A 45225-nucleotide genomic window follows, 5' to 3' on the forward strand; every position below is an offset into this window, starting at 1 on the left:
GAGGGTTCCGATGGTTGATTCGGTCAGCGTAATGAAGGCCACCGTTCCGACCCCGGCCGTTATGCCGGCAAAAGCGCCGTGGCTTGTGATGAAACGCCGCTTCGGCAGGCTGAATAAGAGGGCGGGGAAAAGCTGGGTGACAAGGCTGTAGCCCATTAAAAGCAAGGTGACGATGGTATTTCCGCCTTTCAGCGTAAAATATACGGATATCAGCGCGATGACGGGTACGGCGTATTTTGCGAGCCGTGAGACTTTTTCGTCAGTCGTGCCGGGCAGAATGGCTTTGTACACATTTTTGGCGAACAGCGTGCTTGAGGCCATTAATATCATTGAACCGGGTACAAGCGCCGTCAGAATGCCCGCCGATCCGATCAGTCCGACAAACCAGGGATCAAAGGTTTTCACAGACAGCTTTAATAAGGCGAGATCCGTGTCCGTCCCTTTTAAACCGGGCACCTGCAGAATCGCCGCAAATCCGGTAAAGATGACAAACAGCAGGACGAGCTGATAAAGAGGCATGATGATTGCGTTTTTCCGAAACACCCGCGGATGCTCCGCCGAATAGGAAGCGGCAAATGTATGGGGCCACATATAAAAGCCGAGGGCGGTCAGCAAAACCGTTGAGCTGAACCAGGAAACGCTCTGTCCGGTTTCCGGCAGCGTGAGAAATCCGGGTTTTGCGGCGTCAATTTGTTTGAACATCTCCGTAAATCCGCCATAGTAATGAATGGGCAGATAAATGCCTAAATACAGGACGATGCCTAAAATCATGATATCTTTAACGACTGATATCCACGCTGAACCGTGGATTCCTGATATCATCACATAAATCGTGATGGAAACAGCGCCGATCCAGACAGCGGCTGAGGGCGGAATCTGTCCGTATGACGTTGCTGAAACAATTAATCCGAGCCCTTTCAGCTGCAGGACGAGATAGGGGATGAGGGATGCGATGCCGACGAGCGATACGAGAATGCCGAGGAGCGGGCTGTTGTATTTTGAAATAAAAAAATCTGATTGCGACATCAGTTTGTGTTGTTTGGCGTAAGTCCACACGGCTGGCAGAAGCCAATATGACAAAATGTAGGCAAGGCAGCCGTACGCGATAATATAAAAGGCGGGGCCTCCTTTTCCGTAAGCCCACCCGCTTCCGCCTAGGAATGTAAAGGTCGTGTATATTTCTCCCGCCATTAATAAAAAGACAAACATCGTGCCGAAGCCGCGTCCGCCCACCGTCCATTGTTCAAGGTCCATATGTTTTCCTTTTCGGGCCCGGATTCCGAGATATACACAAAACAGGAGCACGGCGGCCATTACGGGAAATGCTGCGTTCATTCCGCCTCACCCGCCTTATTTTCTTTGTCCAATTTGTAAACGGCGGCCATCAGAACGGAAGTCAGCACCGCCCAGATGACGACATACGCGAGAATGAAAGGCATTCCGAAAACATAAGGCGTCACCCGGTTGGCAAATGGAATGCCGGCGAGAATTCCGAAAAAGGGCAGGGCGGCGAGAACATGAATCAGTTTCATAACATTCCTCCTTTTCATTGAAAACAGCGTGTCCCGATTATAAAGAAAATCATGTCGAATGTATAGTGTGAATAGTCTGAAATTTATTAGTTGAAAAGGAAAAGCAGTCCCGGCTGCTTTTTAAATGGTCGCAAGAGACAGGTAATATTCTAATAAGGCGGTTACCTGTTCCCGTATTCTCGGGTTGAAATAACGGTGTTTTTCTTCATAGCCGTTAATGGTGCATATATAAAGCGTAAATGCTTCGTCTCTTTCCGCTTCGTATATTTTAATTTTACGCTTTCTTAACTCTTTTCGAACATCACTCAAATCCTTTTGTGCTAATTTTAAAGAGCAGCTGATAAGCTGTTTATAGGGTTGTTTTAATTTGAACGGGCACGAATCAAGCGCTTCGAGGTCCCGGTTCAGGATGGCAGCCGCCATGGGCAGAAACAGCCCTTTTTCGATGAGATCGCGGGTGCCGCTCCGGATGTCAGGCATAAATACTCCTTCTTTCTTAAAAAAGAGAACGTTTGTTCTTATTTTATACTCGCTTACACGATATTTCAAGTCGGAAAATCTCGTAAACATTTTCGTTTTTTGGAGATAATGTGTAGAATAAGGATAGACAAACTCGTTAAGGAGTATAAACGTTGGAGCAATTTTTATCATATTTGACTGAGGAACAGCTGACGGAATGGTTCCAAAGCTATAGAGCTTTCGGCCCGGCGGCTGCGGCTGCACTGCCTTTTATTGAAGCGTTTCTTCCGTTTTTGCCGCTCGTTGTATTTGTGGTGGCGAATACGAATGCATTTGGTTTGTGGGAAGGTTTTTTTCTGTCATGGCTCGGGTCTGCGGCAGGATCGATGCTGATGTTTTATGCCGTCCGCCGTTTCGGACAGAAAAGAGCTTTCGGTTTCATCCGCAGGCATCAGACCATAAGGCGGATGATGCTCTGGGTTGAGCGTCACGGTTTCGGTCCGCTGTTTATTTTGCTTTGCTTCCCCTTTACGCCGTCCGCTGCGGTTCATATCGTTGCCGGTCTGTCACGGGTGGGGGCGCTGCAGTTTATATCAGCAGCCGCTATGGGGAAAATGGTCATGATCTTTATGATCAGCTTTATCGGGTATGATCTTCACGCACTCATGACACAGCCTTTCAGGATGGCGGGCGCCATTACGGTGATCGCGGTGCTGTGGTATGCCGGAAAGCATATCGAACGGCGTTTACAGACGAGAATCAGTCAGCATGAGAAAGACGGAGGGAGACAGGAATCTTGAAAAAACGATTTTGGTTTATAGCCGGCGTGCTTATCGTTGTTTTGGCCATACAATTAAAGAATGCCATTTTTATTGATTATAAAGTCGAAGGAATCAGCATGAATCCGACCTTTAAACAAGGAAATGAGCTGATGGTCAACAAGTTTTCCCATCGTTACAAAACGATCCGCCGTTTCGATATTGTCCTGTTTAAAGGCCCGCACCGCAAAGTGCTGATCAAACGTGTCATCGGGCTCCCCGGCGAGTCAATCGCATACAGGGAGGATCAGCTGTATGTGAATGGAAAACGGGTGGCGGAACCGTTTTTAAAACCGTTAAAGTCATCATTGTCCGCCGGGAGCCATGTGACCGGTGATTATACGCTGAAGGAAACGACCGGGCGCAAAAGCATACCGAAGGGACAATACTTTGTTATTGGCGACAACCGCATATACAGCCTCGACAGCCGTCATTTCGGTCCGATTAAGGATAAAGACATTGTCGGAGTCATCAGTGAATCAGACGCCAAGTAAACGGCGTCTTTTTTTTTCGGAAATGATTGTAAAAAAGCAGAGGGAAGACTATAATGAAAATTGTTACGCGCGAAACAAAAAGGAGGCGTTTTATTTTTTGGTGATTTTGTTACCCGTGTAACAAAAAATATGAAAGAGGGCTGATGAGATGAAAACACAGGCTGCCATTATCGGGGGAGGTCCGGTCGGGCTTATGCTTGCATCAGAACTGGCGCTGGCCGGAGTGAAAACGACTGTTATTGAACGATTGAAGAAGACGGTGCCATATTCCAAAGCGCTTATTATGCATCCGCGCACACTTGAGCTTTTTGCCATGAGAGGCATATTGGAACGCTTTTTGGAAAAAGGGACGAAGGTGTCTTCCGGCCATTTTTCCATGCTGGATACACGGCTGGATTTTTCTCGGCTGGATACGAAGCAGAATTATTCGTTAATGCTGCCTCAGGCAGAAACGGAGCGGATTTTGGAGGAGTATGCATCAAGTCTCGGCGCAGACATCATCCGCGGGGCGGAAGCGGTGGCTGTCACCCAGACGGATGACGGAGTGGAGACGGTGTTCCGGGACGAAAGCGGGATCCGCACTCTTCACAGCTTATATGCAACGGGTACAGACGGAGCGGGGAGCATTGTCAGGAAACAGGCGGGCATCGCTTTTTCGGGCACTGATGCCGACTTAACAGGAACGCTCTGTGATGCCGCTTTGAAACATCCGCCCGAATCTTCCTTTTTTTCAACGTGCCGCCTGGAGGGATCGGTTGTGATTGTCCCTCTTACGGACGGACTTTTCCGCGTCCTCATCGTTTCTCCGCACGCTCCGCAAAAGCGGAAGGAAGAGCCGGTCACCGAAAATGAGCTGAAAGAAGACCTGCGGCGGATATGCGGCACTGATTTCGGATTGAGTGATCCGGTATGGATGTCGCGGTTCGGCAATGCCGAGCGTCAGGCCGAACAATACCGATCAGGCCGGGTTTTTGTGGCCGGTGATGCGGCGCACATTCATTTTCCCGCAGGCGGCCAAGGGCTGAACACGGGGCTTCAGGATGCCTTCAACCTCGGCTGGAAGCTGGCGGCGCAAATGAAGGGGAAAGCGGCGCCTTATCTTCTGGACAGCTATCATCAGGAAAGGCACAGCATAGGAAAAGAAGTGTTGCACAATATAAAAACCCAGATAAAGCTCATGGATTTTACCGAGTCGGGGATGGCTTTAAGAGAAACGATGACCGCTTTGCTGGATTTTCAGGAGTCCAACCGTTTATTGGCGGGAAAAGTATCCGCGCTTGATCTGCATTATGAACCGGATGCGGAGCTGCCGCCGCATATCCTGAACGGAAAACGCCTGCCGGATATCGAATTGACCCTTCATGACGGGCGGCCGGCCCGGCTGTATGATTTTCTTCATAAGGGCGCCTTTGTGCTTTTGTCATTAAGAGGGAGCATTCCCGCCGGTATTGATACGGACAGCGTGGCAGCTGTCAGTGCGGAGCTTGCTGAAACACGTGCCGATTGGGATGACGTCCACACCGTTTTAATCCGGCCGGACGGCCACGCGGCATGGGCAGCCGGCGGCTCGGGACGTGAAGCGGAAGAAGCCGTTCTGGCCGGTTTGGAGAGATGGGGATTCATCTGATGCCCTTTTATGCGCCTGTGTGATTGTTTCTTGTGTAACAAAACGTTATAGTAAAAGAAACAATCAATACGGAAGGGTGATTCAGCAGTTGGACAGAAGACAGCCAGACCATGCAAAACACATGATTCTTGAAGGGCTGACAGATATTTTTCACGAGCAGGAGAGGTGTCAGGAGGACATCAGGGCGTCGTTGGCCGGACGGATGGACGAACTCCGTGAAGAAAACGGAAAAAAATTACAGTTGACCTTGACGGAAATTCACATTTTGTCGTGTATCGGAGATCATGAACCGATCAATGTCACGTCAATAGCGGAAAAAATGAAGACGACAAAGCCGACCGTGTCGAGAAGCTGCGCGAAGTTTTTGGAAGCCGGCTTTCTGCGCAGGACCCGGCTGAGCGACAATAAAAAAGAAGTCTATTTCCGGCTGACTCCTGCCGGGAAAGAGCTGCATTCCCTTCATCATGAATATCATGAATTGATAAAAAAGCGGCTCTTGGCGTTTTTAGACCGCTATACAGATGAAGAACTGTTATTTGCTGAACGGCTGTTCCGTGATCTTTCAGCAAACTGGCGGTCTGTAAATGGCGGCGGAGAGCTGTTCAAATAAAAAACACGCATATGGATGCGTGTTTTTTTATTCGGATCATGTTCCTCTTTCTGCCCGGCCTCTCTCGCCGTGTGCCCGTTTCAGCTGAGAAAGGTGGTGCAGCAGCCGATAGAAGGGCGGAAGCATGGCGATGACGAGAACGATCCGGATGACCTGAACCGCGACGACGAAAGTCGAGTCTTCGTGCAGGGTGATCGAAGTCGCCGCCATCTCGGCGATCCCGCCGGGAGAAAAGGCGAGAACAGATGTAATCATGGAGATGCCCGTTAATTTAGAAACCGCAACCGCGCTCAGAATCATGGCGGCGATTAATCCGACGGAAGAAATAAATCCGACGGTCAGCACTCTCGCCACGCCGGTGAACATGCTTTTGTACATTTTTGATCCGATTGTGGCGCCGAGAAAAATTTGTGACAGCTGGTTCGCTTCCGGCGGCCACCAGGCCAGCATGTCTTTGCCCGCCAAGGCGGACACGCCGATTTCCGCAGCAGCAACGCCGATCATGCTGCCGAGCAGCCAAGGGGCGGGAAATTTCAGCCGTTTTGCGCCTTTGCTTGCAAGCCAGGCAGCCAAAATAAATCCGGCCGTTAACAAGACGGGAGTAAGGCCCGGATGTGAAGCTCCTGCCGAAACGGCTCCGGCTGATGTCTGAGCTGCACCGTTTTGTTTGGTAAATAAGAAAATGACGAGAAACGGTATTGTCATGACGACCAAAAGGACGCGCGTCAGCTGAATAAGGCTTACAATCGCGGTGTTTGCGCCGACTTCCTGGGCGATACCCGGCATGGCGGATAAACCGCCCGGCGCCGTGCCTACAAAGCTTGTCATCATGTCCGTCCGGCTGAACCGAAAGAGCACATATCCGGAAACAAGCGCCATCACGATAGAGAAAATCAGCATGAAGCCTACCGGAAGCCAATGCTCCCGTAAAACCGACAGAACGGACAGGTTCAGTTTCTGGCCGAGTTCGATGCCGAGGATCATTTGTCCCGCTGCAAGCCATCTGCGGTGAATCCCTCTTCTGTCAGGCGCCATGAACAGCCAGCGGGGCCTCGTCATGGAGAGGATGCAGCCGGCGGCCAGCGTTCCGAGCATCCAGGCGATCGACATCCCTGTAAGCGAAAGAAGAAACCCCCCTGCCGCACTGATGAGAATAAACCAGATATCCGTAAGGAGATGTTTGTCTTTCTTCAATGAAAACCCTTCTTCCTGAAACATTCATATTAAATTGTTAAGCTCGTTAACCTTACTATTACTATAGTATAGATTTTGAGATAAATAAATAATGAATTATTTCTCATAATCCATTCATTTTTCTTATCGCAAACGCAAAAAAAGCTCCGGAGATGGGTGAGTGCACCCTACTCCGAAACCTCGCCCGCTTTTCCTTTCCACACAAAGGTCAATCCCAGACCGAGAAATAAAACCACACCTGCGAACAGAAACGGGAAGTGAATATTCATATCAAATAAAATACCGCCCAGAGCCGGGCCGAAAATGGTGCCCAAACTCGTGTATGTTGAGTTCATACCGGCAACAAACCCCTGCTGATTTCCTGCGATTTTCGATAAATAAGTAGTCAGTGCCGGGCGCAGTAAATCAAACGCAAGGAAAATGATGCAGGTGACAGCGAGCACGGGCAAAAATCCTGACATCACCGTAGAAACGAAAGCCAGCACAGCGCCGATGATCAGACAAAGCTGAATGACTTTTTTCTCCCCGAGGAAGTTGACAAGTCTTCCGAACGCGAGTACTTGAATGAGGACCGCCACAATGGAGCTGAACGTAATAATAATGGCGATATCCTTTGGCGTGAAGCCGAATTTATGGTTTGTAAATAAGCTGAATACCGTTTCGTACGCCGACAGTCCGAATGCCAAAACAAAAACGATGATAAAGGCGATCAAGTAGTTTGGATGAATCGACTTTTTCAAATCTTTTAAGAAAGTTGATTCTTTGACGCTTTCCAGCTGCTTTGCGCGTTCTTCTTTAGTTAACGGCTCTTTCAGCATAAAGACAGAGGAAATCACTGCGATAAATGCAATTCCCGCCGCAAAGAAAAACGGCATACGAACGCCGTGATCGGCAATAAATCCTCCTATGCCGGGCCCGATGATAAACCCTGTGCTGATGGCGGCAGATACATAGCCCATCGCCTTCGATCTTTCCTGCACCGTCGTAATATCTGCGACATACGCTGTAACAGCGGGCATGATAAAAGCGGCACTGATGCCCCCCAGCACCCTTGCGAAATATAAAATGGAGACATGTGTGCCCAATCCGAAGGTCAGTTCGGATAATGCGAACAAAAACAGTCCGGCGAGAATCATGATTTTTCTGCCGAAGCGGTCAACCCATCTCCCTGCAATGGGGGATGCAATTAATTGCGCAACGGCGAAGGCAGCGACAAGGTATCCCATTGTGCTGCCCGTCAAGTGCATCACATTCATAAACAGCGGCATAACGGGAATGATCAATCCGATGCCTAAAAACGCAATAAATATATTGCTTAATAAGATGATGAGTACAGCCTTTTGTTCTCTGATCGGTTTTTGCATGTTGTTTCTCCTTTGTCAGCTGTCATTCTGTTTATCAGCGCTGATCGACCCGTGAATAAACACGGAGATGGCTTCTTTTTGCAATTCGATTCTTTGCTGAATGGTATCGTTTTTATATAACACATCTAAACCGTAGAAGACGGATAGCAGGATTTTTACTTTTGATTCGACATGATGAATGGACCAGCTGCCGTCTTGATTTCCCTCTTCTAAGATCTCTCTCATCACATCGTCATATTCAATATCAATTTTGTTGAGCCGCTTTACGACCTCCTCTGACGTAAACGCACTCGCATAAAACTCTTCACTTGCTCTCATAAGCGGGTAATTGATGCTCATCCGGCTGAGCAGCTCCGCAAAGCCCGCCAGTTTTTCGGCAGCATCTTTCAGATCAGCTTCCATTTCCCTCCACGTCTCGATCATCACGCGGTGATCCTCTTCCATGATATGAAGAAACAGAAACTCTTTTCCTTTAAAATGGTGATATAGATTGCCTTTACTGATTTCGGCCGCCTCTAAAATATCCCGAATCGATGTTTCTGAATATCCTTTTTTTGCAAATAAGTCACGCGAAGCGGATACGAGCCTGTTCTTCGTCTTTTCGCTCTTTCCGGCACCGCCTTTTGTATTTGTCACTTCACACAGATCCTTTCCGCCTCATTCATATCGTTGTCCCGGCAAAGCGGGGCTCGGTTCGTTTAAAACCGACCAGTTGGTTTATTTTATTATAAAGGGTTTTTGCTGATTATACAATGAAGAAGGTATCCATTGTTTAGAGGGAGTATAAAACGGCTCGAAAAGTAAACCCCATTCTCTCATGTTGAAAGAACGGGGTTTGTCAGCGGTCTGAAGACTCCCGGCGGGGGAGCGTGATCTGCCTGAACCGTTATTTGCCGGTATTCACCTCGGTGTAGCTTGTGTTCGGCGCGTTTGATACCGTTCCCCCTGTATGGTGGGAAGGAGAGTGGGCCATATCGTATAAAAACCAGACGGCATGACGCTGTTCGTCAAATGCCGTGCGGGCAAATAACCGCTTCGCTTCCGGATGCACCGCTCTATCGGATGCCTGCAAATAAAAATCATTCGTTTTCTGCTCATCATAAAACGCCGCCCTCAGTCCTTCTCTGTATGTGTGCGGACAATGCTCCGTCTGTTTCGGCGTCAACTGTTTTCCGGTAATTGACGTATACAGTGAAGAGAAAGCGTGCAGGTGGCGCACTTCTTCCTCTCTGATATGTTCGATTCGTCTTCTGATTTCTGCGGTCGGCGCTTTTTCGGCTAATATTGAGTAGCAAATCACAGCGCTGTATTCACCGTTTATGGATTTTACCAGATCCTTGATAAGCACAGAATCGTCACTGCAGATGGCTGTATAATGAAAAAAATTCTCGTGCATTGGACTCACCCCCGGATGTTTATAGGGTATTATACGGCGGCAGCCCGTGACATGTGCGGATGTCATGTTTATTCTTGATCTAGCGGCGATGTAATATGGTCGTCGTATGTGTCGACAAAAAGCCGGCCGTTGCTTCCGCGCACAGCGTATACGACGTCTTCCGGTTTGAGGTTTCTCTTGTCCAATTCTTCTCTCAGCCATTTTTCCGATACGTGGTTTTCTTCCAGATTCTTCATCACCAGCCGGCCGTCCATAACCAGCTCAACGGCAAAGTTCTTTTCATGTCCGGCAAAGATGCCGAGATCCTTTCTTGTAACGGGCGCAAATTCCGGTTTGACCTCCACTGACATGCTGCCGTTTGTTTCAATGATGGCAGTCTGAACCTGAGAAATGTCAAATACGTCATTTACACGCAGCTGCTGGTTCAAGTAGTCGATGGTATAACGCATCGTTTTCATATTATGCTCAAGTATTTTACCGTTTTGAATGATAATGGTCGGTTTGCCTGCAAAGAAACCCCTAAGGGCCCTGTTTTTCATAGAAAGATATGCGACAAGGTAAATGATTGCCACGAAAATAATGTAGGCAATGACATGATAATGAATCGGCAGCTTTGTATTAAACGACAGATTTGCCGTGATGGCGCCGAGCGAGATGGCCGCAATGAAATCAAAAAGCGTCATCTGTGAAATGGTTTGTTTACCGAGTATCCGGGCGCCGATAAACAGAATGCTGAACGACAGAGCCGTCCGTACAATTACTTCGGGATATTCTGACATCATCATTAGTCCTTTTTTCTTTATTTTGGTCAAAAACGATATTTTTTAAAACAGTCATCCCGTTTTTACCAGCAGATGAGATTGGTCATTTTCGTCAACTTTCGATAAAATGTAGAAAGATAAAAAGAGAGGGGTCTTCTAATTTGGGTGTTGAGTTTTTAGTAGGCAGATCGGGGAGTGGGAAAACGAGGCTGATTATCGACAGCATTCAAGATGAACTGCGCCGGGAGCCGTTCGGGAAACCGATCATTTTTCTAGTCCCGGATCAAATGACGTTTTTAATGGAATATGAGCTTGCTAAAACGCCGGATATCGGCGGCATGATACGCGCTCAAGTGTTCAGTTTCTCGCGTTTGGCGTGGCGCGTGCTTCAGCATACCGGGGGCATGAACCGCCCGTTTGTGACGACGACGGGTGTGCAGATGCTTTTAAGGAAATTGATTGAAGAATATAAGCACGAGTTTAAAGTGTATCAAAAAGCGAGTGACAAAACCGGGTTCACTGAGCAGGTGGAACGGATGCTGACAGAGTTTAAGCGGTACTGTATTGAGCCTGAAGACGTCCGACGCATGGCGGAAAGCGGAACGGCGTCAGAATATCGCGGAGAGCGGATGCTGTCTGAAAAACTTCATGATTTAGGCATTTTATATCAGCAGATGGAAAGAAGCCTCGCCGGACACTATTTGCATTCAGAGGATTATTTGACGCTGCTCGCTCAGCAGATTCCTTTGGCGGACGTTGTAAAAGGCGCCCGTGTTTACGTCGACGGATTCTATCAATTTACGCCGCAGGAATTAAGGGTGCTGGAGCAGCTGATCATGCATGCTGAACATGTCACATTCTCGCTGACGGCGGACAGCCCTTCGGCGGAACAGGCACCGGATGAGCTCGATCTGTTCAGAATGACGGGAAGCACATACTATAAGCTTTATCAGACGGCAAAGGAATTGAATGCCGATATTTCCTGCAAGGAACTGCATGGCACGAAGCGGCATCAGCATGCGCCGGAGCTTGCCTGTATAGAGTCGCAGTACGATGTGCGTCCCGCCGCGGCGTATACCGGCGGACAGGAAGCTTTTACCGTCATGCAGGCGCAAAACAGAAGAGCTGAGCTTGAAGGTATTGCCCGGGAAATTCAATCACTTGTCCGGGACGGAGGATGCCGGTACAAAGATATGGCGATTCTCATCCGTCAGCCGGAAGATTATAAAGATTTGCTGAAGGAAGTGTTTGCCGATTACGGGCTTCCTTATTTTATTGACGGAAAAGCTTCTATGCAGCATCACCCGCTTATTGAATTCATCCGTTCAAGCCTGGATGTCGTGAAGGGGAACTGGAGATATGAAGCGGTGTTCCGCTGTGCGAAAACCGAACTGTTATTCCCGCTTGATCAGCCGGAGCAGAAAATAAGGGAGCAGGTTGATCAGCTTGAAAATTACTGTATCGCCTACGGCATTAAAGGGGAGCGCTGGACGAGCGGCGAGCGGTTTGTATACAGGCGCTTCGTATCGCTCGATGAGGATTTCGCGCAGACAGATCAGGAAATAGAGATGGAGAACATGCTGAATGAGACGAAAGAGTGGATGGCCGCGCCCCTTGTCCGGCTTCAAAACCGGATGAAAAAAGCGAAAACGGTTCAAAGCATGGCGGAGGCTCTTTATCTCTTTTTGGAAGATACCGATGTTCCCCTGAAGCTGGACCGGAAAAGGCAGCGGGCCGAAGAGGCCGGAAACATGATCGAAGCGCAGCAGCACGGCCAGGCGTGGGATGCCGTTATCCAGCTTCTCGAGGAGTTTGCCGGCATGATGGGTGAAGATGAAATATCTTTGGCGCTGTTCCAGCAAATGCTTGAAACGGGAACGGAATCGCTTCATTTTTCTTTAATTCCGCCTGCGCTTGACCAAGTATTTGTAGGGAATATGGATCTCTCAAGAATGTACGGCACGTCCTGCACATTCGTCATCGGGGCCAATGACGGCGTTCTTCCGGCGCGCCCGGATGAAAACGGCGTGCTGTCTGATGATGACCGGGAGTGGCTGAAAGCAGTCGGAGTGGAGCTGTCTTCCGCGGGGCGTGAGCGGCTGCTTGATGAGCATTTTCTCATCTATATGGCGCTGTCAAGTCCGTCTGACCGTCTTTATGTGTCATACCCGATTGCCGATGCGGAAGGAAAAACGCTCCTGCCGTCAATCGTTGTAAACAGGCTTGGCGAGCTGTTTCCCGATCATCAGGAAAAGCTGTCAGCGGCTGATCCCGAGCAGGTAAGCGAAGAAGAGCAGCTTCAGTATCTCGTCAATAAACAGGTGGCTCAGACATATACGGCAAGTCAGCTCAGGCTGTGGACAAGAGAGTACGAGATCAGTGACGTATGGTGGAGCGCATACAATGTGCTGATGAAAGAGCCTGATCACCAGCGTGCGAAAAAGCTGTTTTCAAGCTTGTTTTTCCGCAATGAGGCGAAGCGTCTTGAACGGCCTGTTTCGCGCCAGCTTTACGGCGAGCATATTAAAGGAAGCGTCTCCCGGATGGAGGCGTTTAATGCCTGCCAGTTTTCTCATTTTGCATCTCACGGGCTTCAATTAAAAGAGCGGCAGTTTTTCAAGCTGGACGCGCCGGATATCGGCCAGCTGTTTCACTCCAGCCTGAAGCTGATTTCAGACCGGCTTCGTGAGCAGAAGCTGGAATGGCGCGATCTGACGAAAGATCAGTGCCGGAATTTCTCCTATGAAGCGGTGGAACGGCTTGCGCCAAAGCTGCAAAAAGAGATTCTGCTCAGCTCAAACAGACACTTTTATGTGAAGGAAAAACTGCAGAAGATCGTCACGCGTGTTTCTGGCATATTAAGCGAGCATGCGAAGGCGAGCGGTTTCGTCCCGGTCGGTCTTGAACTCGGTTTCGGCGGAAGCGGGCCGCTGCCGCCGCTCACTTTCACGCTGAAAAACGGCTGTACGATGGAACTCGTCGGACGGATCGACCGCGTGGATAAAGCGGAAAGTTCAAAAGGCCTGCTGCTGAGAATCGTTGATTATAAATCAAGCGACAGGGGGCTTGATCTGGCTGAGGTGTATTACGGGCTCGCTCTGCAAATGCTCACATATCTTGACTTATCGATTACACATTCCGAAGATTGGCTCGGCATGAAAGCGACCCCGGCAGGCGTTTTGTATTTCCATATCCACGATCCGATGATTCAGGCCAGTCTGCCGATGGGGCTTGATGAAATCGAGCAGGAAATTTTTAAGAAATTTAAAATGAAAGGCCTTCTCCTCGGTGACCGGGAGGCGATCAGCCTGATGGACACGACTTTGGAGGAAGGGCGTTCAAATATCGTCAATGCCGGTTTGAAAAAGGACGGTTCTTTAAGATCCGACTCAGCCGCGGTCAGCGAACGGGACTTTCATCTGCTGACAGACCATGTGCGGCGGACATTTGAACAGGCGGGCGAAGCGATAACGGACGGGCTTGTGTCCATTACTCCGTATAAGCTGAAAGATAAGACGCCTTGTACGTACTGTGCGTTTCAATCGGTGTGCCAGTTTGATGAGTCGCTTAAGGAAAATGAATACCGCAGCCTGAAAGCGGAAAAAGACGGCACCATACTGGATTGGCTGAAGAAGGAGGCAGATGATGATGCAAATTCCTAAACCGAAAGACAGCATATGGACGGATGACCAATGGAGCGCCATCGTTTCTTCCGGCCGCGATATTCTGGTCGCTGCCGCAGCCGGATCAGGTAAAACGGCCGTGCTCGTGGAACGGATGATCAGAAAGATAACCGCGGAAGAAGATCCGGTTGATGTTGACAGGCTCCTTGTGGTGACCTTTACAAACGCCTCAGCAGCGGAGATGAAGCATCGGATCGCGGAAGCATTAGAAAAAGAGCTCGCCAAAAATCCGGGATCTCTGCATATCAGACGGCAGCTCTCTCTCTTGAATCGGGCGAGCATTTCGACGCTTCACTCTTTCTGTCTGCAAGTGCTTAAAAAATATTATTATATGATTGATCTTGACCCCGGTTTTCGGATGGCTGACCAGACGGAAGGCGAATTGCTCGGAGACGAAGTTCTTGATGAGCTGTTTGAAGATGAATACGCAAAAGGGAATCAGGCGTTTTTTGAGCTTGCGGACAGATATACGACAGACAGGCATGATCTTGATCTTCAAGACCTTGTCAAACGGGTGTACGAGTATTCCCGGTCGCATCCTGACCCGGAAGTATGGCTGCAAAGCTTTGTCCGCCTGTATGATGTGACGGAAGAAAGCAAAATGGAAGAGCTTCCGTTTTACCAATATGTGAGAGAAGATGCTGAAATGGCGCTTTTCGGGGCAAAACAAAAGCTTGAGAAGGCGCTTGAACTGACAAAAGTGCCCGGCGGGCCGGCCCCGCGCGCTGATAATTTTCTGGATGACCTTCAGCAGATAGAAGAGCTGATCAGCTGCCGGCATGACTTCGATGCGCTGTATGAACGGGTTCCCGCAGTCTCCTTTAAACGGGCGAAGGCGGTAAAGGGTGATGAATTTGACAAAGCGCTTTTGGACGAAGCGACCGATTTGCGAAACGGCGCGAAGAAACTGATCGAAAAGGTAAAGACCGATTATTTTACAAGAAGTCCGCAAGATCACTTAAAGAGTTTAGCAGATATGAAGCCTGTCATCGAAACGCTCGTTCAGCTCGTGATATCGTACGGAAAACGATTTGAAGCGGCGAAACAAGAAAAATCAATTATTGATTTCTCAGATTTGGAACATTACTGCCTGGCGATTTTAACTGCGGTTGATGAAGAAGGCCGGCGGGTGCCGAGCGAAGCGGCCGTTTATTATCAAGACCAGTTCCATGAAGTTCTGGTTGATGAATATCAAGATACGAATCTTGTGCAAGAGTCTATCCTGCAGCTTGTTAAAAGCGGGAATGAAGAGGCGGGAAATCTGTTTATGGTAGGCGACGTCAAACAATCGATCTACCGTTTCAGACTTGCTGAGCCGCTGCTGTTTCTCGGGAAATATAAAAGGTTTACAGAAAGCGGGGCAGGCACGGGGCAGAAAATTGACCTGAACCAAAATTTCCGCAGCCGCTCCGATATTTTGGACAGTACGAATTTCTTGTTTAAGCAGCTGATGGGCGGAAAAATCGGCGAAGTGGATTACGATGAACAGGCGGCATTGAAGCTCGGCGCATCGTATCCGCCGAATGACGCGGCAAAAACGGAACTGCTGCTCATTGACAGCGCTGATGGCGCAGACAGCTCCGAGGATGCCGAAGACTTTGAAACTGTGCACTGGGAAGCGAAAGCGATAGCCGGGGAGATCCGAAAGCTTGTCTCATCTCCGTTTAAGGTATATGACGGCAAAACAAAAACACACCGGAATATCCAGTACCGGGATATCGTAATTTTGCTGCGCTCCATGCCGTGGGCGCCGCAATTAATGGAAGAGCTGAAAAACCAGGGCATTCCGGTGTACGCCAATTTGACGTCGGGTTACTTTGAAGCCGTGGAGGTGGCTGCGGCGCTTTCAGTCTTGAAGGTGATTGATAATCCGTATCAGGATATTCCGCTTGCTTCCGTGCTGCGCTCGCCCATCGTCGGCTGTGACGAAAATGAACTTGCGCTGATACGCCTTGAAAAGAAAAAAGCGCCGTTTTATGAAGCGCTGAAAGCATATATAGCGAACGCTGACAGACATGATGAACTGTATCAAAAACTGAGAACCTTTTATGACAGTCTGCAAAAGTGGCGGTCATTTTCGACGAATCATTCGGTGTCTGAGCTGATTTGGGAAGTATACCGCGATACCGGATATTTTGACTATGCAGGCGGCATGCCCGGCGGAAAGCAGCGCCAGGCCAATCTGCGCGTCTTGTATGACCGGGCGCGCTCGTACGAAGCGACGGCGTTCCGCGGGTTATTCCGCTTTTTGCGGTTCATTGAACGGATGCAGGAGCGCGGCGATGATCTGGGGACGGCCCGGGCGCTCAGCGAGCAGGAGGATGTCGTTCGGCTGATGACGATCCACAGCAGCAAAGGACTTGAATTCCCCGTCGTTTTCACCGCCGGACTCGGCAGAAGTTTTAATATGATGGATCTCAACAAATCATACCTGCTTGATAAAGAGCTCGGTTTCGGCACGAAGTATATCCATCCGGAACTCAGAATCAGCTATCCGACTCTTCCGCTTGTGGCGATGAAGAAAAAGATGCGCAGAGAGCTCTTATCCGAAGAATTGCGCGTACTGTATGTGGCGCTGACCAGAGCGAAGGAAAAGCTGTTTCTCGTCGGTTCCTGCAAAAACCGGGAAAAACAGCTGGCCAAATGGCAGGCGCAAGCAGACCGGGCCGATTGGCTTCTTTCTGAATTCGACCGCTATCAGGCGTCATCTTATTTGGACTTTATCGGGCCGGCGCTCATCCGCCACCGTGACATGGAGGCGCACAGGACGCCGGGACTTTCCTCATCTGAGGATATCGCGCGCGACCCGTCGCGTTTTCACATCCGGATGCTGCAGCAAAGTGAATTGCTGGAAGAGAATCCAAAAGAGCGTGCTGAAGAAAAGAGCAAACGTCTAAAAGCAATACAGCAGGGCGAGCCGATTCCTGATTCGTTTTCATTTGATGATCAGGCGCGCCGTCTGCTTGAATGGGAATATCCGTACCGAGAGCTGACGGCTATCAGAACGAAGCAATCAGTTTCTGAGCTGAAGAGAAAGCAAGAATACGAGGATGAATACAGCGGCCGCTCTCTCATCAAACCGTCAGGAGACACGCTTTTATACAGGCGTCCCGGTTTTATGATGAAAAAAGGGCTGACAGCCGCCGAAAAAGGGACGGCGATGCATACGGTGATGCAGCACATACCGCTGACGCACGTTCCGACTGCCGAAGAAGCGGAGCGGACGGTCCGGATGCTTTACGAAAAAGAGCTGCTGACAGAAGAACAGCAGGAAGCTATTGATATAGAAGAAATTGTCCAGTTTTTCGGAACTGAAATCGGGAAAGACCTTCTCAGGGCGCTGCGGGTTGACCGGGAAGTGCCGTTCAGTATGGCGCTTCCGGCCGGCGAGGTGTACAAGGATGCCGAAACGGCCGGTGAACCGCTGCTCGTGCAGGGGATTATTGACTGCCTCTACGAAACTGCGGACGGTCTCTATTTGCTGGACTATAAAACAGATCGGATAGAGGGGAAATTCCGGAACGGATTTGAAGGCGCGGCTCCGATTCTGCAAAAAAGGTATGAAACACAAATTGAATTGTATACAAAAGCGGTTGAACAAATTACAAAAACGAAAGTGAAAGGGCGTGCGCTCTATTTCTTCGATGGAGGTCACGTTCTTACACTGTAACAAGATCCGAAGCTCCTTTTTGGAGCGGATCTTTTTTTCTATCAAAAAGTGAGGTGAATGCGGTATGCGCATTTTACATACAGCTGACTGGCACCTCGGCAAAACGCTGGAAGGCAGAAGCCGGCTGAGCGAGCAGGCCGAGGTATTGGAAGAGCTGAATACCATTGTCAAGGAAGAAAATATTGATGCGGTCATTATGGCGGGGGATGTATTTGATACGGTCAACCCGCCTGCGCTCGCTGAACAATTGTATTACGAAAGTCTTTCCGCGCTTTCTGACGGCGGAAAGCGCCCGGTCGTCGTCATTGCCGGAAACCATGACAATCCTGACAGGCTGGCGGCGGCTTCTCCGTTAACAAATGAGCGCGGCATTCATTTAATCGGCTATCCGCGGACAGAACCCGTGCATATTGAAGTGCCGTCGGCGGACGAGCTGTTAGCCGTAGCTGCGCTGGCATATCCGTCAGAGGCGAGATTAAACGAAGTGCTTTCTGATACGTTTGAGGAAAAGCTTCTTCGCGATCATTACGATGTCAAAATCAGAGAGGCGTTTGCTCACATGTGCGGACTGTGCCGGGACGATGCCGTGAAAATCGCGGCGAGCCACATTTATGTCGCGGGGGGAAATCAGACCGATTCAGAGCGTCCGATTGAAGTCGGGGGCGCTTACACAGTTGCCGCTGACAGCCTGCCGGCTGATGCGGCTTACGTGGCTCTCGGCCATCTCCACCGTCCGCAAACGATCAAGCGCGCCAAGACGGCTGCCCGTTATTCGGGCTCTCCGCTGGCATACAGCTTTTCGGAAGCCGGTTATGCCAAATCGGTGACGGTGGTAGAAGCGAAGCCCGGCGGAGAAGCGAAGTGGGAAGAGATTTTCCTGTCTTCCGGTAAACCGCTCGTCAAATGGAAAGCGCAGGGGCTGAGCGAGGTTCACGGCTGGCTCGATGAAGGGCGTGACCGGAATGCCTGGATCGATCTTGATATCCATTTGACGGATCAGCTTTCTCTCGAGGAAATTCATCGGCTGAGAAAGGCGCATCCCGGCTTTATCCATATCAGGCCGGTTTTTGAAGAAAAAGAGACCGGCAATGACCGGATTGAAGTGAAACACACATCAATTGAGGATCGCTTTAAGAAGTTTTATGAAAAACAAACGGGCGGCGGCGTGCCGGATGAGGAGATGGTCAAGCTGTTTTTAGAGCTTGCGTCAACAGATGATGAGGAGGATGCGACATGAAGCCGATTCTGTTAACGATAAAAGGGCTCCACAGCTTCAGAGAGGAACAGACCATCGATTTTGCCGGACTGTCCGGAGCCGGGGTGTTCGGAATTTTCGGGCCGACCGGAAGCGGAAAATCATCAATCCTTGATGCCATGACACTCGCTTTATACGGAAAAGTGGAGCGCGCCGCAAATAATACGCACGGCATCCTGAATCATGCCGAAGAGCAGCTCGCCGTCTCATTTACATTCGCGCTTCAATCCGGCCACCGGGTTTCCTACAAGGTCGAGCGCGTTTTTAAGAGAACGGATGAAACGAAAGTAAAAACCGCCCTCTGCCGCTTGATTGAAATCAAAGACGAACAAACGGTGCTGGCCGATAAAGCGAATGAAGTGAACAAAAAGGTAGAGGAGCTTCTTGGCCTGACCATTGACGACTTTACAAGAGCCGTCGTGCTGCCGCAAGGAAAGTTTGCCGAGTTTCTGTCGCTTAAAGGCGCGGAAAGAAGACATATGCTCCAGCGCCTGTTTAATCTGGAACAGTACGGGGACAGGCTTGTCAAAAAATTGCGGCGGCGGGCGCAGGAAGCGGCAGCGAAAAAAAATGAAATGCTGGCGGAACAATCCGGGCTCGGAGACGCAGGAGAAGATGCGCTGAAGCAGGCTGAACAGCAGTTTCACGAAGCGAACGAACGGCTTGAAGAAGCTGAGAAGAAACGGGTCCGGGCAAAAGAGCGCTTTGAGAATCACCAGGAAATTTGGAACCTGCAGACAGAAAGAGATGAATATGAGCGCCGGGAGAAAAAGCTTGAGGAAAGACGCCCGTACATCACGGATTTGACTGAGCGTCTTAAAGAGGCGGAAACAGCTCTCGCCCTTGAGCCGTACGCAGACCGTTACACAGAAGCCGTCCGCCGGAAGCAGCGCGCCGAACGGGAACACGAACTGGCCAAACGGAAATCAGAGGCGGAAACCGTTTCATTTACCCGGCAAAATGAAGCCTATGAAGCATGGCGGGCCCATAAGGCCGAACAGGAGCCGAAGCTTGTCAAGGAAGAAGAGCTGTATCAAAGACTTTCAGCCATTGAACAAAAACTGCTTGAAGCGAAAAAAGAAGCGGAAAAAACAAATGCGGAACACAGCAAAAAAGAGGAAGAATACGAAGCCGCCTCGAAACAGCTGGCCGGAGTGAAAGACCGCCTGACCCGCGGCCAAAACAGGCAGAATGAGCTGAAAGAAGAGCTGAAAGCAGTTCAAGTGACCGCCGATGAACGGAAAAAATGCCAGACCGCAGCACAGCTGGCGGCGGGCTTTCAGCAGACACAGGAACAAATCACGAAAGAGCGGGCCAATCTGACAACGCAGCTGAAAAACGTGGAGAAGCTGAACGGAGAAAGCGAGTCGCTCACAGCGAAAGCGAAAACGGAAGAGGAAGACATTACGCGCGCTTATCAAACGCTTCAAACCGTTTACCATATGGTCTGTGAAACGGAACGTTCACTGAAAGCCGCAGCCGAACGGGCTGACAAAACGCAAGCCGATCTCCGCAGGCGCTCAGAGGAAGCGAGAACGGCTGCATTAACAAAAGAATTATCGGAAAAACTAATCGAAGGAAAGCCTTGTCCTGTATGCGGCTCGACGCAGCATGACCGCCCGCGTTCCGCTCATGAAACATTCTCGCCTGATACGGCTGTGCAGGAACAGTTGCAGCAGGTTGAAGCGCTGCTTTCTGAGGCGGCGGCTCTTTCTCAGGAGGTGCTGACAGCCAAGGTTGCATTAGAAGAGCAGTCGGGGCGTTTTACCGAAGAATGTCCGTTTCTGCAAAGCGCCCGGGTTCCGGAGCTGGAAGCCGCTTCTTCCATCAGCGGACGCCCGCTTGATGAAGCGTTCAGCGCCGTCCGCTTGGAGTGGAAACAAATGAAACAGGATATGCTGTCGGTAAAAGAGAAGGTCACAAGACTGATCAGCGCGCATCAGCAGACGGTGAAACAAGCTGAGCAGCTTGCCGAACGAATCCGCTACGAGGAAAAAGAAGCCGGCCGTCTCAGACATTCATTAGAAGAGCTTGAATCGCTGTCAGAAAGCCGATTGAATCAGTACAATGAAGTCTGCGGTGATATTCCGCCAAACCGGATTGACGCCTGGCAGGCTTCGATAGATGAGAAGGACAGGCAGGCAGAAGAATGTGAGAAGCGCATTGAAACAAGCATCGCATTCCTCAAGGAACATGAAGAGGAGAAAGAACGCCTGCAGGAGATGAAGCATCGGCTTGAACGGGAACGGCTCGAGCTTCACTATGCGTCTGAGCGCCTGCAGCAGGTGATTGACGGATATGAACAAGAGCTCGGAACAGCAGCTGAAGAAACATCAATTTCCGCAAAGCTTGAAGCGGTGCGGCAGGAATTACAGCTGTTAAAATCCAAAGAACAGTCCCTATTCGACGCGCTGAAGCAGGCGCAGCAATCACTGAATGACGCAAAAGGCCGGGAATCCGGGAGTCTCATGTCACTCAGGGATGCTGAGACCTCCCTTGAGAAAGCGCAAAACGACTGGCGCGTGAGGTCAAAAGACACCGGGTTTGCCGACCCGGACCAAGTCAAAAAAAGTCTGCTTCCGCAAGGGCGTGCAGAGGAAATGAAAAAAGAAATAGATGAGTTCCTGGACACCTCAAAACAGCTATCGGCAAATATCAGCCGTGTTACTGATAAATTAGCCGAGCGCCGGATATCGGAGGAAGAATGGACAGCATCCGTTTCTCTGCTGAAGCAGGCAGAGGCTGAGTCAGGCGCCGCCATGGAGGAAAAAGGAGCACAGGCAAAAGCTTTCGCGGTTATGCAAAAACAGCATAAGCGCTTTAAAGAGATTGAAGCCGAACTGAAAAGCTGGCAGACACAGATTGACAGGCTTGATAAGCTCCAGTCTGTATGTAAAGGCAATACATTCGTCGAATTTTTAGCGGAAGAACAGCTGGAAAGCGTGGCTCGAGACGCCTCTGCCCGTCTCGGAGCTTTGACAAGGCAGCGGTATGCCATATTAGTCGATTCAGAAGGCGGTTTCGTCATGCGTGATGACGCGAACGGAGGCGTCAAACGGCCCGTATCAAGCCTTTCCGGCGGAGAGACGTTTCTGACATCGCTGTCGCTTGCGCTTGCCTTGTCCGCCCAGATTCAGCTGCGGGGGCAATACCCGCTGCAATTCTTTTTCTTAGATGAAGGATTCGGGACTCTTGACCAAGGGCTCTTAGACACCGTTGTCACAGCGCTCGAAAAGCTGCAATCGGACAACTTATCCGTCGGAGTGATCAGCCATGTGCAGGAGCTGAGAGCGCGTCTGCCGAAAAAATTAATCGTTCATCCGTCCGAGCCGGGCGGGAAAGGCACCCGGGTCACATTGGAGATCATGTAGAAAGGAGAAGGAATTATGGCCGATTCTGCCGAGGGCACATGTGAATTATGCGGCCGCCATCATGTACGGCTGACGGAGCACCACTTAACGCCTAAGGAAAAAGGCGGGACATTCCTTCCGACCGCAATGCTCTGCATCCCTTGTCATAAACAGGTTCACGCTCTCTATACGAATCAGGAGCTTGCGGCAAGGCTCGCGGGAATAGAAGAGCTGCGGCGTGACCCGAAACTCGCGCGGTTTGTGAAATGGATCAGAAAACAGCCGCCGGAAAAGCTTGTAAAAACAAAAAAAGCAAATGAACGAAAATAACGCTGAACCAAAAGCAGCCCTCTTCTGAAAGAGCGGCTGCTTTTTAGGCGTTTCCGACCACATTTTGATCGCTGACATCGGGGTCTATATAGTTTGTCGCATTGACAACGTTGTTTAATAACAGGAAATCTCCGGTATTGCCTGCTCCCGAACCGAGCGCAGATTTAGAAGAGCTTTTTGGAGAAAGGTAAAAGGAATCACCAAAGTTTACGACTCCGCCCGATATGGAATTGATAGCTATAGGTCCGGTAATTGCTGGCATAAACGACACCCTTTATAGAAGTCTCACCGTCATTATATGTCAGGGCTGCTGTGATTGTGAGCTTGGTGTGACAATCTGCCTAATATGTTTCAGCCGCGAATCTCCCAGAACGATCGACGTCGATCCGATTTGAACCACGGACGCTGACGATACCCCTTGAACTTTCACATTCCTTACCCGAATTGAAGGGTTTTCATGGCAGAATGCGCTTTGGACTCCCGTTTCCGGTAACGGCATGACGGCGGGCTGCCGAAAGATCTGGTATTCTTTTTTGTTAAATGAGCCTTCATCATCTCTGTATAAGGCAATAGTACGCTGATCGGCCAATACTTTGATCCGCATATTGATTTCATTCGTATCGCCTGCTTGAAAGACACTCGCAATCCCGACTGAATTGATTTTGGCGTTCCGGAGGCGTGAAATGCGCTTTAACATTATTCCGGCGCCAGCGGCACATAAGGCCCGATAATAAGAGATTCCGGAGGCGTGTCAAAGATGGAAGACAGATAGACGGAATCGGTGTCGCCGATTAATAATAAGGAAGAACTGGACACACCGGTAGACCGGATGTCGCCGACTTCAATATTCCGGTTAATCACTGTAAAAATCATGACGGATCATCACCTTTCATTTCACCAGGTATGTGCTTAATAAAGTGCTCGACGGCTCTGACAATATCACGCTTCACATGTTCGGCAATCTGCTCGGCATATTGCGCGGGCGCCGTGTTTTCTTCTTTCGGGACATGGGACAGATAATACTGAATCCGGCTGTCCATCTGCTTTCTGATATCTTCAATAATATGATATTTGTTCGTTTCGTCCAGCCTGCTCTCATACTGAGTTTCGAGCTGCTCTAAAAGCGCGGGGATTTCTTCATTCAGGTACATATCGACGTTTTGGCGGATTTGCTGCATTTGCTGGCCCGCCTGTTCCTGCTGCATCATTCCGACCTGCGGAGATGTCTGGCCGACTTCGAAGTTTTGCACGGCATTCGGATCAGTCGGATTCAATCCGATATTCAGCGTTCCTTCCAGCCGTTCAATTTTCAGCTGATCAAATTTATACTCGAGCCGATCGATTCTTGTAGAAGGCTGCTGCTTCAGCGTTGAAATTTCATTTTGGAATTCTTTCAGCTGCCGTTCGAGCTCCTGAATCTGCTGCGCCTGCTGCTGGACGAAAGAATTTAAATTCTGCAGGTAGGATGAAACGGATTGATCATACATGACATTCACCTCGCGTCTCGTTTCCTTCATTAAAACTACCGGCTTGGCGGCTGGAGCGGTACAAATGATGAGGTGCCGGGACCTCCCCCTGTTGTTACAGTCTGCTGCCCCGCGGTGACAGGCGGCGCCGGCTCAACATAACTCCCTGTGTTGTACAGATTGGAAAGAGATTTAATTGAACCGGCGCTTCCGATTTGCAGTATGGAGGAATTGCTGACAGATTCTACACGCATGTAATTGATATGGATCGACTGATTGACGTAAAAATTCATACGGCGCCTCCTTTATGCGTTTCCTGCCATCGGCTGATCGATTACATCATTATCGTACACATTCGTTGAATTCCTGTAATTCGTCAGTGTGAGATTGTCTCCGGTATTGAAGCTGCCCGCTCCGGCAAATGTCTTAACCTCTGCTTTTGGAGAAATGGTGATGCAGTCGCCTATATGAACGACTCCGCTCGTACCGACGGCATTAATTTTAAACGCTCCGACAATTGCGGGCATACGAGCACATCCTTTTCGTGAAGATTTTCATGACTACACTCCAGGAGCTTATCTGGGCTGCCTGCCTAAAATAGCTTATGACAAATGCACATTTTTGTGAGCGGAAAAAACTTTAGACGTAAAAACACCGGCGCTTTACGCATGCCGGGTCTTATACATAAATGATACAGATTTATATACATATCACGTTTATGAGAAAGCCTCTTTTTTTCCTGCGGTGCGGCCGTGCTCAATCTGTGCGGCCGGGTTCAGCCCGCTGTCTTTCGTTTGTTGGATGAGCCCGCCCCGGCACCCGTTTAAAAGGCTGTCCAGCTCCTGGCTGCACCTGATGGTCTCCGTTGCATTGATTCCGAATTTTTGCGCTGTCTCGAATAAAGTTAATCTTTTTTCTTCAATTTTGTTCATCGTGTGATCTCCAATTCTCGATTATTTTGGAAAACATAGGATGACAATAGTATAACCCATTTTGGCCAAGAAGGTTTTATTTCGTCAATATGACTAAAAAAGTGACAATTTTTGATACTCTTTTACACTTATTTTCAGCCTGTTTAAAAGAGGAATTTCCCGCCCGGAGGAAGAATACATAAAGGAATGCCAGATTTAAAAATGATGGGGGATTAACATGAAATTTGCGACAGGGGAACTGAACAGCCGAACATTTGTCGGTCTGATCATTGATGATGACAAAATCTTAGATCTGCAAAAGGCTGAAAAAAAGTTGTTTGAACTTGAGACGATTCCGGGTTCGCTGATCGAGTGCATTCAAAAAGGAGATAAGTTTGTCGCGCATGCCGGACAGCTTGCGGAATGGGCGAAAAAACCGAATGACGAGTCGGGTTCATTTATGTATGCGCTGTCTGACGTAAAGCTTTGCGCGCCTATTCCGAGACCTTCAAAGAACGTGATCTGCATCGGGAAAAATTATCGTGATCATGCTGTTGAAATGGGGAGTGAGGCGGATATACCGGAGCATCCCATGGTTTTTACGAAAGCCCCCGCTGCCGTTACAGGACACGGAGAAACAGTGGACAGCCACTTGGACGTAACGGACCAGCTTGATTATGAAGGGGAGCTTGCGGTAATCATATCAAAAAGCGGATCGCACATCTCCAAAGAACATGCGCTTGATCATATATTCGGCTATACAATTGTAAATGATATAACAGCGCGCGATCTGCAGAAGAAACATAAACAGTTTTTTATCGGCAAAAGCCTCGATACGACATGCCCGATGGGCCCGGTCATTGTACATAAGTCGGCCGTCAGTGATCCGCAAAGCCTGAAAGTTGAAACGCGGGTGAACGGAGAACTGCGCCAATCAGGATCAACGGGTGACATGATTTTTCCGATAGCTGACTTAATCGAAACGCTGTCAAAAGGAATGACGCTTGAAGCCGGTGACATTATAGCGACGGGGACGCCGTCCGGTGTCGGAAAAGGGTTTAAGCCGCCGAAATTTTTAAAGCCGGGGGACCGCATTGACATTACAATTGAACCGATCGGCACGCTGTCGAACCAAATCGGATAATTGTGTGTCTTTCGCACGATTGATAATGCTCCGATCGGCTTGTTGTGGTACCATAAGTGAGGCAGATTGATCTGATAGGGGGAATTGAACATAATGACACATTGGCATATTACTTCATGGGTCGTTGCGCTTATCCTGGTATTTGTCAGCTACGGGCTGTACGGTTCCGGAAAAGCGAAGGGCGCAAAAATTACGCATATGATTCTGCGCTTATTCTACATTATTATTATTCTGACCGGAGCTGAGCTTTTTGTCCGTTTTGCGAATTGGAACGGAGAGTACGCCGGAAAAATGCTGCTCGGCATCATTACCATCGGACTGATGGAAATGCTCGTCATCCGCAAGAAAAAAGGCAAATCAACCGGCGGACTGTGGATCGGTTTTATTATCGTGCTCGTCCTGACAGTGCTGCTCGGCCTTCACTTGCCGATCGGCTTTCACGTATTTTAATCAATCGCTTGAAAAACCCGGATGCATCCGGGTTTTTTTAGTTGCGCATACATTCTGCGCAACTGTGCCGCTGAATGAGAAATGCCGTGGCAGGGGGATGTTGATGAGGCGAAGGAGATTTGCAGGATGCCAAAAGCGTCAATCACTCTTGCTACCGCAAAAGCTACGGCTGTGAAGGGTAAAAGCAAACGCCGGGCGTCAATCAGCGTGAAAAACAAAGCTAAATACATCAGGCGGCACCTATTTAAAAGGTGCCGCCTGTTTGTTACGCGGTGCCGTCTTGTCTTGCCGCTGAATACATAATGGAGCGCCGCCCGTCAGATGCCGTCCATTCAAATCTGTCGTGTTTACCCGAGCTGCCGCGGTGATGCTGCAGGGCGCATTGTGCGTCATCCGCCGAGAAGTGATAAAACGAAACGCCTTCACCGGAAAACAGCGCCTGATTGTAGGAAAATACGCAATCATATACAGACAGGCCGAACCCGTGAAGATGGCTGAGAAACAGCAGAAACGTTTCATCGTCCAGCGAATCGAGCAAGGTTAACAGCGGCCGTTTGACTGCCTTTTCATAACGGATTTCTTCCCCGCCGAGCAGGGGGATGGTGTCTGCGCCGATTTCGGCCGCACCGCCGCAAATCCGTGCCGGCTGCCATCTGCCGCCGCGTTTCATCAATACGTCTGCGTTTCCTAGACTGTCTGCCAGCAGGATATCGCCTTCATCGTTTTCGACGAGGCAGATGCCGTCCTCTATCATCAGGGTGCCGCGCCCCCATTTGTTTTTTTCTGAGAAAAGCTGTTTTCGTTTCATAACCGTGCCGGTCTCCTTTGTTTGTTTCTTCTCTTCCGTTCTTTCCAAATCGGGCTTGTCTCATACAACTCTTAGTGGGACAAATCAACTATCTGCGTTTCTTTGCATAAACTGGGTAAAGTGCTGATAGAAACGAATTTGATACCGACAGAAACGGGATTGGAGCTGATATCACATGTGTGGAATTGCGGGTTGGGTCGATTTTCAAAAGCAGCTCGTCCAAGAGAAACATATTATGAATAATATGATAGACACTCTTTCAAAACGAGGACCTGATGATTCAAACGTCTGGGGAGAGCCCCATGTTTTATTCGGACATAAAAGACTTTCGGTCGTTGACATTGAAGGCGGCCGCCAGCCGATGGCCTGCACGCATCAAGAGGAAACGTACACCATCATTTATAATGGCGAGCTGTATAACACGGAGGAATTGCGGAAGGAGCTTCAGGCGAGGGGCCACCGTTTTGAGAGGACCTCTGATACAGAAGTGCTGCTGCACAGCTATATTGAGTGGCGGGAGGAGTGCGTGGACCGCTTGAACGGTATTTTCGCTTTTGCCATCTGGGATGAAAAGCGCAAGCGGCTGTTCGGGGCAAGAGACCGGCTCGGCGTCAAACCGTTTTTTTATAAAGAACACGGCTCTTCCTTTCTGTTTGGGTCGGAATTGAAAGCCATCCTTGCTCATCCTGATGTGAAAGCCCGCACAGACAGCGGCGGACTTGCGGAAGTATTCGGACTCGGGCCGTCCAGAACTCCGGGCTGCGGGGTGTTTAAAGGAATTCACGAGGTGCGTCCCGCCCATGCGTTCACTTTCTCAAAGGACGGTTTGTCCATATGGCGTTATTGGAATGTAAAGAGCGAAAAGCATACAGACAGCTTCGATGAAACCGCGGCTCACATTCGGTACTTATTTCAGGATGCAGTGACACGCCAGCTCGTATCTGACGTGCCGGTTTGCACGTTTTTATCAGGGGGGCTTGATTCGAGCGCGATAACCGCGATAGCCGCCGCTCATTTTGAGAAACAAGGCAGAGATCCCCTTCATACTTATTCAATTGATTATGAGGAGAACAGCAAATTTTTTAAAGCGAGCGCCTTTCAGCCGAATGATGACGGCCCGTGGATCGATAAAATGACAAATGCATTCGGTACACAGCATCATAAGTGCGTGATTACGCAGGATCAGCTGGTTGAACATCTGGAGGAATCCGTTCTCGTCAGAGACCTGCCGGGCATGGCTGATGTTGATTCCTCGCTATTATGGTTCTGCCGGGAAATTAAAAAAGATTTTGTCGTGAGCCTTTCCGGAGAATGCGCGGACGAAATTTTCGGCGGATATCCGTGGTTTCACACCGCGGCAGAAGAAGACGGATTTCCTTGGATGAGATCGACTGAGGAGAGGATCACGCTCTTGGATGAAAAGTGGCAAAAACGGCTGAATCTTAGAGAATACGTGAATGCGAGATATGAAGAAACCATTGCGGAAACGCCGCTGTTAGACGGTGAGACGGGAACAGATAAAGCGAGACGGCAGCTGTTCTACTTAAATATGCTTTGGTTTATGACAAATCTGCTCGACCGCAAAGACCGCATGAGCATGGGCGCAAGTCTTGAAGTACGGGTGCCGTTCGCCGACCACAGACTTGTGGAATACGTTTGGAATATTCCTTGGGAAATGAAAATGCATGGCAGCCGGGAAAAAGGCATCTTGCGAAAAGCGCTTGAAGGACTGCTTCCTGAAGATATTTTGTACCGCAAAAAAAGCCCTTATCCGAAAACGCATCACCCGAAATACACGCAGGGGGTCACAGAATGGCTGAAAACGATTTTACAACAGAAAGATTCCGTGCTTCACACCCTGCTTGACAGAAAGAAGCTGGAAATGCTGCTGGAGACAGAAGGTTCATCTTTTCAGGTTCCGTGGTTCGGCCAGCTGATGAAAGGCCCGCAGCTGATCGCCCATCTTGCCCAGATCCATACATGGTTTGAGGCGTACCGTATCGATATAGAAGAATAACAGTGCCGCGACCGGTTTCCGCTGAAGGATATCGGTCTTTTTATTGTGAAACATATGGTACACTAAAAAACAGAGGAGTGATACCATGACCGAATACGAAACATGCGCCCAGCTTGCCGAGGCGCACTTTCCTTTATATAAACGGACTTTCTCATCCCTGCCGCCAAAAAACAGGCGGGCCGCATGGGCGGTGCTTGCTTTGTTTCACGAAGCTGACCGGCTTGATGTGCAGGAACTTGGAGGATTTGAACAGGCGGCACAAGACTTTCTGAACGGGTCCCGCGCCGACGGCTTTTTGTGGGAGGCGCTCACCGATGTGCGGCAGCAATTTGCGCTTGAAGAAGAGCCGTTACGTGAGTTTATCGCCGGCCAAATCTCTGACAGAGAAAAAGTAACGTATCAAGAGTTTGATGACCTGCTGATGTACGCGGGCCAAACAGGCGGAGCCCTCGGCCTGCTGCTGCTGCCGGTTTGTGCGCGCCGGAACCAAGAGAAACTCCGCCATGCAGCCGTTTCATTAGGAGCAGCCATTCAGCTGACCCGGATGCTTCTGGAGGTCCATACGGACGAGCGGGCGAAAAAGCGTCTCCCGCGCCAGGTGATGAAGCAATTCGGCTATACGGAAGAAGAGCTGGAGAGCCATACCGTCAACAAAGCTTTTATGAATGTATGGGAGTACATCGCATTCGAGGCCGAGGCGTATTTCGAGGAGGCGTCTGAAGAGCTGGAGCTGTTTCCGTTATACTCAAGGCCCGCCGTTACCGGTTTAGCGGCACATTACCGGTCAGAGCTCGGTGACATGAGAAAACAGCTTTCACAAGCATAAAAAAACGCCCGGCTTCATAACGAAGCCAGGGCGTCTATGCAATCCCTTTTTGAATCCAAATCCGCGACCGCCATCTTCTGTACATAAGAATGCCTCTGACCCATTCATCCGCGATAAATGAAATCCAGATGCCCATAAGCCCTAATCCGAAATGAATGCCGAACAGATAAGCGAGCGGCAGTCCGATACCCCACATGGAAATCATCGCCATGTAGACGGGAAATTTTGCATCTCCGGCAGCCCGCAGCGAGTTGATGATAATGACATTGAATGAACGGCCGGGCTCAAGAATGATCGTCATGGCGATCAGCATGCTCGCCGTCGCAATAATGTCAGGGCTGCTTGTGAAAATTCCGATCAGCTGCTTTGAAAACAAAGTCATGATCACTGATGTCAAAGCGGCAATGCCAAGCGCCCAGTACAGACTTTTCATGCAGCGGTCATAAGCGTCGTCAAACCGTTTGGCGCCGATATATCTGCCGATCAAAATCTGTGTGCCCTGGCTGATCGCCGTTCCGAACAGCAGGATAAACATGGTGATGTTTTGTGTATAAACCTTTGTTGTAAGCGCCTGAGCGCCCATAATGGCGATAAAATAAGTGACAACCATTTGCGAAATGTTGTAAGACAGCTGTTCGCCGGCAGACGGAATCCCGATTTTCAGGAGTTTCCGCAAGTGCTCTTTATGGACGTGAAAAATCTTTTGCCATGTCAGACCGAGTCCGATGCGTTTTTTGACGATCACAATCATCGCGATCAGCCCGATGATCCGCGCGAAGGACGTTGACATCGCAACACCGGCGACGCCTAACACCGGAAGGCCGAGCGGCCCGAAAATGACAAGAAAGTTTCCGGCAATATTTAAAATATTCATCCCGATCGTAACGAACATCGTATCCTTCGTATGACCGTAGCTTTTTAAAATGGCGCTGAACGTCATAATCAAAGCCTGAATGAAGGACAGCCCGCCGACCACCTGCAAAAAGACTTTGGCATCCGGCATCAATTCATTGGAAAGACCCATCACATGAAGCAGCGGAACGGCCGCAAAAAATATGGCGGCGCTGATGGCGAGACTGATGACAAAGTTCGCTCCTATTGATACATAAGCCACTTCCTGCGCCTCTTTTTTCTGTTTAGATCCTAAAAACTGTGAAATCACAATTGTCGTACCCGTTGCGATAAAGCTGAACATCACGATAATTAAATTTAAAATCTGATTGCTGACACCCACGGCCGCCACACTGTTGTCAGAGTATTGGCTAAGCATAAGAGTGTCGGCGTTTCCCATAAACATATATAATGAAACCTCAATAAATATCGGCCAAGTCAGCGCGTATAATGAGAGTTTGTGATCAGAGGATTGTTTGAACGCAGCCCGTTTTAAAATCGCTTGTTTCATTTCTTTTAACCCCTTTCCTGACAAAATCAACGTTTAAAAGTGTACCTCCATTTTCTTATAATAAAAAGGGAGAGAAACGAAACTTCTTGCAAAAATCCGACTTAAAAAGGAGGGCCGAAAATATGTCCTTTCTCGAGTTCACAGTTCCTCCGTTCCCGGTCTTTATCGCTGCGGGAGATGGAGTGTTCAAAAAAGGCGAAACCCATGTGAGACGGGTCTTCCCGGTGTTTGATCTGCTGTATGTGAAAGAAGGCGTCCTCTACATTACAGAAGACGAAAACGCCTTTTCCGTTGAAGCGGGAGAATATATTCTGCTTTCTCCCGGGCTTGAACATTACGGGACAAAAGGCAGTGAAGAAACGACATCCTATTCGTGGCTTCATTTTGAGGGAGCGGCTTATGAGATGGCGGAAACAACCGGGAACAACTGGTCGGAGCTGAGGCGAAAAAAAGGGAGCTTTGAAGAGCCGTCCCGCTACCGGCTGTCCCTGCCGCAAAAAGGGAAAGTGAGACGCCCGCAGTTTATGGCCGGGCAATTCAGTGTCCTGACAGATGTCAGCGCCGAGAACTCCGATCTGCCGCTCAGAAAGCAGATTCTGTTTGAAGAGCTGCTGCTCCATCTTCAGAAAGAAGCGTTCCAAATCCCGTCCGCAAAGGAAAGAGTCGCATGGGAGGCCGCCCGGTACCTGCAGGAGCACTATCAGGAGAAAACAACCATCAAAGCGCTCTCTTCGGCTCTTCATTACAACCAAGACTACGTGACCCGCTGTATGCAGCAGGTGCTCGGCGTCACGCCCGGCCAGTATACGAACAAAGTCAGAATGACGGAGGCGAAACGTCTTTTGTCCGCAACCAATGACAAAATGGGGGCGATCGCGGACGCCATCGGTATGGAGGACCCAACCTATTTTTCCAAACTGTTTAAACAGATTGAAGGCATTTCGCCGCTTGAATACCGCAAATTCGTAAGCCGGAAAACGGACTGACCTAAAACCAGAGAACAAAAGAGGGATCAGTAAGCATGAAAATGACAATTTACGATGTGGCCGAAAAAGCGGGCGTCTCCGGCTATATCGGATTATGATAGATTCGAAGTAAAAAAGCAAAGGCCCGGGAGGCCTTTGCTTTTTTATGATTCGTATGAGAAAAAAATGTAGTCAGTCGGCACGCCTTTATAGCCCATTTGGTGAAGCATCGCGGTGATATTGCCGCGATGGTATGTGCCGTGATTCACAACATGCCGGATCACATCGGCATATGTCGTCTGAAGCGTCCCCAGGCGCGGATGAGAAATAGAGATCGGACCTTCCGGGTTCTCCATTTCTTTTAAAAATTCGCTGAATTCTTTGTCCAGTTCAGTCATTCTATGTTCAATCGCCTCAAAATCTCCGTCAAGCTTTTCAAATTGATCAAACTGCGAGGCGATTTGTTCGAAAGTTTCTCCGTAAAGCACGTGAAGCCAAATGTAATCAGCCCGGTATATATGCACAAGCACGGCGTTCACAGTCGGAAAAACACTTTTCAGTTTCTGCTGTAAGCTGACCGCGGGCAGCGTCTTCAGATGCTGAATAACTTGCTCATTTGCCCATCTGTGGTAGTGATACAGCTTTAAAATGTCTGACATTCCAATTCCCCCTCTTCTTCCGGTACATTCAACATGGCCTGGCCGAATTCCTTTTATCGAAACAAAAGCGCCGCAAAATAAAAAGCAGCACCCCACATCACCAATGCCGAGCATTTATTCAGGATGCCGACCGCCGTTTCATTTAATAAAAAATCACGTCACAATGGCTCCGAGCGCTTCTGCGAATGTCACGGCATGAGACGGAGAGATGCGGCATCCTTTCAGCTTCTCAAGTGAGACGTGCAGATGATCAAATGTGCACGTGCTGATATCCATATTAAAAAGAGACGTGCCGATGAAGTTTGCGCCGTTCAAATCACAGACGTCAAGATCTGTGTATTCAAGAACGGCATCATTCCACTCGCTTTCTGTAAGAGCGCACGTGTCAAACCGGACATGCTTCATATTGGAATAGCTGAAGGAGCTGTAATTTGCGAGGCAGTCTTCAAACCGTACATGACGCATGGCGGAATCCGCCAGATTCAACCCGAGAAGTTTTGAATGCTGAAACGCCGTTCTATGGATGATGCTTCCGCTGAAATCAGCGTTTGAGACATCACATTTGTCAAACAGGACATCCGTACATTCCATATGTCTGAAAGAGACATCCGTAAAAACGGTGTTTCTGAAAATGACTTTTTCGGCGCGCAGGCCGTCCAGTTTGCTGTTTACGACGGCGTTTTCTATGACGACTTCTTTTATGAGGTCGTCCTGAAGCGCTTCTGTGAAAGAAAGCACCGGCAATTCTTTCGGGATTTTCGGTTTTTGGATCGTATTCATCTCATACTTCCTTTTCTTCTGAATTAATAGCTGAAAACGGCAATTGACAGATATCGTTTTCTGCCTGCCATCCTTGCTGTTGTGTAATGTACAAAGGGTATTAAAAAAGCGGAAGGGCGTCAATAGTACCGTATATAAAAGCAGACGTGACATTCAGGGTAATGCCCTTAGAGACATGTCCCCAAGGGCATTTGTCTGTTTCAGGCGAGTTCTTTATACATGATCACATGAGGGCCGATGCCGGGTATGTCAAAGGGGCTGCCCGTGCTTTTCCAGCCCAGCTTTTCGTAATATCCCTTTACGTGACATCTGGCGTTGCACCAGACAAGCGCCGCCCCCATATCTGCCAGTTTTCGTTCTGCATAGGCGATTAACGTGCTTCCCGCTTTTTGCGTCCGGTATTCCTCAAGCGTCGCCATGCCGCGCAGCTGGTAGGCGGGCGCTGCCTGTAACGCCTGCTGGTTCTGCGGGTAGAAAGAAGCGATGCTGATCAATGTCCCGTCGTAAAAACCTCCGAGATGAAAGGCTCCTTTGACGCTGTCCTGATCATATTTACAATCCTCAATCGTCTGATGGGGGCGCAGCACGCTGTGTCTGATCGCGTACGTGTCTTCTGCGGTGATGGGTTTTACTTCAACCATGAAAAAATCCTCCTTTGCCTGATTCTTTTTCTGTATCGTACCATGAAAAAGCCGCCTGTCATATCAGGCGGCCTCTTCCGCGTCAATGCAAATATACATCAGCCCGCTTTTCATCCTTTTGCTTAATATAAGCTGCAAGCTCTGACGTCAAATCAGAACGGAGAAACGGGGTGATTAAATAAATTCCGTTAAACAGTTCGCACGCCGTGTCGAGAAGCGACTTGGCGATGGCGAGGCCTTCGGCTTTCTGCTTCCGCTTGTCTTCGCCGGCGAGCGCCATTTTTTCGCGGATGCTGTCTGACAGCTTAATGCCCGGGATTTCATGATGGATGAACTCTGCGTTGCGGCTGCTCGTTAACGGCATGATTCCGATATACACAGGTGTTTTGAGATGTTTCGTTTCATGATGAATGTCAATGAGCTGCTGCTCCGAGTAGACAGGCTGGGACACGAAGTAGTCAGCTCCGCACTCGATTTTTTTCTCCAGCCGTTTTACTGCTTTATCAAGGTGGCGGACATTCGGATTAAATGCTCCGGCTACGGAAAAGTTCGTTTTCTTGCCGAGCGGTTTCCCTGATAAAGAAATGCCCTCGTTGAATTGTTTAATCAGCCTGATCAAGTCAAAGGACGTTAAATCATAGACGGAGGTAGCCCCCGGAAAGTCGCCGATTTTTGAAGGATCGCCCGTGATGGCTAAAATGTCGGTGAGTCCGAGCGTATCCAGCCCCATTAAATGTGACTGAAGGCCGATGATGTTGCGGTCTCTGCATGTAATGTGAACGAGAGAACGGATATCAAGGCGCTCTTTCAGCAATGAACCGCAGGCGGCATTGCTGATCCGCGGTGTCGCCAATGAATTGTCGGCGAGCGTCAGCGCTTCTATGCCGGTTTCTTTTAATTCAGCCGCCGCTTGCAGAAATTTGTCAAAATTCAATTTTTTCGGCGGATCAAGCTCTACGATAATTGACCGTTTTTGAGCGGCGATTTCGTTTAAACCCGGCTCGGTCCGTTCGTTGCGGACTGAGATGACTTCTTCTTCCCGTCTGATTTTCACTTCTTTATCAGTGACAGGAGAAAGTCCGCGGACCGCTTCAGCCATGGCTCTGATATGGTTTGGCGTCGTACCGCAGCAGCCGCCGATAATGCGCGCGCCCTGAGTGCGGAACTGTACGGCGCTCTCCCGGAAATAGGCATCGTCCGTATCATAAACAAGCCGGCCTTCTTCTAAAGACGGAAGGCTGCTGTTCGGATAGACCGATAAATAAGCGTCACGGAAAATCGGCACTTCGGTGAGCGCTTCAATCATGTGGTACGGGCCGAGCCGGCAATTGATTCCCGTTATGTCAGCGCCGAGATCGGCAATGGACCTGAGGGCTTCCCGAAGCGGCGTTCCGTCCTGCAGCACGCCCTGTTCGTGCATGGATACGTTCAGCATAATCGGAAGTTCCGTTTCTTTTCTCGCGATCTTCAGCACTTCGCGCGCCTCTTCTAAATCATAGTATGTTTCCAGAAGCAGACCGTCCGGCTCTTCATGCAGCAATAAATAAAGCTGCTCCCGAAAGCTGCGTTTAATCTCCTCCAGGCTGTAGGCGTTTTTGTTAAAGGTGCGGATGCCGCCCATCGTTCCCAATACATAAGCGCCGTCTGAGGAAGCACGCGCGATTCTGACCGCCTCCTGATTGATTTTTTTCGTTTCATCCTCAAGTCCGTATCTTGAGAGCTTAATAAAATTTGCGCCGTACGTATTTGTCTGGATGATGTCTGCCCCGGCTTCCACGTAAGCCTTATGTATCCGCTTGATTTCTTCGGGCTTTGATACGTTCAGTTCCTCAAAACATCTGTCAATGCCGTAGGAATAGAGGAGAGTGCCCATCGCACCGTCTCCGATTAAAATCCGTTCTTTTAAGTCTTGTAATAGTCCCATTGTTTGCCTCCTTCGTCACATTCAGCAAGGAAAAAAGAGAAATAAAAAAAGTCTTCTTAAGAAGAAGACTTTGTAATCATTTGTCTCTCTTCTTATCTTCCAAGCTGTTTTTAGCTTGCTGGATTTAGCACCTTGGTCATGGTTTGGGTAAACCACTACACCGGTTGCTGAAGCGTCGTCGGGCCAGTCCCTCGGCTTCTCTTGATAAGAACGTTCATGTAATTGTCATGGGTTTCCAAAACTTAACTGTGAAAATCCCTTTCTCCAAATTTACCGAAAATAGAGACAATAATCAATAGGAATCACATAATTTATCTAAAATTAATAAATTGAACGTCAATCGGCAGGTCTGCTCCGCGGACGGCTGCAATAATCTGCTGCAGATCATCTTTATTTTTTCCGGTGACGCGCACTTGGTCGTCCTGAATCTGCGACTTGACCTTCAAGCCGGAGTTTTTAATCACCGCGTTGATTTTTTTGGCGTTGTCTTTATCAATGCCCTGTACAAGCTTCGCGCGCTGGCGCACCGTGCCCCCCGATGCATTTTCGATTTTGCCGTATTCAATGTTTTTCGTCGGCACGTCCCGTTTGATCAGCTTGCCGCTCAGCACATCTTTGAGCTGATTCAGTTTAAACTCGTCATCAGAAATCAGGACAAGCTCTTCCTTTTCTAAAGTTACATCGCTTTTCGATCCTTTAAAGTCATAGCGCGTGCCGATTTCTTTCAGCGTCATCTGAATCGCATTCTGCACTTCGGGAAATTCAACTTTGGATACAATATCAAAAGAACTTTCTTTTGCCATGAGAAAACCTCCTATAACATTTCACTTATGAGTTGATTATAGTAGAATAAAGAGAAATGTCCAACAGCATAAAGCATGAATTTATGCATATTGGAAAAAATGAGAAAAACATCAGCCTCATACGGGCGAATCAGGAAGGACGATAACATGAGACCAGGGCAGCAGCTCACGCTTAGTATAGATCACCAAACCGATTTCGGTTATTTTTTAACCGACGGCGAGGATACGGTTCTTTTACATAACAGTGAAATCACAGAGGATATCGAAGACAGAGATGAAGTGGACGTATTTATTTACGTCGATCATCAGGAAAGACTCGCGGCGACGATGAAAAAGCCGCTCATCAGCTTTTATGACTACGGATGGGTGGAAGTGACGGACGCTGTGGAAGATATGGGCGTATTCGTCGACGTCGGTCTGTCAAAAGACGCGCTCGTCGCAACGGAGCACCTGCCTCCGTACAAATCCGTCTGGCCGCAAAAAGGAGACAGACTGTATTGCATGCTGAAGGTGACAAGCCGCGGGCGCATGTTTGCCAAGCCGGCACCCGAAGATATCATCAGTGAATTATTTACGGATGCAGAGGAAGACGTCATGAATAAAGACCTGACGGGCACGGTGTACAGACTGATTGCATCAGGCTCTTTTCTGATTACCGATGAAGGCATCCGCGCGTTTATTCACCCTTCAGAAAGAAAAGAAGAGCCGAGACTCGGCAGCCGCGTGACAGGGCGTGTCATCGAGGTGAAGGAAGACGGCTCCGTCAACATGTCACTGCTGCCGAGAAAGCAGGATGCGCTTTCGGTTGACGCGGAAGAGATTCTGACCTATCTGAGATCAAGAAACGGCGCGATGCCTTACGGAGACAAAAGCCATCCTGACGATATCCGCGAACGGTTTCATTTAAGCAAAGCCGCCTTTAAGCGGGCGCTCGGGCATCTGATGAAAAACGGCAAGGTCTATCAGGAAGACGGCTGGACATACGAAAAACAATAAATTTTCTGCAAAAACATCGGTGAACCAAAACCGATGTTTTTTATTTTCTCAAAAGCTCCTATACCCTCATTTGTTTAACATCCTGCCGAACATACATATTTTATTGAAATAAAATATTCTGACATCCGAACCGATATATAACTATAGAAAAAAAACAAAAGGAGAGTTTCAATGAGAAAAATGGCGATATTTGCGGCTGTACTGCTGATTGCGCTCAGCACGGCGGGATGTGCCGGCAAATCTGAGGAAACGGCGGCCGAAAAAACGAAAACAATCGGCATCATGCTGACAGACAACGGCCTCGGCGACCAATCATTTAATGATTCAGGCTTTCAAGGTTTGATGAAAGCGAGAGACGAGCTCGGCATCACATTTGATTACCGGGAGATAAAAGACACCGGTACATACGAAAAAGGACTGACCCAGCTTGTCCGTGAAGGCAATGATCTTGTGGTGGGGCTCGGTTACAGCATGCAGGCGGATTTAGAAAAGGTCGCCAAAAAATATCCGAAGCAGCGGTTTGTGCTGATTGATTCCGTATCAGGACTGGATAATGTCACCTCCGTCACGTTTAAAGAGGATGAAGGAAGCTTCTTAGCCGGAGCGCTGGCGGCCATGACGAGCAAAACCGGCACGATCGGATTTATCGGCGGTTCAGATGCCGACGTCATTAAACGGTTTAAGAAAGGCTATCTGAAAGGCGCAGAATCAGTCAAACCGAAAATCCGCGTGCTGTCGGACATCAGCGGTACGTTTGATGATGATAAGCTCGGAAAGCGCATCGCCCAAAACATGATCCGAAAAAAAGCCGATGTCCTGTTTACGGCGGCCGGCTTCACGGGCGTCGGCGCACTGAAAGAAGCGGAGGCGCAAAAAGTATACGCCATCGGTGTTGACAGCGATCAATATTACACCGCCGAGCACGCCGTTATCTCTTCTTTAGTGAAAAACGTCGACCATGTCATCTATGAATTGGCGAAAGATTTAACAGACAACAAGGAGATCAAAAGCGGTGAGATCGTTTACGGACTGAAGGAAAACGGCATGGACTTAGCTAAGATCAGAGTTGTCAAAAACGCAGGCGGGCTGGCGAAAAAGATCACGGATATGAAAAACAGCCTGATTGAAAAAGGAGGCGATCTGAAGTGACATTACGGACAAGGCTGCTCGTTAACGCAGCCGTTACGATGATTTGCTTCACCGCCGTCATCGGCTTTACCATTGTAAACATGATGAAGATTCAGGCTTCAAATGAAGATGAAGTGGACGCGCTGTTAAACGTCCAGGAAGCAAAAGCTGACCTTAATACGTTAAAAGAAAGCATCACCGGCTATTCCTATACGCTCGCAGACGCCCAGAAAGAAGATGTGCGAAGCTATATGAAAAGCAGCTCAGACAAACTGGCGGCGCTCAAAAAAACGATGACGGACGGTGCAGACAAAGCTGCTTATGACAAACTCGCCAAAAAATACGAATCATGGCAGGCGGAGGCGGACGCTGCTCTTGATTCGAAAAGCCCGGCTGAAGCGACAAGGACGGCGGCCCGCATCAACGGTCTTCTGAATGATATTTATATGCTGAATCTGAAAAGCCGGGATCACTATGAAGACATGCAGAAGCAGACGGCTGACCAGATTCAGTTTATCGTTTACAGCGCAGCCGTGCTGACCATCGTGATACTTGCCGTCACCGTCATATCTTCCATCAGGCTGACGAAGAGAATTGCAGGGCCGATCCGCCGCATGGCTGAAAATGCCCGTCGTATTGCAGGAGGGAACCTTGCTGTTGAAATGCTTGATTATAAAGGGAAGGACGAACTGAAAGAGCTGAATGACTCATTCGGAATGATGGCTGAACAGCTCCGCACCTTAATTCAGGCGATCGGAGAGGTCGGCCGTGAAGTCGAGACTTTCGCGGAAGGTTTGACGAAGGAAAACCAGACGCTGAAGGACATGACCGAGCAGGTGTCCGTGTCGACGGAAGAAATGGCGCAAGGCTCCCAAACCATTTCAGAAGATCTGCAGCATGCGGTGCAATTCATTGAACAAATGGATGAACATTCAAAGGCGAACGCCGAACGTTCAAAACAAACGACGAGAAGCAGCGAAGAGACGATTGCGGCGGTGGCTGCGGGGCGCGGTGCTTTAGCCGAGACCAAGCAAGCCATTGATAAAAGCAATGAGACATCAAAAGAGATTTCCGAAGCCGCCGATCTCTTCATAGAGCATGCGGCAGGCATCAGTATGATGGCGCAGACCGTTTCTGACATTGCGGGCCAGACCAATCTGCTGTCATTAAACGCCGCAATCGAGGCGGCCAGAGCAGGCGAGGCCGGAAAAGGATTTGCCGTCGTTGCCGAGGAGATACGGAAGCTCGCAGACGGATCAGCCAAAGCGACCGCGCAGATTTTCGATATGGTAAAGCAAATTGAAGACGGCATCACATCTATTACCGGAGCTGTCACGACCGGCGTCGCTTTAGCGGACAGACAGCAGGAGCTGATGGAGAAAACGTCAGAATCATTCGTCCATATTGAACAAAAAGCCGCCCATATTAAAGCGGAGCTTACTCAATTGGACGGACGGATCGTCGAATCGAAACAGCTTGGTGAGCAAGTGCTGCATCATGCCGAAAGCATCAGCGCCGTCGTTCAGGAAACGGCTGCGGGAAGCGAAGAGATTTCTGCCTCCGCGCTTGAGCAGCTGTCTTCTTTTCATAAAATGGCGGAAAGCGTCAATAATCTGGTGAGCCTGACAGAGCGGTTAAACGATCAGGTCCGCCGGTTTACTTTGTAACGGGCTTTTGCCCCGCCCCCTGATTTTTGCAGCCTGACATGAGTAACTTCTGAATGAAACACAAATACTGAATATACTTGTGTTATTTATTCTTTTTCGAGAAAGGTGAAAAAAGAAGGGAGGAATCGGGATGGATGAACAAATTCCGCATGAAAAGGGTCTTGATAATAGTCTGGCTTTATTACGCGATGGTTATGTATTTGTGAAAAACCGAGCGGAGAATTATCGCTCGGATGTGTTTCGCGCCCGTTTATTAGGGAAGACATTCATTTGTATGAGCGGAGCGGAAGCCGCAAAGCTTTTTTATGACACAGAACGATTTCAGCGGGAGCATGCCCTCCCCAAACGGGTGCAGAAAACGTTATTCGGAACAGGGGCAATCCAGTCAATGGACGGTGAACGGCATAAGCACAGGAAGCTTCTATTTATGTCGCTGTTGACACCGCCCCGGCAAAAACGGCTTGCGGAAGCGGTGGCAAAACAGTGGAAAGCATCTGCGGAAATGTGGGAGGGTTCAAACCGAATTGTCCTTTTTGATGAAGCGAAGAAAGTGCTGTGCCGGGCTGCCTGTGAGTGGGCCGGCGTCCCGCTGAAAGACTCAGAAGTGAAAGAGCGGGCGGAGGATTTCACCGATATGGTAGACGCATTCGGCGCTGTCGGACCGCGTCATTGGAAAGGCAGAAGGGCGAGGCTGAAAACGGAGAAATGGATAGAGGAGGTCATTGAGGATGTGCGGTCCGGCAAGCTGCAAACGCCGGAGTGCTCAGCCTTGTATGAAATGGCTTTTCATACAGAACTTGACGGGAACAGACTTGATTCTCACATGGCTGCTGTTGAGCTTATTAATGTTCTGCGCCCGATTGCCGCCATTTCTTACTTCATTACGTTTTCAGCTCTTGCATTGCATGATTACCCTGAATATCGGGGCAAACTGAGATCGAGAGATGATCAGGAGGCCGAAAGATTTGCACATGAAGTTCGGCGGTATTACCCGTTTGCCCCGTTTTTAGGAGCCGTTGTGAAAAAAGATTTCGTATGGAAGAACTGTGAGTTTAAAAAGGGTGCATCCGTCATGCTTGACCTATATGGGACAAACCATGATTCCCGGCTTTGGGAAAATCCCAATGAATTTCGCCCGGAACGTTTTCAGGGGCGGGAGGAAAATAAATTTGATTTCATTCCCCAGGGCGGAGGTGATCCGGCTAACGGCCACCGCTGTCCGGGTGAGGGAATGACCGTGGAAGTCATGAAAACTTCCCTTGCGTTTCTTGCCAATGAAATAGAGTACGATGTTCCGTCCCAAGATTTGAGCTTCAGCCTGTCCAGAATGCCGGCATTGCCTGAAAGCGGATTCGTGATAAGTGATGTTAGACGCATATAGAACAAAAAACAGCCCTCTCTCTTCATACACAAGAGGGCTGTTTTGCTTTTACAGATGGTCCGGTTTTTTGGAATTCTGGTTTTTTCCCGCCTGCCGGTTTTTTTCGGCAAGCCGGTTCTTTTTCTGATTTACGGCGTTATTGTCCAACGGTTTTTTGTCATCATCTTTCATGCGGCAAAGCCTCCCTTCTGTCCGTTAGGATGCCCGCCCGCATTGAAATTATGGCTTCAGGAAAAAAATCGCGAGCGTGCCCGGCCCGGAGTGCGCGCCGATCGCAGAGCCGATTGAATGAAGAATGGTCTCTTTCGGATGGAACGCTTCTTCAATCATTTCCTTCATCCGAAGCGCCGTCTCCTCGTTATCTGCATAGCTGATCCCCACGGTTTGATCCGCCCAATCGCCGCCTTCTTCCTTCATCATTTCTATAATCCGTTTAAACAGTTTCTTTTGTCCGCGTAATTTTTCGAGCGGCACGAGCCTGCCGTCATCCACATGCAGAATCGGTTTAATGTTCAAAAGCCCCCCGACAAAAGCGGACGTTTTTGAAATTCTGCCGCCCCGCGCGAGATAAGCGACATCATCGACCGTAAATATATGTTTCATCCGTGCGCAAAAGCTCTTTACAGACGTTTCGATTTCTTGTATTGTATTCCCGTTAACACAGAGTGTTTGCGCGTGCATCACCGCAAGGCCGCAGCCCAATGAAGCGCATTTGGAATCTACAATCCGTAAATCAAAATCGGGAAATTCCTCTTTTACTTCATTGGCGATCATCACCGCCGTCTGATAGGTGCCGGAAAGACCTGAGGAAAAGGCGATGTATATCGCCGGTTCTCCCAGTTCCGCGTATTGTAAAAATACTTTTTTTATCGTATCCGGTGATGCCTGGGATGTTTTCGGAACTTTCCCGTCCCGCATCGCTTGAAATATATGATCCGCCTGAATGGTGACCGTGTCCTCATATTCGTTTCCGTCAAGTGTTACGTGCAGCGGAATGAACCCGATCCGGTTTTCTTCAATATAAGATTTCGGCAGGTCAGAGGCGCTGTCAGCAATAAGGTGAACTGTCATCATAATTCCCTTCTTTCCGATTGGTGAGAGTGATGCCAACTATATCATATAAATGTGGCAAAATAGTGTTCAAAACTTTATTTTAAGGGAAAAGCTAATAATGAAAATGAGCGGAGGAGCAAGCCATGGTACTAGAACAAGCAAAAAAATTAGCAATCGTCGTCATCGGCGCGTTTCTGTATGCGGCGGGACTGAATTTATTCCTGATACCGGCGAATGTATATGCCAGCGGTTTTACCGGTGTCGCCCAGCTGCTGTCAAGCGTCGTTGATCAATACGCCCCCTTTTATATTTCGACAGGAGTTCTCATGTTCCTCTTAAACATTCCCATCGGTGTGTTAGGGTGGCTGAAAGTCGGCAGATCATTCACTGTATACAGCATATTAAGCGTAGCGCTGACGTCCGTCTTTATGGGAATTCTCCCGGAAATGAGACTGTCGCACGATATTCTTCTGAATACCGTATTCGGAGGAGTCATCTCAGCGATCGGCATCGGTTTAACGCTGAAATTCGGCGCTTCGACAGGCGGTCTTGATATCGTGTCGATGGTGCTGGCCAAATGGAAGGATAAGCCGGTCGGCACATATTTCTTCATTTTGAACGGGATTATCATTTTGACGGCAGGATTATTGCAAGGATGGGAGAAAGCATTATATACCCTTGTCGCTCTGTATGTCACAACAAGGGTGATTGACGCCATTCACACCCGCCACATGAAACTGACCGCCATGATCGTTACAAAAAAAGCCGATGAAATCAAAGAAGCGATTTACGGGAAAATGGTCCGCGGCATTACGACGGTGCCGGCAAAAGGCGCTTACACAAACGAACAGAAAGAAATGATGATCATCGTCATCACGCGGTACGAATTGTATGACCTTGAGAAAATCGTGAAAGAAGTCGACCCGAAAGCCTTCACAAACATCGTGCAAACGACGGGGATCTTTGGTTTCTTCAGAAAAGACTGATAGGAGCGGATAGAATGAAGTGGCTGTTTGGCCTGTTATTACCGGTCATTTTATTGATCGGATGCAGCAGTCAATCCGGGCAGAAGGAGCCCGCTGAGGAGGTATCCGGAGAGATGAATGAACAGCAAGCGGAATTAGCCGTAAACCCTGTGCAGACGGATCAGCAGATCGAATTTCAAATGTCTTTAAAAAACAAGAGCGGCAGCCCGATCGATTTCACATTCAGCTCAGGGCAGAAATTCGAATTGACCGTACATGACCAACATCACAAAGAACTGTACCGCTATTCAAAAGACAAAATGTTTACTCAGGCGTTTCAGACTGTGACCTTAATGCCGAATGAAACGTATGACTTTTCAGATGTGTGGAAGAACGTGCCCGGTCCGGGAACATACACGGTGACGGTGACGTTTTTAGGGAAGTCCGATCAGATCGGAAAAAGACTGAAAACGGTAAAAACATTTGAAGTGAAATAAAAAAGCGGCGCCCTCGTCTAGGGACTGACCCCATAAGATGAGACAAATAAAAACACCTTCGAGTTTGAATACGGATGATTGTTATCCGAAATTAGACTTGGAGGTGTTTTTTCTATGGGGACAAGAGTGAGTTATCCGGTTGAAGTGAAACAGAAGGCTGTAGAAATGAGATTGGCAGGCGTACCTATGAAAGAGATCC

The 45225-nt window shown here is 49.1% G+C and carries 45 protein-coding genes and 1 riboswitch (1 of these 46 only partly in view); of the genes, 20 read left to right on the forward strand and 25 right to left on the reverse strand.

The window, feature by feature from the left end; genetic code table 11:
* The 3 genes from V7728_RS17870 to V7728_RS17880 form a co-directional block, all read right to left on the reverse strand.
* Positions 1-1335: the 5' portion of a sodium:solute symporter family protein gene (locus V7728_RS17870; protein ID WP_015239531.1), read on the reverse strand. Its footprint begins 135 nt before the window's first position; only the first 1335 of its 1470 coding nucleotides appear in the window; its start codon is at positions 1333-1335; its stop codon lies off the left edge, out of view.
* A complete protein-coding gene (locus tag V7728_RS17875) occupies positions 1332-1532 on the reverse strand; it encodes a DUF3311 domain-containing protein (protein WP_007409181.1) in 201 nt (66 codons plus the stop codon). Before V7728_RS17875 ends, V7728_RS17870 begins: the two co-directional genes overlap by 4 nt.
* A 120-nt stretch (positions 1533-1652) precedes the next feature.
* Positions 1653-2012 (reverse strand): hypothetical protein, encoded by a 360-nt coding sequence (locus V7728_RS17880; protein ID WP_012117241.1) that lies wholly within the window; start codon positions 2010-2012, stop codon positions 1653-1655.
* 152 nt (positions 2013-2164) lie between these two features.
* Between V7728_RS17880 and V7728_RS17885 the strand changes: the two genes are divergently transcribed.
* From V7728_RS17885 to V7728_RS17900, 4 genes are all read left to right on the forward strand, one after another.
* Positions 2165-2791, forward strand: coding sequence for a TVP38/TMEM64 family protein (locus V7728_RS17885; protein WP_059367273.1), 627 nt, complete (start codon positions 2165-2167; stop codon positions 2789-2791).
* Complete coding sequence (gene lepB, locus V7728_RS17890; protein WP_003155158.1) at positions 2788-3303, forward strand: signal peptidase I; 516 nt, start codon at positions 2788-2790, stop codon at positions 3301-3303. The genes V7728_RS17885 and lepB overlap by 4 nt, the downstream gene beginning before the upstream one ends.
* A gap of 148 nt (positions 3304-3451) precedes the next feature.
* Entirely contained in the window at positions 3452-4930 is a 1479-nt protein-coding gene (locus V7728_RS17895) for a monooxygenase (RefSeq protein WP_099566541.1), read from the forward strand.
* An 88-nt stretch (positions 4931-5018) separates the two neighbouring features.
* Positions 5019-5540, forward strand: coding sequence for a MarR family transcriptional regulator (locus tag V7728_RS17900; protein ID WP_012117244.1), 522 nt, complete (start codon positions 5019-5021; stop codon positions 5538-5540).
* A gap of 36 nt (positions 5541-5576) precedes the next feature.
* Here V7728_RS17900 and V7728_RS17905 read toward each other — a convergent pair whose 3' ends face one another.
* The 5 genes from V7728_RS17905 to V7728_RS17925 all read right to left on the reverse strand — a co-directional run bounded on the left by V7728_RS17905 (position 5577) and on the right by V7728_RS17925 (position 10276).
* Entirely contained in the window at positions 5577-6734 is a 1158-nt protein-coding gene (locus V7728_RS17905; RefSeq protein ID WP_015239535.1) for an AbrB family transcriptional regulator, read from the reverse strand.
* A gap of 167 nt (positions 6735-6901) precedes the next feature.
* Positions 6902-8098 carry an MFS transporter gene (locus V7728_RS17910; protein ID WP_007409175.1) on the reverse strand — a complete coding sequence of 399 codons (1197 nt, stop codon included), beginning with the start codon at positions 8096-8098 and terminating at the stop codon, positions 6902-6904.
* Positions 8099-8113: 15 nt separating this feature from the next.
* Positions 8114-8734: a TetR/AcrR family transcriptional regulator gene (locus tag V7728_RS17915; protein WP_012117247.1), complete on the reverse strand. Its 621-nt coding sequence runs from the start codon at positions 8732-8734 to the stop codon at positions 8114-8116.
* 250 nt (positions 8735-8984) lie between these two features.
* Positions 8985-9494 (reverse strand): ferritin-like domain-containing protein, encoded by a 510-nt coding sequence (locus tag V7728_RS17920; protein ID WP_007409173.1) that lies wholly within the window; start codon positions 9492-9494, stop codon positions 8985-8987.
* Between the two features lie 68 nt (positions 9495-9562).
* Complete coding sequence (locus tag V7728_RS17925) at positions 9563-10276, reverse strand: DUF421 domain-containing protein (RefSeq protein ID WP_079978834.1); 714 nt, start codon at positions 10274-10276, stop codon at positions 9563-9565.
* 140 nt (positions 10277-10416) lie between these two features.
* Here V7728_RS17925 and addB point away from each other — a divergent pair, with 140 nt between their 5' ends.
* From addB to V7728_RS17950, 5 genes are all read left to right on the forward strand, one after another.
* Positions 10417-13917, forward strand: a complete 3501-nt coding sequence (gene addB, locus V7728_RS17930) for a helicase-exonuclease AddAB subunit AddB (RefSeq protein WP_099566542.1) — start codon at positions 10417-10419, stop codon at positions 13915-13917.
* The gene (gene addA, locus V7728_RS17935; RefSeq protein ID WP_099567266.1) at positions 13904-17608 is read left to right on the forward strand and encodes a helicase-exonuclease AddAB subunit AddA; all 3705 of its coding nucleotides are present in this window, start codon (positions 13904-13906) and stop codon (positions 17606-17608) included. Before addB ends, addA begins: the two co-directional genes overlap by 14 nt.
* Positions 17609-17672: 64 nt before the next feature.
* Positions 17673-18845, forward strand: coding sequence for an exonuclease subunit SbcD (gene sbcD / locus V7728_RS17940; RefSeq protein ID WP_099566543.1), 1173 nt, complete (start codon positions 17673-17675; stop codon positions 18843-18845).
* Entirely contained in the window at positions 18842-22234 is a 3393-nt protein-coding gene (gene sbcC / locus V7728_RS17945) for an exonuclease subunit SbcC (protein WP_059367267.1), read from the forward strand. Before sbcD ends, sbcC begins: the two co-directional genes overlap by 4 nt.
* Positions 22235-22249: 15 nt before the next feature.
* Positions 22250-22543, forward strand: a complete 294-nt coding sequence (locus V7728_RS17950) for a hypothetical protein (protein ID WP_059367265.1) — start codon at positions 22250-22252, stop codon at positions 22541-22543.
* Between the two features lie 43 nt (positions 22544-22586).
* On the opposite strand, the gene V7728_RS17955 is transcribed toward V7728_RS17950, so the two are convergent.
* From V7728_RS17955 to V7728_RS17985, 7 genes are all read right to left on the reverse strand, one after another.
* Entirely contained in the window at positions 22587-22805 is a 219-nt protein-coding gene (locus V7728_RS17955) for a spore germination protein (protein ID WP_003155143.1), read from the reverse strand.
* A gap of 39 nt (positions 22806-22844) precedes the next feature.
* Positions 22845-23240, reverse strand: a complete 396-nt coding sequence (locus V7728_RS17960) for a spore germination protein GerPE (RefSeq protein WP_007610514.1) — start codon at positions 23238-23240, stop codon at positions 22845-22847.
* Positions 23240-23416, reverse strand: coding sequence for a hypothetical protein (locus V7728_RS17965; RefSeq protein ID WP_003155141.1), 177 nt, complete (start codon positions 23414-23416; stop codon positions 23240-23242). The genes V7728_RS17960 and V7728_RS17965 overlap by 1 nt, the downstream gene beginning before the upstream one ends.
* Positions 23413-24030, reverse strand: a complete 618-nt coding sequence (locus V7728_RS17970; RefSeq protein ID WP_003155139.1) for a spore germination protein GerPC — start codon at positions 24028-24030, stop codon at positions 23413-23415. Before V7728_RS17970 ends, V7728_RS17965 begins: the two co-directional genes overlap by 4 nt.
* A gap of 35 nt (positions 24031-24065) precedes the next feature.
* Positions 24066-24302, reverse strand: coding sequence for a spore germination protein GerPB (locus tag V7728_RS17975; RefSeq protein ID WP_007409164.1), 237 nt, complete (start codon positions 24300-24302; stop codon positions 24066-24068).
* A gap of 12 nt (positions 24303-24314) precedes the next feature.
* Positions 24315-24536: a spore germination protein gene (locus V7728_RS17980; RefSeq protein WP_003155135.1), complete on the reverse strand. Its 222-nt coding sequence runs from the start codon at positions 24534-24536 to the stop codon at positions 24315-24317.
* Between the two features lie 189 nt (positions 24537-24725).
* Complete coding sequence (locus tag V7728_RS17985) at positions 24726-24941, reverse strand: aspartyl-phosphate phosphatase Spo0E family protein (RefSeq protein WP_007409163.1); 216 nt, start codon at positions 24939-24941, stop codon at positions 24726-24728.
* 217 nt (positions 24942-25158) lie between these two features.
* On the opposite strand from V7728_RS17985, the gene V7728_RS17990 reads away from it, so the two are divergent.
* Positions 25159-26064, forward strand: coding sequence for a fumarylacetoacetate hydrolase family protein (locus V7728_RS17990; protein WP_043021319.1), 906 nt, complete (start codon positions 25159-25161; stop codon positions 26062-26064).
* A 93-nt stretch (positions 26065-26157) separates the two neighbouring features.
* The gene (locus tag V7728_RS17995; protein WP_007409161.1) at positions 26158-26514 is read left to right on the forward strand and encodes a YisL family protein; all 357 of its coding nucleotides are present in this window, start codon (positions 26158-26160) and stop codon (positions 26512-26514) included.
* On the opposite strand, the gene V7728_RS18000 is transcribed toward V7728_RS17995, so the two are convergent.
* Positions 26511-26744: a hypothetical protein gene (locus tag V7728_RS18000; protein ID WP_186302953.1), complete on the reverse strand. Its 234-nt coding sequence runs from the start codon at positions 26742-26744 to the stop codon at positions 26511-26513. The two genes, V7728_RS17995 and V7728_RS18000, sit on opposite strands and share 4 nt — an antisense overlap.
* A gap of 35 nt (positions 26745-26779) precedes the next feature.
* Positions 26780-27322, reverse strand: coding sequence for a DUF2777 family protein (locus V7728_RS18005; RefSeq protein ID WP_038456447.1), 543 nt, complete (start codon positions 27320-27322; stop codon positions 26780-26782).
* A 175-nt stretch (positions 27323-27497) separates the two neighbouring features.
* Between V7728_RS18005 and asnB the strand changes: the two genes are divergently transcribed.
* Both asnB and V7728_RS18015 read left to right on the forward strand, forming a co-directional pair.
* Complete coding sequence (gene asnB, locus V7728_RS18010; RefSeq protein ID WP_025284535.1) at positions 27498-29339, forward strand: asparagine synthase (glutamine-hydrolyzing); 1842 nt, start codon at positions 27498-27500, stop codon at positions 29337-29339.
* A gap of 85 nt (positions 29340-29424) precedes the next feature.
* Positions 29425-30165, forward strand: coding sequence for a squalene/phytoene synthase family protein (locus tag V7728_RS18015; RefSeq protein WP_099566544.1), 741 nt, complete (start codon positions 29425-29427; stop codon positions 30163-30165).
* A gap of 34 nt (positions 30166-30199) precedes the next feature.
* Here V7728_RS18015 and V7728_RS18020 read toward each other — a convergent pair whose 3' ends face one another.
* On the reverse strand, positions 30200-31567 hold the full coding sequence (locus tag V7728_RS18020; RefSeq protein ID WP_003155121.1) for an MATE family efflux transporter: 1368 nt from the start codon (positions 31565-31567) through the stop codon (positions 30200-30202).
* Positions 31568-31689: 122 nt separating this feature from the next.
* Here V7728_RS18020 and V7728_RS18025 point away from each other — a divergent pair, with 122 nt between their 5' ends.
* Positions 31690-32553 carry an AraC family transcriptional regulator gene (locus tag V7728_RS18025; protein ID WP_099566545.1) on the forward strand — a complete coding sequence of 288 codons (864 nt, stop codon included), beginning with the start codon at positions 31690-31692 and terminating at the stop codon, positions 32551-32553.
* 143 nt (positions 32554-32696) lie between these two features.
* On the opposite strand, the gene V7728_RS18030 is transcribed toward V7728_RS18025, so the two are convergent.
* The 5 genes from V7728_RS18030 to V7728_RS18050 all read right to left on the reverse strand — a co-directional run bounded on the left by V7728_RS18030 (position 32697) and on the right by V7728_RS18050 (position 37339).
* Positions 32697-33191: a DinB family protein gene (locus V7728_RS18030; RefSeq protein WP_012117259.1), complete on the reverse strand. Its 495-nt coding sequence runs from the start codon at positions 33189-33191 to the stop codon at positions 32697-32699.
* A 153-nt stretch (positions 33192-33344) separates the two neighbouring features.
* Positions 33345-33971, reverse strand: a complete 627-nt coding sequence (locus V7728_RS18035) for a pentapeptide repeat-containing protein (RefSeq protein ID WP_076423865.1) — start codon at positions 33969-33971, stop codon at positions 33345-33347.
* A gap of 200 nt (positions 33972-34171) precedes the next feature.
* Complete coding sequence (locus V7728_RS18040; RefSeq protein WP_007409151.1) at positions 34172-34612, reverse strand: GNAT family N-acetyltransferase; 441 nt, start codon at positions 34610-34612, stop codon at positions 34172-34174.
* An 82-nt stretch (positions 34613-34694) separates the two neighbouring features.
* The gene (locus V7728_RS18045) at positions 34695-36536 is read right to left on the reverse strand and encodes a bifunctional homocysteine S-methyltransferase/methylenetetrahydrofolate reductase (protein ID WP_039252040.1); all 1842 of its coding nucleotides are present in this window, start codon (positions 36534-36536) and stop codon (positions 34695-34697) included.
* Positions 36537-36625: 89 nt separating this feature from the next.
* Positions 36626-36747, reverse strand: a riboswitch (SAM riboswitch).
* 100 nt (positions 36748-36847) lie between these two features.
* A complete protein-coding gene (locus V7728_RS18050; protein WP_012117263.1) occupies positions 36848-37339 on the reverse strand; it encodes a YajQ family cyclic di-GMP-binding protein in 492 nt (163 codons plus the stop codon).
* Positions 37340-37438: 99 nt separating this feature from the next.
* Between V7728_RS18050 and V7728_RS18055 the strand changes: the two genes are divergently transcribed.
* The 4 genes from V7728_RS18055 to V7728_RS18070 all read left to right on the forward strand — a co-directional run bounded on the left by V7728_RS18055 (position 37439) and on the right by V7728_RS18070 (position 42511).
* On the forward strand, positions 37439-38335 hold the full coding sequence (locus V7728_RS18055; RefSeq protein WP_170936341.1) for a CvfB family protein: 897 nt from the start codon (positions 37439-37441) through the stop codon (positions 38333-38335).
* Between the two features lie 171 nt (positions 38336-38506).
* Positions 38507-39484 carry a BMP family lipoprotein gene (locus V7728_RS18060; RefSeq protein ID WP_099566546.1) on the forward strand — a complete coding sequence of 326 codons (978 nt, stop codon included), beginning with the start codon at positions 38507-38509 and terminating at the stop codon, positions 39482-39484.
* Positions 39481-41130 carry a methyl-accepting chemotaxis protein gene (locus V7728_RS18065; RefSeq protein WP_099566547.1) on the forward strand — a complete coding sequence of 550 codons (1650 nt, stop codon included), beginning with the start codon at positions 39481-39483 and terminating at the stop codon, positions 41128-41130. The genes V7728_RS18060 and V7728_RS18065 overlap by 4 nt, the downstream gene beginning before the upstream one ends.
* 130 nt (positions 41131-41260) lie before the next feature.
* The gene (locus tag V7728_RS18070) at positions 41261-42511 is read left to right on the forward strand and encodes a cytochrome P450 (RefSeq protein WP_099566548.1); all 1251 of its coding nucleotides are present in this window, start codon (positions 41261-41263) and stop codon (positions 42509-42511) included.
* Between the two features lie 48 nt (positions 42512-42559).
* On the opposite strand, the gene V7728_RS18075 is transcribed toward V7728_RS18070, so the two are convergent.
* Positions 42560-42682, reverse strand: a complete 123-nt coding sequence (locus V7728_RS18075; RefSeq protein WP_003155105.1) for a hypothetical protein — start codon at positions 42680-42682, stop codon at positions 42560-42562.
* Between the two features lie 48 nt (positions 42683-42730).
* Complete coding sequence (locus tag V7728_RS18080) at positions 42731-43582, reverse strand: DegV family protein (RefSeq protein ID WP_052827249.1); 852 nt, start codon at positions 43580-43582, stop codon at positions 42731-42733.
* Between the two features lie 125 nt (positions 43583-43707).
* On the opposite strand from V7728_RS18080, the gene V7728_RS18085 reads away from it, so the two are divergent.
* Positions 43708-44550 (forward strand): YitT family protein, encoded by an 843-nt coding sequence (locus V7728_RS18085; protein ID WP_007409143.1) that lies wholly within the window; start codon positions 43708-43710, stop codon positions 44548-44550.
* A 14-nt stretch (positions 44551-44564) separates the two neighbouring features.
* Positions 44565-45026, forward strand: coding sequence for a BsuPI-related putative proteinase inhibitor (locus tag V7728_RS18090; RefSeq protein WP_007409142.1), 462 nt, complete (start codon positions 44565-44567; stop codon positions 45024-45026).
* Positions 45027-45225 lie beyond the last annotated feature (199 nt).

The organism is Bacillus sp. JHAA (genome assembly GCF_036961585.1).
GTDB classification, from domain to species: domain Bacteria; phylum Bacillota; class Bacilli; order Bacillales; family Bacillaceae; genus Bacillus; species Bacillus velezensis.

What these genes read in the sequence shown, in the direction of transcription:
- V7728_RS18025 (WP_099566545.1), top strand. Translation starts at nt 31,690, where the DNA reads ATGTCCTTTCTCGAGTTCACAGTTCCTCCGTTCCCGGTCTTTATCGCT.
- V7728_RS18090 (WP_007409142.1), top strand. Translation starts at nt 44,565, where the DNA reads ATGAAGTGGCTGTTTGGCCTGTTATTACCGGTCATTTTATTGATCGGA.
- V7728_RS18055 (WP_170936341.1), top strand. Translation starts at nt 37,439, where the DNA reads ATGAGAAAAACATCAGCCTCATACGGGCGAATCAGGAAGGACGATAAC.
- V7728_RS18030 (WP_012117259.1), bottom strand. Translation starts at nt 33,191, where the DNA reads ATGTCAGACATTTTAAAGCTGTATCACTACCACAGATGGGCAAATGAG.
- V7728_RS17980 (WP_003155135.1), bottom strand. Translation starts at nt 24,536, where the DNA reads ATGCCCGCAATTGTCGGAGCGTTTAAAATTAATGCCGTCGGTACGAGC.
- sbcD (WP_099566543.1), top strand. Translation starts at nt 17,673, where the DNA reads ATGCGCATTTTACATACAGCTGACTGGCACCTCGGCAAAACGCTGGAA.
- V7728_RS17995 (WP_007409161.1), top strand. Translation starts at nt 26,158, where the DNA reads ATGACACATTGGCATATTACTTCATGGGTCGTTGCGCTTATCCTGGTA.
- V7728_RS18045 (WP_039252040.1), bottom strand. Translation starts at nt 36,536, where the DNA reads ATGGGACTATTACAAGACTTAAAAGAACGGATTTTAATCGGAGACGGT.
- asnB (WP_025284535.1), top strand. Translation starts at nt 27,498, where the DNA reads ATGTGTGGAATTGCGGGTTGGGTCGATTTTCAAAAGCAGCTCGTCCAA.
- V7728_RS18075 (WP_003155105.1), bottom strand. Translation starts at nt 42,682, where the DNA reads ATGAAAGATGATGACAAAAAACCGTTGGACAATAACGCCGTAAATCAG.
- V7728_RS17985 (WP_007409163.1), bottom strand. Translation starts at nt 24,941, where the DNA reads ATGAACAAAATTGAAGAAAAAAGATTAACTTTATTCGAGACAGCGCAA.
- V7728_RS17970 (WP_003155139.1), bottom strand. Translation starts at nt 24,030, where the DNA reads ATGTATGATCAATCCGTTTCATCCTACCTGCAGAATTTAAATTCTTTC.
- V7728_RS17920 (WP_007409173.1), bottom strand. Translation starts at nt 9,494, where the DNA reads ATGCACGAGAATTTTTTTCATTATACAGCCATCTGCAGTGACGATTCT.
- V7728_RS17960 (WP_007610514.1), bottom strand. Translation starts at nt 23,240, where the DNA reads ATGTTAAAGCGCATTTCACGCCTCCGGAACGCCAAAATCAATTCAGTC.
- V7728_RS17955 (WP_003155143.1), bottom strand. Translation starts at nt 22,805, where the DNA reads ATGCCAGCAATTACCGGACCTATAGCTATCAATTCCATATCGGGCGGA.
- V7728_RS18005 (WP_038456447.1), bottom strand. Translation starts at nt 27,322, where the DNA reads ATGAAACGAAAACAGCTTTTCTCAGAAAAAAACAAATGGGGGCGCGGC.
- V7728_RS17990 (WP_043021319.1), top strand. Translation starts at nt 25,159, where the DNA reads ATGAAATTTGCGACAGGGGAACTGAACAGCCGAACATTTGTCGGTCTG.
- V7728_RS17925 (WP_079978834.1), bottom strand. Translation starts at nt 10,276, where the DNA reads ATGATGTCAGAATATCCCGAAGTAATTGTACGGACGGCTCTGTCGTTC.
- addA (WP_099567266.1), top strand. Translation starts at nt 13,904, where the DNA reads ATGCAAATTCCTAAACCGAAAGACAGCATATGGACGGATGACCAATGG.
- V7728_RS18040 (WP_007409151.1), bottom strand. Translation starts at nt 34,612, where the DNA reads ATGGTTGAAGTAAAACCCATCACCGCAGAAGACACGTACGCGATCAGA.
- V7728_RS18070 (WP_099566548.1), top strand. Translation starts at nt 41,261, where the DNA reads ATGGATGAACAAATTCCGCATGAAAAGGGTCTTGATAATAGTCTGGCT.
- V7728_RS18080 (WP_052827249.1), bottom strand. Translation starts at nt 43,582, where the DNA reads ATGACAGTTCACCTTATTGCTGACAGCGCCTCTGACCTGCCGAAATCT.
- V7728_RS18000 (WP_186302953.1), bottom strand. Translation starts at nt 26,744, where the DNA reads ATGTATTTAGCTTTGTTTTTCACGCTGATTGACGCCCGGCGTTTGCTT.
- V7728_RS17875 (WP_007409181.1), bottom strand. Translation starts at nt 1,532, where the DNA reads ATGAAACTGATTCATGTTCTCGCCGCCCTGCCCTTTTTCGGAATTCTC.
- V7728_RS18035 (WP_076423865.1), bottom strand. Translation starts at nt 33,971, where the DNA reads ATGAATACGATCCAAAAACCGAAAATCCCGAAAGAATTGCCGGTGCTT.
- V7728_RS18060 (WP_099566546.1), top strand. Translation starts at nt 38,507, where the DNA reads ATGAGAAAAATGGCGATATTTGCGGCTGTACTGCTGATTGCGCTCAGC.
- V7728_RS17910 (WP_007409175.1), bottom strand. Translation starts at nt 8,098, where the DNA reads ATGCAAAAACCGATCAGAGAACAAAAGGCTGTACTCATCATCTTATTA.
- V7728_RS18015 (WP_099566544.1), top strand. Translation starts at nt 29,425, where the DNA reads ATGACCGAATACGAAACATGCGCCCAGCTTGCCGAGGCGCACTTTCCT.
- V7728_RS17950 (WP_059367265.1), top strand. Translation starts at nt 22,250, where the DNA reads ATGGCCGATTCTGCCGAGGGCACATGTGAATTATGCGGCCGCCATCAT.
- V7728_RS18085 (WP_007409143.1), top strand. Translation starts at nt 43,708, where the DNA reads ATGGTACTAGAACAAGCAAAAAAATTAGCAATCGTCGTCATCGGCGCG.
- V7728_RS18050 (WP_012117263.1), bottom strand. Translation starts at nt 37,339, where the DNA reads ATGGCAAAAGAAAGTTCTTTTGATATTGTATCCAAAGTTGAATTTCCC.
- sbcC (WP_059367267.1), top strand. Translation starts at nt 18,842, where the DNA reads ATGAAGCCGATTCTGTTAACGATAAAAGGGCTCCACAGCTTCAGAGAG.
- V7728_RS18020 (WP_003155121.1), bottom strand. Translation starts at nt 31,567, where the DNA reads ATGAAACAAGCGATTTTAAAACGGGCTGCGTTCAAACAATCCTCTGAT.
- V7728_RS17965 (WP_003155141.1), bottom strand. Translation starts at nt 23,416, where the DNA reads ATGATTTTTACAGTGATTAACCGGAATATTGAAGTCGGCGACATCCGG.
- V7728_RS17880 (WP_012117241.1), bottom strand. Translation starts at nt 2,012, where the DNA reads ATGCCTGACATCCGGAGCGGCACCCGCGATCTCATCGAAAAAGGGCTG.
- V7728_RS17895 (WP_099566541.1), top strand. Translation starts at nt 3,452, where the DNA reads ATGAAAACACAGGCTGCCATTATCGGGGGAGGTCCGGTCGGGCTTATG.
- V7728_RS17975 (WP_007409164.1), bottom strand. Translation starts at nt 24,302, where the DNA reads ATGAATTTTTACGTCAATCAGTCGATCCATATCAATTACATGCGTGTA.